This is a genomic window from Microbacterium sp. MMO-35 (assembly GCF_037147555.1).
Lineage (GTDB): Bacteria > Actinomycetota > Actinomycetes > Actinomycetales > Microbacteriaceae > Microbacterium.
Map to the genome: position 1 here is coordinate 616,247 of NZ_JBBCVH010000002.1, position 56,200 is coordinate 672,446.

The following is a 56,200-nucleotide window of genomic DNA, read 5'->3' on the forward strand; positions in this document are numbered from 1 at the left end:
GTCATGACGATGGATCAGGTGCGGAGCGTCGAGGAAGACCACACCTTTCGCCGTCAGGGCCTCGTGGGCGGCGTGGATGTCCTCGACGCGGAAGTACAGCACCGACTCGCCGCTCTCGCCCGCACCGTCGTCCGCCGCGCTCAGGAACAGCCGCGTGCCGTTCAGGTCGAAGAATGCGAGGTCGCCGTAGGTGTACAGGTGCGGCAGGCCGAGGACGTCGCGGTACCAGCTGACGGCGACATCGATGTCACGGACGCGGCGCGACACCTGTCCGAGCGACGCCAGATCGCCTCCGTCCATCGGTGGCCTCCCTCGATGCCTCACGGCGTCCGATCATGCCGTCCATCGGGATGATAGCCCTCTCCCACCGTGACCGTCACGCGATCCACAGGCACAAGACGACGAGGCCCCCGGAGCCAGGAGCTCCAGGGGCCTCGTGCGGAAGGACTCAGCGGGCGAAGTGGCCGCGGTAGTACTCGTAGACCCAGCCGACGATCGCGACGACGAAGATCGCCAGCGCCACCGGGAAGAGGAACACCCCGACGGCCAGGGCGATCATGCCCACCGCAGCTGCGCCGGCGAGCACGATCGGCCACCAGGACCACGGGCTGAACTCGCCGAGCTCCGGGTCGCCGTCATCGATGTCGCTGGTGAGGATGTCCTCGGGAAGCGTTCCGCCCTGCGCCTTGTGCGTGCGGTCCAGGTAGAAGGCGACCATCGCGCCCATGAAGGCCGCGAAGAACAGGGCGACGGTGCCGACCCACTCGATCGCCCGGACGGGCGGCTCGCCCGCGTGGGCGACGAGGTTCCAGACCGTGTAGGTCACGCCCATCAGGGCGAAGAACGCGGTGAGGATCCACCAGAGGACGATGTTGTCGCGCATGGGTCAGTGGCCCTTTCCGTCGGCGGCAGCAGCGACCGGGTGCTCGGCCGCCTCCGGGTGGTTCAGGTCGAACGCGGGACGCTCGCTGCGGATGCGCGGGATCGAGGTGAAGTTGTGCCGCGGCGGCGGGCACGACGTCGCCCACTCGAGCGAAGCGCCATAGCCCCAGGGGTCGTTGACCGTGACCTTCGGAGCCTTGCGCGACGTGAGCCAGACGTTCAGGAAGAACGGCAGCATCGAGGCGCCCAGGATGATGGCGCCGATCGTCGAGACCTGGTTCTCCCACGTCCAGTTGTCGTAGGCCGAGTAGTCGGCGTAACGACGCGGCATGCCGTCGACGCCCAGCCAGTGCTGGATGAGGAAGGTCATGTGGAAGCCGATGAAGAGCATCCAGAAGTGAACGTAGCCGAGGCGCTCGTTGAGCATGCGGCCCGTCCACTTCGGCCACCAGAAGTAGAACCCGGCGAACATCGCGAACACCACCGTGCCGAACACCACGTAGTGGAAGTGCGCCACCACGAAGTAGGAGTCCGAGAGGAAGAAGTCCAGCGGCGGGGAGGCCAGGATCACACCGGTCAGACCACCGAAGACGAACGAGACCAGGAAGCCGAGCGAGAACACCATCGGCGTCTCGAAGGTCACGGATCCTCGCCACAGCGTGCCGATCCAGTTGAAGATCTTGACGCCGGTCGGGACCGCGATGAGCATCGTCATGAGCGCGAAGAACGGCAGCAGCACACCGCCGGTGACGTACATGTGGTGCGCCCACACCGCCACGGAGAGGGCCGCGATCGCGATCGTCGCGTAGACGAGGGTCTTGTATCCGAAGATCGGCTTCCGGCTGAACACCGGGAAGATCTCCGAGACGATGCCGAAGAACGGCAGCGCGATGATGTACACCTCGGGGTGGCCGAAGAACCAGAACAGGTGCTGCCAGAGCAGGACGCCGCCGTTGGCCGGGTCGTAGATGTGGGCGCCGAGGACGCGGTCCGCCGCGGCGGCCAGCATCGCGGCGGCCAGCACCGGGAACGCCATCAGGATCAGCAGGCTGGTGATCAGCGTGTTCCACGAGAAGATCGGCATGCGCCACATCGTCATGCCGGGGGCACGCATCGTGATGATCGTGGTGATGAAGTTCACCGCACCCAGGATGGTACCGAAACCGGACATGCCGAGGCCGAGCATCCAGAGGTTGCCGCCCGCACCGGGCGTGAACGAGGCGCTCGCGAGGGGCTGGTAGGCGAACCAGCCGAACGAGGCCGCACCCTGCGGGGTGAGGAAGCCGGCGACCGCGATGGTCGAGCCGAAGAGGAACAGCCAGAAGGCGAAGGCGTTCAGACGCGGGAACGCGACATCCGGCGCACCGATCTGCAGCGGCAGGATCGCGTTCGCGAAACCGGCGAACAGCGGCGTCGCGAACATCAGCAGCATGATCGTGCCGTGCATCGTGAACAGCTGGTTGTACTGCTCCTTCGTCGGGATGATCTGCATGCCCGGCGAGAACAGCTCGGCGCGGATGATCAGGGCCATCACGCCGCCGAGGAGGAAGAACAGCACCGAGGCGATCAGATACATGTACCCGATCGTCTTGTGGTCCGTGGAGGTGATCCACTTGACGACGATGTTGCCCTTCTGCTCGACGCGGGTCGAGCTGAGCAGCGCCGCCTGGCGCGGCGGGATCGTCGTCGGACGCGCGCCGACCTCGGACGTGTCGGGAAGAGTGCTCGTCATTCTGCTTACTTCGCTTCCGAGTCGGTCGTGGGCTTCCCGGTGCCGGGGAAGTTGGTGAGGCGGTCGTAGGCGTCGGTGATGTCGCCCGTGTTGCCCTCGTTCTTCAGCTTGGTCAGGTAGGCCTGGTAATCGGCGTCGCTGACGACCTTCACGTTGAAGAGCATCATCGAGTGGTACTCGCCGCAGAGCTCCGCGCACTTGCCCTGATAGGTGCCCTCGCGCGTCGGCGTGAAGGACCAGGAGTTGTCCTTGCCGATGTACATGTCCTTCTTGTACAGGAAGTCGATGATCCAGAAGGAGTGGATCACGTCACGCGACTGCAGCGTGATGTGGACCTTCTTGTTCACCGGCAGGTACAGCGTCGGGAGGGCGGCCTGGTCGATGTTCCCGGCCTTGTCCGGCTGGGCCTGGACACCCATGGTCCAGACCGCGTCGGAGTTGTCCTTCTCCTTGCCGTCGTACTGGAAGTCCCAGGCCCACTGCTTGCCGATCGCGGTGATCGACACGTCGGGCGCGGGCTGGCCCGGTGCGCCGTACTGGGTCTCGATGATCGTCTGGTCGCGAGCCGTGAAGGCGAACATGCCGAAGATCAGGATCAGCGGGACGATCGTGTAGAAGATCTCGATCGGCATGTTGTAGCGCAGCTGCACCGGCAGGCCGGTCTGGCCCTTGCGCCGGCGGTACGCGATGGCCGCCCAGCCCATGAGGCCCCAGGTGATGAGACCCACGACGAGCAGGACGATCCACGAGTTGACCCAGAGCGCGGCGACGCGATCGGTCTGATTGGTGGCGGGTGTGCCGTCGGCGACGAAGCCCGGAAGGAATCCGTGGAGCTCTGTGGGAGAGCATCCCGCGAGGGCCACGGCTGCCGCTACTCCCAGGGGGAGTGCGGCCCAACGAAGGCGGCGTTTCGAGGGCACGATGCACCTTTCAGATCACGGACGTGGGCTACCTCAGTCTAGGGCAACCTCACACCCGATTCACGCCATCCACGCAGGTAGGGCGTGGATGGCGCAGGGTGGGGAGAGGGGATTCCGCGGGTCAGTGGAAGCTGTCGCCGCAGGCGCAGGAGCCCTGCGCGTTGGGGTTGTCGATCGTGAACCCCTGCTCCGAGATGGTGTCCTTGAAGTCGATCGACGCACCGTCCAGATACGGCACGCTCATGTTGTCGACGATGACCTCGACGCCGTCGAAGTCGACGGTCTCGTCGCCCTCGAGATAGCGCTCGTCGAAGTAGAGCTGGTAGATCAGGCCGGAGCAGCCGCCGGGCTGCACGGCGACGCGCAGGCGAAGGTCGTCGCGCCCCTCCTGCTCCAGCAGGCTCTTCACCTTCGCCGCGGCGGCGTCGGTGAGCTTCACGCCGTGCGCGGTGGTGGTCTCGGGGGTGAGGGTGATGTCGCTCATGTCGCTCCTTGGATCGGCCGTGCACCGGCACGGTTCCCGTCCTCCGAGTCTACCGCCGCAGGGACGGGCGGCATCGAGCCGGCCGTCACGACCGGGTCTCGATGCCGCCCTGGCGCGTCAGAGCGTGATCTCGTTCATCCGGGTGAGCAGCAGCGCCTCGGTCGCCACCGCGTGCCGGAACGTGTCCAGGTGCAGAGACTCGTTGGGGCTGTGCGCCCGCGCGTGCGGGTCCTCGACGCCGGTCACGAGGATCTCGGCGCCGGGGAAGCGCTCGACCAGATCGGCGATGAAGGGGATGGATCCCCCGATGCCGAGGTCGACCGGGTCCTTGCCGTATCCGTCGGCCATCGCCCCGCGCACCAGGCCGACCGCCCAGCCGCTCGTGTCGACGAGGAACGGGTTGCCCAGGTCGAGGTCCGAGAAGGCGAGCTCGGCGCCGAACGGCGCGTGCGCCCGCAGGTGCGCCTCGAGCGCGGCGTAGGCGTCGTCGGCGCTCTGCCCCGGTGCGATCCGGCAGCTCAGCACGACCGTCGCCTCAGGGGCGAGCGTGTTCGACGCCGCGGCCACCGAGGTCGCATCGACGCCGATGACCGTGACGGACGGCTTGTTCCAGATGCGGCTGAGGATCGTGCCGTCGCCGATCGGCGTGACGCCGGGGAGGAGCCCGGTCTCGTCGCGGAGCGTCGCCTCGCTGTACTCCGGCGTCTCCGCCTCGCGCACGGCGAGTCCCTCGACGGCCACGGATCCGTTCTCGTCCCAGAGCGTGTTCAGCAGTCGGATCGTCGCGAGTATCGCGTCGGGCACCGCTCCCCCGAACATGCCCGAGTGCGAGGCGTGGTCGAGCGTGCGCACCGTGAGGGTGAAGCGCACCGCGCCGCGCAGCGAGACGGTCAGACCCGGCGTGGACGAATCCCAGTTGCCGGAGTCGGCGACGACGATCGCGTCTGCGCGGAGGGCGTCCTCGTTGTCGGTGAGGAACTGGGCGAAGGAGCGGGAGCCGTACTCCTCCTCCCCCTCGATGAACATCGCGATGCCCAGATCGAGGTCGTCTCCGAGCGCCTCCGCCACGGCGCGGATCGACGCGATGTGCGCCATGATCCCGGCCTTGTCGTCGGCGGCGCCACGACCGTACAGGCGGCCGTCGCGGACGGTCGGCTCGAACGGCGGGGTCTCCCAGAGCTCGTCGGCCCCCGGCGGCTGCACGTCATGGTGGGCGTACAGCAGGATCGTCGGCTTGCCGTTGCGGGCGGCGCGGCGGGCGAGGATCGCGGGCTGGCCGACCTCGTCCGTCCCCGGGATCGCGGCCCGCAGCACCCGCACGCTGTCGAACACGCCGGTGCCCTCCGCCAGCTCGGCGACGGCGGCGGCGCTGCGGACGAGCTGGGTCTGATCGAACGCCGGCCACGCGATTCCCGGAATGCGCACCAGGGCGCCGAGATCGCTCAGCGCGGCCGGGATCCCGGTGGCGACGGCGGCGGCGACGGCGGCTTCGACGTCACCGGAAGCGGTGACCGAGGAGGAGGGAGAAGTCATGCAGGTAATCTTAGAGAACACCCGTTTCCTCCTCTCTCGACTTCCAGGAGCCTTCGTGCCCAGCACTCCCACCCCCGCACCCGACGACGCCTCCGACGAGGCGACGAGCGGCAAGGGACGCCGCACGCCGACCCGCGCGGAGCAGGAGGCCGCCCGGCGCCGCCCGCTGGTGCCCGACACCAAGGAGGCGAAGGCCCAGGCCCGCGCCGACCTGCGCCAGCGCCAGGAGCGTCAGCGCATCGGCATGGCGAACGGCGAGGAGAAGTACCTCCCGGTGCGCGACCGCGGCCCGCAGCGCCGCTGGGTGCGCGACTACGTCGACGCGGGATGGCACGTCAGCGAGTGGATCATGGCCCTCATGGTCGTGGTGATCGTCGTGTCGCTCATCCCGAACACCCTCGTGGCCTACTGGGCCTTCATCGGCCTCTGGGGCTTCATCGCGATCGCGATCATCGACATGGTCTTCCTCGGCATCCGCGTGAACCGCCGGATCGCCGAGAAGTTCGGCAAGGACAAGCGCGAGCGCGGTCTCGCGTGGTACGCGGCCATGCGGTCGCTGCAGATGCGCTTCATGCGGCTGCCGAAGCCCCAGGTGAAGCGCGGTCAGTACCCGGACTGACCCGGATCCCCCGACAGACGAGAAGGTCCCGGTGCGCTGCGAGCGCCCGGGACCTTCTGCGTCGTACGCGGATCAGCGCGCGTGCAGCCCCGCGCGGATCTGCCGCGCCCAGAACGGCCCGCGGTAGAGGAACGCCGTGTATCCCTGGACCAGGGTCGCACCGGCGTCGAGACGCTCGCGCACCTCCGCACCGGTCTCGACGCCTCCCACGGAGATGACGCAGAAATCGGCGGGGACGGCGGCCCGCACGATCCGGAGGACCGCGAGCGAGCGCTCCTTGAGCGGGGCGCCGGACAGGCCCCCCTCGCCTGCCGCGGCGACCTTGGCGGGATCCGTGATCAGCCCCTCGCGCGAGATCGTCGTGTTCGTCGCGATCAGGCCGTCCAGCCCCTCCGCGACGGCGAGCTCCGCGATCGCGGCGACCTCGTCGTCCGGAAGATCGGGCGCGATCTTCACCAGCAGCGGTGTGGCGCCAGCGGCCGCCTTCACGGCTCGCAGCAGCGGAGCGAGCGTCTCCACGGCCTGCAGGCCGCGCAGTCCCGGCGTGTTCGGGGACGAGACGTTGATCGCGAGATAGTCGGCGAGGGGCGCGAGACGCACCGCCGACGCGACGTAGTCGGCGGTCGCGTCCTCGACCGCGACGACACGGCTCTTGCCGATGTTGACGCCGATCACGGCCGCGGGACGGCGGCGGCGGAGCTTCCACAGCCGCTTCTCCGCGGCCTCCGCACCGGCGTTGTTGAAGCCCATGCGGTTCACCACGGCGCGATCCGGGATGAGCCGGAACAGCCGCGGCTTGGGGTTGCCCGGTTGCGGGATCGCGGTGATGGTGCCCACCTCGACGTGCCCGAATCCGAGCGCGGACAGGCCGCGCACCCCGACCGCGTTCTTGTCGAAGCCCGCGGCGATGCCGAACGGCGAGGGGAAGACGAGCCCGAGGGCGCGCACCTCGTCCCGCGGCTCGGGACGCGTCAGTGCACGGGCGATCCAGGAGAACGGGGGCGCGCCGAGCACCCGCACCACGGCCATGCCGGCGTGGTGGGCGAACTCGGGATCGAAACGCGCGAGGACGAGACGGAAGAGCAGCGCATACATCCCTGCCAGGCTACCGGTCGGCGGATGCGGATCCGACCGACGTCGAGGCCGGGCTCAGAGCGCGGTCTGCGCCGCCGCCGCATGATGGTCGGCGCGGAGCTCGGCGATCGAGGCCTCGAAGTCCTCGAGGGAGTCGAACGCCTGATAGACGCTCGCGAAGCGCAGGTAGGCGACCTCGTCCAGATCCCGCAGGGGCCCCAGGATCGCCAGCCCGATCTCGTTGGTGTCCAGCTGCGAGACGCCCGTCTGACGCACCGCCTCCTCGACGCGCTGCGCGAGGATCGCGAGATCCGCCTCGGTCACCGGGCGCCCCTGACAGGCCTTGCGGACACCGGAGATCACCTTCTCGCGGCTGAAGGGCTCCATCACGCCGCTTCTCTTGATCACGTTGAGGCTCGCGGTCTCGGTCGTCGAGAACCGCCCCCCGCACTCGGGGCACTGGCGGCGGCGCCGGATCGACAATCCGTCGTCGCTCGTGCGGGAGTCGATGACGCGGGAGTCCGGATGACGGCAGAACGGGCAGTGCATTTGTGAAAGCCTACGCCCCGGAGTCCTGCTCGGCGGCGAATCGGGCCTCGACCGCTTCGCCGTGCGCCGGCAGCAGCTCTGCCGCCGCAAGGGCGGCGACGCCCGCGCGCGCCTCGGTGAGCGCGGCGTGGTCGTAGGAGACGACCTGCTGGGGGCGCAGGAAGGTGTAGGCGCCGAGCCCCGACGCGTAGCGCGCCTGACCCCCGGTCGGGAGCACGTGGTTGCTGCCCGCCATGTAGTCCCCGAGGCTGACCGGCGTCTGGTCGCCGACGAAGACCGCCCCGGCGCTCGTGAACGACGGGGCCGCGGCCTCCGCATCCGCCAGGTGCAGTTCGAGGTGCTCCGGCGCATAGGCGTTGCTGAACGCGACCGCCGCGGCCCGGTCGTCGACGAGGACGATCGCCGACTGCGGTCCGTTCAGCGCCGCCTGCACGCGCTCGCTGTGCCGGGTGCGCGCCGCCTGGGTCGCGACCTCGGCGGCGACGCGCTCGGCGAGCTCTGCCGCATCGGTCACGAACACCGCCGAGGCCTGCTCGTCGTGCTCCGCCTGGCTGATGAGATCGGCCGCGATCAGGCGGGGGTCGGCGTCGCCGTCGGCGACGATGAGGATCTCGGTGGCACCGGCCTCGGAATCGGTGCCGACCACCCCGGCGACGGCGCGCTTGGCGGAGGCGACGAAGTTGTTGCCCGGCCCGGAGATCACGTCGACGGGGTCGAGTCCGACCTCCGGCACGCCGTAGGCGAAGGCGCCGACGGCACCGGCGCCGCCGATCGCGTAGACCTCCTCGACGCCCAGCAGCGCCGCCGCGGCGAGGATGGTCGGGTGGATGCGCCCGTCCTCGCCCTGCTGCGGCGGCGAGGCGAGCGCGATGCTGCGGACGCCCGCGACCTGCGCCGGGACGACGTTCATCACGACGCTCGAGGCGAGCGGCGCCTTGCCGCCCGGGATGTAGACGCCGACCCGGCCCACGGGCTGCCAGCGCTGCACGATGCGGGCGCCGGGACCGATCCGGGTCTCGCGGTCCTCCGGCACCTGGGCGGCGGAGCCGCGGCGCACCCGGTCGATCGCCGCCTCCAGCGCCGTGCGCACATCGGGGGCGACCGACGCGAGGGCCTCGTCGAGGTGCTCGCGGGGAACCCGGATCGCGTGCCCGCTGACCCGGTCGAAGCGATCGGCCTGCTCGCGCAGCGCCTCCTCGCCGCGCACGCGCACGTCCTCCACGATCGCGGTCGCGGTGGCCAGCGCCTCGGCGCGCGCGGCGGTGGCACGCGGTACGGCCGCGAGCATCTCGGCGGTGGAGAGGGTGCGTCCCCTCAGGTCGATCGTCTGCATGCGTCCTCAGCCTCGGGTCATGTTGTCGGTGTCGTGCAGGTAGCCCACGCGGCCGTCGTCGTGCCGCACGACGAAGGCGCCGCCGCGGTCCTCGAGAACAAGGATCCACGCATCGGGCCCGATCGTGAAAATCTCGTCACCCCGCGCGTCATGAACCGGCCGGGTCTCCGGCGCCAGCGCCCAGAAGGGCTGGGCCGGCTCGGATCCCCGCCGCTCCTCCGCCACCACGTCGACCGCGTGCGTGGCGACCTCGTCCTCGGGCGAAGGCACCAGCAGGTCGCCGAGCACTTCGGTCATGGTGTCGGAGAGGTCGTGCGAGACCGGCGACCGGTCACCGGCGTCCGCAGGGTCGTCCTCCGACGGCGCGGAAGGGCTCGGCTCCGCCTCGGACGACTCCGTCGGAGCGGACGCCTGCGTCGTCTCGGACGCCTCCGCATCGCGCCGGGAATCCGCCCCCGTGGTCCGGTCGTCCTCGCGGAGCTCCTGCCGCGTCGTCCCCGGGTCGGCGCCGACGGGTGCCGGCTCCTCCGCCTCGGGGATCGCCTCCGTCAGGGCCTCGGCCGCAGCCGCGCCCGCCGTGAGGGCGTCCCCCGCGTCCTCGCCTGCGGCTGATTCGGCAACGCCGCTCTCGGCGGTGCGCACGGTCGACTCGTCCGCGCGGACCTCCGCGTCTTCCGCCCCCGCCTCGGAGGCGACGAACGACTCGCGGTGATGGTCGGGCACGTAGCCGGCTCCGCCGAGGATCGCCGCGCCCGTGGCGCCGGCGGAGAGGTGCGCGCCCGCGTCGACCTCGTTCTCGTGCAGCAGCCCGGGATCGACGTCGTCCTCGTTCTGAGGATCGGACACGCTCCCCCGCGCACGCACCGGCCGCGGTCGGGTGAACACCGGGCGCACCGGGTTCGCATTGCGGTGCGCCAGGGTGTCGGTGCGCCCCTCGAAGTCCTCGCGCAGCCCCGGGATGAGGACCGCGAACACCGAGACCACCACGAGGCCCAGCAGGGAGGCGACCTCCAGCCAGAGCGGCCAGGTGGCGAGCGCGCTGCGGCGCATCGCGGCGACCAGGTCGAGCTGCTGCCACAGCAGCACGGCCCAGCTGACCAGGGCGACGCTGAACGCCACCGAGGCGAACTGATCGATGCCGAGAGAGCCGACGCGGCGGATCCCCTCCGGCGACAGGCGCCGCAGCACCACGAGGAAGACGGCCGCCGTGGGCACTCCGATCGTGAGCAGCCAGGCGCCGTTCATCGTCCACACGGTCGCCGAGCTGTCGAGCACGCTGCCCGCTGCGGGGACGAACGAGAGCACGAAGGCGATCAACCACAGACCTGCCATGATCAGCTCACGCAGGGTGAACCCCACATAGCCGTGCTGAGGCGCCGCCGCAGGGAAGGAGTCCTCCGGGACGGCCTCGTCGGGGCGGGCCTCCGGGGTCGATGTCGGGCTCTCTTCGCCCTGCGACATCGCAGCGAAAGGGACGTCGCCGGTCATCAGTGCTTCCTTTCGTCGTGCGGCCGTCTGGGGGGCGGCCGTCGGACGGGACCCGATACTACCGGGCAGGTTTGGAGACCTCCTGAGCGGGCTCCGGCGACGGATGCCCCCGTGGGACGACCCGGCGGGGAACGGTCAGCCCAGGCATTGCGGGCCGAGCAGCGACTTCAGATCGCCGAACAGATCCGCGGTGACGGTGACCGGCATGGGCACCTCGAAGACCTTCGCGCGTCCGCCGCGGTGCATCTTCAGCATCACCTCGGTCTCCCCCGCGTGGCGTCGCAGCACCTCGGCGAGATCCTCGATGACGCGCTCGGTGGCGCGCTGCTCCGGCACGATCAGCGACAGCGGCCCTGCCGCATCGAAGGCGCCGACGTCGGGCGTGAACGCCGACTGCGCATGCAGGTTCATGCCGTCGTCGCGACGCGAGATCCGTCCGCGCACGGCGAGGATCGCATCCTGCTGCAGCGTGCTCTGGAACTCGAGGTAGGTCTTGCCCATGAACATGATCGTGATCTCGCCGTGGAAGTCCTCGATCGTGATCATGCCGTAGGGGTTCCCGCTCGCCTTCGCGACGCGATGCTGCACGCTCGTCACGAGTCCCGCCACCGTCACCTGATCGCCGTCCTGCAGGTCCTCCGACTCGAGCAGCGCGTTGATCGCGATCGACGCGTGCTTGGCGAGCGGCACCTCGAGCCCTGCCAGCGGATGGTCGGACACGTACAGGCCCAGCATGTCGCGCTCGAACGCGAGCTTGTCCTTCTTGGTCCACTCGGGCCGGTTCGGCACCTTGGGCGGGGCGACCTCCTCGACCTCGTCGTAGAGGCTGTCGAAGTCGAAGCCGATGGCGCCCTGGGCCTCGTTGCGCTTCTGGTCGACCGAGGCCTCGACGGCGTCCTCGTGGATCTCGACGAGCGCACGGCGGGTGTCGCCCATGGAGTCGAAGGCGCCGGCCTTGATCAGCGACTCGACCGTGCGCTTGTTGGCGACGTGCAGCGGGACCTTCTTGAGGAAGTCGTGGAACGAGGTGAAGTTCTCCTCTTGGCGCGACTTCACGATGCCGTCGACGACATTGGATCCGACGTTGCGGACGGCTCCGAGCCCGAAGCGGATGTCCTCGCCGACGGCCGCGAAGAAGTTGATCGACTCGCGCACATCCGGCGGAAGCACCTTGATGCCCATGCGGCGGCACTCGTTGAGGTACAGTGCCATCTTGTCCTTGGAGTCGCCGACGCTGGTCAGCAGCGCCGCCATGTACTCGGCGGGGTAATGCGCCTTCAGGTACGCGGTCCAGTAGGAGATCACGCCGTAGGCCGCCGAGTGGGCTTTGTTGAACGCGTAGTCGGAGAACGGCAGCAGGATCTCCCAGAGCGCGTTCACCGCACCGTCGGAGTAGCCGTTGGCGTGCATGCCCGCCTGGAAGCCCTCGAACTGCTTGTCCAGCTCGGACTTCTTCTTCTTGCCCATCGCACGGCGGAGGATGTCGGCCTGACCGAGCGAGAACCCGGCCACGCGCTGGGCGATCGCCATCACCTGCTCCTGGTAGATGATGAGGCCGTAGCTCTCCTCCAGGATGTCCTTGAGCGATTCCGCGAACTCCGGGTGGATCGGCGTGATCTCCTGGAGCCCGTTCTTGCGGAGCGCGTAGTTCGTGTGCGAGTTCGCGCCCATCGGGCCCGGCCGGTACAGCGCGATGAGCGCCGAGATGTCGCCGAAGTTGTCCGGCTTCATGAGCCGCATGAGCGCACGCATCGGCCCGCCGTCGAGCTGGAACACGCCGAGCGAGTCGCCGCGGGTGAGCAGGTCGTACGACGGACGGTCGTCGAGCGCCAGATCCTCCAGGACGAGCTCCTCGCCCCGGTTCATCCGGATGTTGGCGAGGGCGTCCGAGATGATCGTGAGGTTGCGCAGCCCCAGGAAGTCCATCTTGATGAGACCGAGCGACTCGCAGGACGGATAGTCGAACTGCGTGACGATCTGGCCGTCCTGCTCGCGCTTCATGATCGGGATGATGTCGATCAGCGGATGCGAGGACATGATGACGCCGGCCGCGTGCACGCCCCACTGGCGCTTCAGGTTCTCCAGACCCAGCGCCGTGTCGAACACGGTCTTCGCCTCGGGATCCGACTCGATCACGACGCGGAACTCGCTGGCCTCCTTGTACCGCGGGTGCTCTGGATCGAACATGCCGTCCAGCGGCATGTCCTTGCCCATCACCGCGGGCGGCATCGCCTTGGTGAGCTTCTCTCCCATGCTGAAGGGGAAGCCGAGCACGCGTCCGGCGTCCTTCAGCGCCTGCTTGGCCTTGATCGTGCCGTATGTGACGATCTGCGCGACACGCTCGTCGCCGTACTTCTCCGTGACGTACTGGATCACCTCGCCACGACGGCGGTCGTCGAAGTCGACGTCGAAGTCGGGCATCGAGACGCGGTCGGGGTTGAGGAAGCGCTCGAAGATGAGGCCGTGCTCGAGCGGATCCAGATCCGTGATCTTCATGGCGTAGGCCGCCATGGATCCGGCGCCGGAACCGCGGCCGGGGCCGACCCGCACGCCGTTGTCCTTGGCCCAGTTGATGAAGTCGGCGACGACGAGGAAGTAGCCGGGGAACCCCATGGACGAGATGACCTCGACCTCGTAGTTCGCCTGCTTGCGCACCGCATCGGAGATCCCGCCCGGGTAGCGGAGCTGCAGGCCCTTCTCGACCTCCTTGATGAACCAGCTCTCCTCCGTCTCGCCCGGCGGGACGGGGAAGCGCGGCATGAAGTTGGCACTCGTGTTGAAGGAGACGTCACAGCGCTCGGCGATGAGCAGCGTGTTGTCGCACGCTTCGGGGTGCTCTCGGAACACCTGGCGCATCTCCGCAGCCGATTTCACGTAGTAGCCGTCGCCGTCGAACTTGAACCGGTTCGGGTCGTCGAGGGTCGAGCCGGACTGCACGCAGAGCAGCGCCGCGTGGCTGGTCGCGTCGTGCTGGTGCGTGTAGTGCAAATCGTTCGTGCCGACGAGCGGGATCCCGAGGTCCTTCGCGATCTTCAGCAGGTCGCCGGTGACGCGCCGCTCGATCTCCAGACCGTGATCCATGATCTCGGCGAAGTAGTTCTCCTTGCCGAAGATGTCCTGGAACTCCGCCGCCGCCGCGCGGGCGGCGTCGTACTGCCCCAGGCGCAGCCGGGTCTGGATCTCTCCGGAGGGGCATCCGGTGGTGGCGATCAGGCCCTTGGAGTACTTCTGCAGGATCTCGCGGTCCATGCGGGGCTTGAAGTAGTAGCCCTCCAGGCTCGAGGTCGAGGAGAGCCGGAACAGGTTGTGCATGCCCTCGGTCGTCTCGGACAGCAGCGTCATGTGCGTGTAGGCGCCGGATCCGGACACGTCGTCGCGGCGCTGCTCGGGGGATCCCCACTGCACGCGCGACTTGTCGCTGCGGTGCGTTCCGGGTGTGACGTAGGCCTCGATGCCGATGATCGGCTTGACGCCCGCGGCGGTCGCCGCCTTGTAGAACTCGAAGGCCGCGAACGTGTTGCCGTGGTCGGTCACAGCCACCGCCGGCATGCCCTGTGCGACCGCCTCCTGCACCAGCGGCTGGATGCGCGCGGCCCCGTCCAGCATCGAGTACTCGCTGTGCACGTGCAGGTGGACGAAGGAGTCTGAGGCCATGCATCGAGTCTACGTTTCAGGGTGGGACACGGAGGCCTCGCGATCCGCCGCCGATACCCTGGGACCATGACCACCCCCGACTTCGTCGTCGCCCTCCGCGAGCACATCGGCCACGCTCCGCTGAACCTGGTGGGCGTGACGGCGATCGTGTTCCGCGAGGAGAAGGTGCTGCTCGGCAGACGCGCCGACAACGGCGTGTGGCAGGCGATCTCCGGCATCGTCGAGCCCCGCGAGGAACCCGCCGACACCGCGGTGCGCGAGTGCCTCGAGGAGGCCGGCGTGACCGTCAAGGTCGAGCGGCTCGCGCTCGTGCAGCAGCTCCCCCGCGTGACATACGCCAACGGGGACGAGGTGGACTACCTCGACCTCGTGTTCCGCTGCTCGTGGGTCTCCGGCGAGCCTCACCCCGCGGACGGAGAGCTCACCGAGGTCGGCTTCTACGACCTGGCCGCCATGGGCGACGTCGACGACGCCCATGTGCGCAAGATCGCCCTCGCCGTAGCCGAGGACGATCCCGCGCACTTCCGGGGCGGACGCCCGCCGCGGGCGCCTCAGCCCGGGAGCCCGTCCACGAGATCGACGACGTAGCTCCGCTGCTCATCGGCGACGCCTGCGGGGACGACACTGGTTCCCGGATCGGTGCTGTCCGAGATCCCCGTCACCCGACCGGTCGAGACGTCGACCGTGATCGTCTGATGGCGTTGGACATCTCCGGACTCGTCCGGCGCCTCCCCGTACGTCGAGTCGAACGCGATCGTGCGCACCGCGCCGTGGCTGTCGATGATCGACGATCCGGGGAGCTGCGCCAGCGCCTGCAGCATGGCCGCGCGCACGTCGCCGCCTCCTGCGTTGGAGGCGAGCAGGGTCATCAGCTTCCAGCCGGCCATCGCTCGGAGGTGGTAGTCGGAGCTGCCGTTCTGCGTGGCGAGGAGCTGTCCGAGGATCCCGTCAGCGTCACCGGGCAGGGATGTCAGGTAGTCGCCGTAGCGGGTTCCGTCCCCCTCGGGCAGGGAGCCCCCGCCCTCGCGGAAACCACCGGCTTCCCCCGCGGATGCCCAACGGTCGAGGAACGCCCGCATGAGCGCGTCGGCAGCCTCATCCGGACCATAGGCGGCCGCCACCGTCGGGGCGGCGGCAGGGGCGAAGTACCAGTCAGCGGTCGGATCCGCGGGGACGTAGAAGACCCCGCTGCTCCGGACCACCCAGGCGCGTGTCGCCATCGACGCGGACAGCCCCTGATTCGGCGACGCGATGGTGGTGCCGTCGCTGAGGAACACGACGTCCGCGGTCCACGCGATGCGCAGATACTGATCGGACCGAGGGGCGAGCCCTCCGTGGATCGCCGACGCTGCGGCTGCCCGGAGCACCGACGAGGCCGTCTCCGGCACCGCCGGGGCCGTCGGATCCGGCGCCGGCACCGGGCGCGCGGTCTGAGTCGGGAGTGAGGTCGGATGCGCCACCGCCGTCGGCTCCGGCCCGGGCGCCGTCAGGTTCCCGATGAGGATCGCCGTGGCGGCGGCCGCCGCCACGGCGCCGACGCCTCCCGCGACGAAGTACCACGGCGACCTCGTCGACGGGACGCGCTTCGGCGCCTGCGCGCCGCTGATCTCCGCCATCAGGCGAAGCCGGGCGGTCGCGAGATTCGCCTCTGCGCCCTCGATCTCGGGTCTGATCTCTGCGACCTTCTCACACACGTCCAACGCTCTCTCCCTTCTGCTGCTTCTTCTCGAAAGCCTCGATGCGGCGGTCCGGATCCAGACGTCGGCGCACGCGATGGAGCCGCGATCTCACCGTTCCCACCGGCACGCCGAGAGCTTCTGCCACCTCGTCATAACTGAGTCCGTGCCAGGCGTAGAGCAGGAGCGTCTCCCTGTCCTTCGGCCCGAGCGCCGCGATCCGCATCCTCAGCGCGGCCACCTCGCGTTCCGCATCGACGCGCGCAAGCGCCTCGTCCACGCCCCCGGCCGACGAGATCTCCTCACTGCCCATCGACGCGACGAAGGATCGCCAATGCCTCGCCTCCACCGCCCGATGCCTGCGGATGAGCCTCGCCGCGATGCCGAGCAGCCAGGGCGCGCTCGACTCCGCGGCGAGGTCGAAGTCGGCGCGACGACGGAACGCCGTGAGGAACGTCTCGCTCAGGATGTCCTCGGCTGCGGCGCGACCGACCCGGTAGGTGGCGAAGGCGTTCACGCTCCGGGCGTGCCGATCGAAGAGCTCGGCGAACGCGGCCGGCTGGTCGAGAGACCTCTGGATGATCTCGCTGTCTGTGCTCACGCTGTGTATTGTCCAAGCGCGTCCGCCCGGTTCACGGTATTTTCGGCAGCGCTCAGCGCAGGTCCAATCGCATCAGCACCCGGGGGAAACCGTTGATCACGGATCCGGTGTCCGAGGCCTTCGTGAAGCCGGCGGACTCGAACAGTCCGCGCGTGCCGACGTAGGCCATCGTCAGGTCCACCTTCGCGCCGCGGTTGTCCACGGGGTACGCCTCGATCGCCGGAGCCCCGCGCTCACGTGCGAAGGCGACGGCGCCGTCGACGAGCGTGTGCGTGATGCCCTGCTTGCGGAATCCCGGGCGCACGCGGAGACACCACAGCGACCAGACGTCGAGGTCGTCGACATGCGGGATCAGCCGATTGCGGGCGAAGGACGTGTCGCCGCGAGGATGGACCGCCGCCCAGCCGACGGGCTCGCCGTCGAGATACGCGATCACGCCGGGAGGCGGATCCTCCGCGCAGAGCCCGCGCACGCGCTCCGCCCTGGCCTCGCCGCGCAGCGCCTGACTCTCCTTGCTCGGGATCCGGTAACTCAGGCAGTAGCAGGACTGCGCCGTGGGGTTCTTGGGCCCCACGAGCGTCGCGACGTCGTCGAAGACGCTCGCCGGCCGCACCTCGATGCTCATGCGTCCAGTCTGCCCCCGGGCGCCGACATCACGGCTCGACGATGCGCTGATCCGTGTTCGTGTAGCTGATCGAGTCGGCGATCGTGCCGACGAGCCCCATCGTGACGCGCAGCAGGCCCGGCTTGACGTCGTCCAGGGGCGGGGGCGTGTCCGTCCCCAGCGTCAATGCACGACCGTCCTGCGTGGTGGCGGTGACCGAGCCGAGGTACACGCTCACATGCCCGGTGAGCGTCATGGTGTCGGCGTTGGTCACGAGACCCGCCTTGTCCGGCGGGCGGACGGTGAGCGAGAACCCCGAGATCGTGATCGAGTCGGCCGAGATCTTCAGGGCGCGGATGGTGCCGCCGTCGACGGTCGGCACGTCGACGATCGAGATCCCGCTCAATCCGGTGAAGGACAGCCCCTGCGACCCCATCGAGGCGGGGGTCTTCGTGAAGACGGGCGCGCTCTCGTCCCTCGTCGCGGCGACCGGGGCCGGCGCGGGCGTCGGCGCGGGATCTCCTGGAGCGGGCGGCGCCGTGGTGGCCGGCGTCGACGGCGTGCCGGGCAGCGCGGGCAGTCCCGGCGTCGAGGGTCCGGGCGTGCCCGACGTCGGCGGGGGCGTCGTCGGGGTCGGAGTCGGTGCGGGGCACCAGATCAACGGGATGCACAGCCCGGTCGGCTGCGACGCCGGGGCGAAGGCCGCTCCGAGGGTCAGCGGCGCCACGAGCGCGAGCGCGGCCAGAAGGCCGGCGCCGGGCCGCCGCTGCGACTTCACGCTGCCGCCTCCTCGACTCCGCCGACAGGCGATGCGGGGCGCGGTCCCATCCAGGCCACGACGAGCACGGCTCCGGTGCCGGCGAGCAGCATCCCCACGATGAATCCGCCGAGGTTCACCCCGATCAGCGAATAGATCGCCACGACCAGGGCGATGATCCCGTAGAACACATGGTGCGCGGGCATGGCGACGGCGAGGATTCCGAGCAGCAGCAGCGCGATCGGGATGACCGTCGCCTGCAGCCCCTCGATCCCGAGCTGCACATGCAGATGCCCGATGTCGAGCTGTCCCGAGAAGAACATCTCCACGCCGCCGAGGGCGACCAGCAGGCCGCCGACGAACGGACGCTGACGGCGCCAGTGCCGGAATCCGCGGGCGGACCCCGGGACGGAGGCGCTCTCTGCGCCGGTCTCCGGGACCGACATGGCGGAGGGATCGGACTCGTCACGCACGGGCGACAGCGGATCCGTCCCGCCGGGCCGATGCTGGCGTCGCGCGGTTCCCCGCTCCCCCGTCTCCTCGGTCATCGCGGTGTCGTCCCTCAGAAGCATCCCTGCGAACCGTCCGTCAGCTCCAGCGTCATGCCCGTCAGGGTGAACACGGAGGCCTGGGTGCTCCAGGCCGTCTGCTGCAGGTTCTTGATCGACACCGTGTCGGCGTCCTGGGCGAAGTCGCCCGCGCTGCCCTTCGCATCGGTGTTGACCGTCGAGGCGTCCACACCGATGCGGATCGCGCCGAACGAAGCATCGCCCTTGAGGCCCGTCATGCCGATCTGCAGGTCGCTCGCGGACGCGGGGTTGCCGTTGCCGCCCGCTTTGATGAGCACGCCCACCTTGCCGAGCGGCGTGTCGGTGATGACGGACTGGCAGAGATCTGCGAGGGTCGCGCTCTTGATGTTCGCGATCGCGACGGTGTGCTCCTTGCCCTCGGTGTCCTTGGCGACCCCGGCGTACTGCGAGAACCCGGTCCCTTCGAGCTGGGACGCGCTGATCTGGAACTGGCTCCCCGACACCGCGAACGACACCGGGACGGCTCCCTGGGCGACACCGCCCATGAGGGCCGCGGCCACCACTCCGGCGGGAATCGCGACCAGGGCGATGCGGCCTGCGTGGGACGAGCCGAGCTTGCGGACACGGTCGGACTTCGGGAACTTCATCGATCCTCCTCCAGGGCGCCGGCTGCGATGGCGGCGCTCCCTGGTCGAGTATATTGCCCGTTGACTCAGAGTCAATACCATGCGGGATCCTGGACCCCCGCCCCGCTAGGCTCGGGGCATGCCCGACGTGCGACGCGCCAGACTGACCCCCGAGGAGCGACGGGCGCAGCTCGTGGCCACCGGGGTCAACTTCCTTGCGGAGCATTCCCTCGACGAGCTCACCATGGACGTCCTGGCCCAGCGCGCCGGGGTGTCGCGCCCCCTGCTGTTCCATTACTTCGACACCCGGCAGGGCATGCACCTCGCCGTGGTGACCATGGCGAGGGACAGCCTCCTGCTCGCCTCCGAGCCGCGCGACGATCTGGAGCCGCGGGCCCGCATCCGCGACACGCTGCTGCGCATCACGGAGTTCGTGCGCCAGCATCAGAGCACTTTCCACTCGCTCGTGCGCGGCATCGCGAGCGGCGACCCCGCGGTGCGCCGGGTCGTGGACGAGTCCCGCGATCTCAACGCTCAGCGGCTCATCGACGCCTTCGGCGAGCTCGGCGTCGCCGACACGCCCGCCCTGCGCGTCGCGCTGCGCTCCTGGGTCTCCTTCACCGAGGAGAGCCTGATCAGTCTGGTCATCGAACGCGACGAGGATCCGGAGCGCGTCGTGCGCTTCCTCGAGACGACTCTGGACGGCGTCATCGCCGCGACCGGCGAGCTGCGCCTCTGAGCGCCGCCCTCCCGCGGGGGGCTGCCGCTCAGGCTTCGCCGCGGAGCACGTCCAGCGCATGCTGGAAGTCGGCGGGGTAGGGCGACTCCGTCTGCACCCATTCCCCGGTCACCGGATGCGCGAACCCCAGCTTGTGGGCGTGCAGCCACTGCCGGGTGAGCCCGAGCCGCGCGGACAGCGTGGGGTCGGCGCCGTACAGCGGGTCTCCGACGCACGGGTGCCGATGCGCGGCCATGTGCACGCGGATCTGGTGGGTACGGCCCGTCTCCAGGTGGATCTCCAGCAGGGAGGCTCCGCGGAAGGCTTCGAGCGTCTCGTAGTGGGTGACGGACGGCTTTCCGTCCGGCGTCACCGCGAACTTCCACGAGTGGTTCGGATGGCGCCCGATGGGCGCGTCGATCGTGCCGGCGAGCGGATCCGGATGCCCCTGGACGACGGCGTGGTAGATCTTCTCCACTGTGCGCTCCTTGAAGGCGCGCTTGAGGGCGGAGTACGCGGCCTCCGTCTTCGCGACCACCATGAGGCCGCTGGTTCCCACGTCGAGCCGGTGCACCACGCCCTGCCGTTCCGGGGCCCCGCTCGTCGCGATGCGGAATCCCGCCGCCGCGAGGGCGCCGACGACGGTGGGCCCCTCCCATCCGAGCGAGGGGTGGGCCGCGACGCCGGTGGGCTTGTCGACCACGACGATGTCGTCGTCGTCGTACACGATGCCGAGCTCCGGCACGGCGATCGGTTCGATGCGGGGCTCCTGCTTGGGCGCCCACTCGACGTCGAGCCATCCGCCGGCACGCAGCTTGTCGGACTTGCCGAGCGTGACGCCGTCGAGCGACACTCCCCCGGCCTCGGCGATCTCTGCGGCGAACGTGCGCGAGAAGCCGAGCATCTTGGCCAGCGCCGCGTCGACGCGCACGCCGTCCAGGCCGTCCGGCACGGGCAGCGCACGGGACTGCACCGTCAGCTCCCTGTCCCGGTCGGATGCCGGTGGTCCGCGTCGGCGTCGGCCGGATCCGACCCCTCTGCGGATCCGGAGTCGTCGCCCGCGGGCGCGGCCTCCTTGTGGTCGCGCTCGCGCGAACCGTCCAGTCGCAGACCGGCGATGATCAGCAGGGCGATCGAGATCATCCCGGTGACGATGAAGATGTCCGCGACGTTGAAGATCGCCGGAAGCATCCACGGCATCGAGATCATGTCGACGACGTGGCCGACGCCGAACCCCGGCGCGCGGAACAGGCGGTCCGACAGGTTGCCGAGGACTCCCCCGAGCAGCGCGCCGAGCACGACCGCCCACAGGCGCGAGCGCACGGAGACGGACTTCCAGACGATCACGCACGCGACGACGGCGAGGGCGATCGTGAAGATCCAGGTGTATCCCGCACCGATCGAGAACGCCGCTCCGGAGTTGCGGATGGAGAACAGCTGCAGGAACTCCCCGATGACCGGGACGACCTTCTGCTCGGGGAGGTACGTGATGGTGAGGTACTTCACAAACTGGTCGGCGGCCAGCACGAGCACTGCGAGGATCGCAATGATCGTGCCGGCCGCCGAACCAGGAAGCGGTTGACGCCGGGTCAACGGGGCTCCTTACTGCTTACTGCGCGGAGGCGTCCCCCGTGGGGCCGCCCTTCTCGTCGAGGTCGCGGAGCTGACCCTCGATGTAGCTGCGCAGCTGCGTGCGGTACGAGCGCTCGAAGTCGTGCAGCTCGGTGATCTTGCCCTCGAGCACCGTGCGCTCGCGCTCGAGACGGGCGGTCTCCTCGCGCTGCTTCTGCTCGGCGTCGGCGAGGATCTTCGAGGCCTGGGCCTTGGCGTCGGCGATGAGCTGGTCGCGCTGCGACTTGCCCTCCGCGACGTGCTCGTCGTGCAGACGCTGTGCGAGCTCGATGATGCCTGCGGTCGCGGCGGCCGGAGCCCCGCCCTCGGCTGCCGGTGCGGGGGCGGCGACGGGCGCCGGCGCGGCCGGGGCCTCGGCGACCGGAGCGGCGGCCTTCTCCCCCGACTCGTAGGCGGCCAGCTTGGCCTTCAGCTCGGCGTTCTCTTCGAGCGCCTTGCGCCACTCGAGCACGACCTCGTCGAGGAAGTCGTCGACCTCGTCCGGGTCGAAGCCGTCCTTGAAACGGACGTGCTGGAACTGCTTGGTGACGACGTCATCCGGGGTCAGTGCCATTGGTGGCTCCTCTTTCGATGAGTTCTCGGTGGCCGGTGGACACACGGTGCCGACCTCGCGGTCAGCACCTTCAGAAAAGCATAGCCGTCCGATCCCGGCGCCGCGAAGACGGCGCGGAACGGACGGTGACACGCGGGGACGATCAGATAAAGGATCGGGCGATCGACATCAGGATCAGCACGACGATCATCGTCAGTGTGAGGCCCATGTCCAATGCGACGGGTCCGATCCTCAACGGAGGAATGAGACGTCGGAACATCCTGATCGGCGGATCCGTGATCGTGTAGACGATCTCGGCGGCGATCAGCCCCGCGCCGCGCGGGCGCCACGATCGGTTGAAGATCGGGATCCATTCCAGGATCACGCGGGCGAACAGCGTCAGCAGATAGAGCAGAAGCAGGATGTTGAGGATCGCTGCGATCATCGAGACCGCGGACGCGACCGTCACGTGTCAGGAGTGCGCGAGCGCGGGTTCGTCGCCCCCGGCGATCCCGCCCTGCCCCGACACCGCGATGCTCTCCGGCGACAGCAGGAAGACCTTGCTGGTCACGCGCTCGATGCGGCCGTAGAGGCCGAGGGAGAGGCCGCTCGCGAAGTCGATCAGCCGACGCGCGTCGGCGTCGCTCATCTGAGACAGGTTGATGATCACGGGGATGCCGTCCCGGAAGCTCTCGGCGATGACCTGCGCGTCGCGGTACTGCTTGGGGTGCACCGTGAGGATCTCGTTCACCGCTCCCGCCGAAGGCTGACGGACCGCGGTGGGACGCCGCAGCGGCGTCACCGGAGCGGCCTTGACCTCTTCGCGCTCGCGACGGATCTCCTCGCGCCGGGTCGGCTCGTGCTCCTGACGCGTGGCGTGCGCGGCGGGGACCTCGTCGTAGGTCTCCTCCTCATCGGCGAGGCCGAGGTACACCATGGTCTTCTTCAGCGGGTTCCCCATCGTGTCCTCCGAACGTGTAGGGGTGGTTCTGCTTCGAGGCTAACCCTGGGCGGGTCGCGGTCCCGTGATTGCGGAGCCGATGCGAAGGTGTGTCGCGCCTGCGGCGATCGCCTCGGCGAAGTCGCCGGTCATCCCGGCCGAGATCCAGTCCGCCTCCGGCGCGATCGCGCGCAGACGGGCGGCGTACTCGTGCACGCGCGCGAAGGCGGCGGCCGGCTCCTCATCGAGAGGGGCGACCGCCATGACTCCGCGCAGTCTCAGCGTGGGCAGGGCGAGCACGTGCTCGGCGAGCCCCTCGAGGTCCGCGGGAGCGACGCCCCCGCGACCCGGATCGTCGGTGAGGTTGATCTGCAGCAGCACGTCCAGCGGCGGCGCGTCCGCCCCGGCACGGTCGAGGGCGTCGGCGATGCGCGGCCGGTCGACCGAGTGCACGGCCTGAGCCGCACGCCGGATCAGGCCCGCCTTGTTCGTCTGCGCCTGACCGATGAAGTGCCAGCGCAGCTCCCCCAGATCGGCGAGCTCCTGGGACTTCGAGGAGAGCTCCTGCTGACGGTTCTCGCCGACCTCGCGGACTCCGAGGCTGTGGAGTTCCCGCACGAGGGAGGCGGGATGGAACTTCGTGACCACGATGCGGGTGATCCCCGCGGGGTCGCGTCCCGCGCGCCGCGCGGCGTCCGCGATCGCTGCATCGATCGCGGACAGCCGCTCGGCGACCGAGGTCACTTGAGGAACTCGGGGATGTCGAGGTCGCTCTCGTCGAAGCCCGGCTCGATGCTGGTGTGCACCGGCGGGATCGACGGCACCGTGACGGGGGCGGTCTCCCGCGGCGCCGCCTCGTCGGAGGAGGCCTCGGCGTCCTCTTCGGCGGCGGGCTTCTCGGCGACGGCCGGAGCCGACGTGCGCGAGAAGATCTGCGGGTCCAGGCGCAGCGTGGGCTCCCCGCTGTCGAAGCCCGCAGCGATCACCGTGACGCGCACCTCGTCGCCGAGCGTGTCGTCGATCACCGTTCCGAAGATGATGTTCGCCTCGGGGTGCGCGGCCTCCTTGACGAGGTCGGCCGCGTCGTGGATCTCGAAGATGCCGAGGTTCGATCCACCCTGGATCGAGAGGAGCACGCCGTGCGCACCCTCGATCGAGGCCTCGAGCAGCGGCGACTCGACGGCAAGCTCGGCCGCCTTGATCGCGCGATCCGCGCCACGCGCGGATCCGATGCCCATGAGCGCGGATCCTGCGCCCTGCATGACGGACTTGACGTCGTTGAAGTCGAGGTTGATCAGACCGGGCGTGGTGATCAGGTCGGTGATGCCCTGCACACCGGCGAGGAGCACCTGGTCCGCCGTGGCGAACGCCTCGATCATGGAGATGCCGCGGTCGCTGATCTCGAGCAGACGGTCGTTGGGCACCACGATGAGGGTGTCGACCTCTTCCTTCAGCTTCGCCACGCCGGCGTCGGCCTGGCTCTGCCTGCGACGGCCCTCGAACGAGAACGGCCGGGTGACGACGCCGATGGTCAGGGCGCCGATCGACTTGGCGATCCGCGCCACGATCGGCGCTCCGCCGGTGCCGGTCCCACCGCCCTCGCCCGCGGTCACGAAGACCATGTCTGCGCCCGTCAGCGCCTGCTCGATCTCCTCCGCGTGATCCTCGGCGGCACGCCGGCCGACCTCGGGGTCCGCACCCGCGCCGAGACCGCGGGTGAGGTCGCGACCGACGTCGAGCTTAACGTCGGCGTCGCTCATGAGCAGCGCCTGCGCATCGGTGTTGATGGCGATGAACTCGACGCCGCGCAGGCCGAGCTCGATCATGCGGTTGACAGCATTGACGCCACCACCGCCGACACCGACGACCTTGATCACGGCGAGGTAGTTCTGGTTCTGGCTCATCCCGTCCTCCGATGTATTTCGAGCCTCGAGCCGAGGGCAACCTTAAACCTCAAGCAGAAGGTTAAAGTATTTCCCGGTATTGCTTTCTCTGGATCGAAGGTAAGCGGCGCATGCCGCGCAGAAGCCAAGCGACACGCGCCTGAGCGCGATCGCCTCGGATATTCGTGCTCAGCCGGCGATGCCGACGCCCGGCGAGGAGACGTCGAAGCTCGTCGCGCCCGGATTGGCGCCCATCAGCCTTTGCAGCACGAGTGCCTTCTGCGCCGACTGGTCCGCACTCCCCCAGGTCACCGTGGTGCCGCTCGTCAGCGTGAGCACGATGTCATCCGGCGTGGACGCCGTCACGCTGCCGACCTGCGCGCGCAGCTCGGCGGGGAGGGTGCGCAGAGCCGTGCCCGCCGCGGCGAAGGCCGCGGTGCCGGTCCCTCCGGCGACCTCGATCAGGGCGTACCCGGGAGGCTGGGCCTCGGCGGTGGAGAGGACGACACCGGCGGCATCGACGACCGTGAAGCGCCCGTCGCTCTGCTGGATGACCCCGACAGGCGTGCGCTCGACGAGACGCACCACGAGGTCGTGCGGCGGATGGGCCTCGAGCCGGTAGGTCTCGATCAAGGGGAAGCGCACGAGCGCGGCCTTGACGGCGCTGGCATCCACGAGCGCGAGCGGGCGCCCGAGCTGATCGGCGAGCGCCTTCTGCACCTCGGCGGGCTTGATCGCGCTCGCCCCCTCGACCGTGATGGTCTGCACCGCGAACAGCGGACTGTACGCGGCGCCGACGCTGCCGCCGACGACGAGGACGGTGAGGGCGGCGCCGACGATCCAGGCGATCCTGCGGCGACGGGACCGCTGCGTGAAGCGGCGGATCTCGCTGCGCAGGGCCCGGCGGCGCGCCCTCGTCGCCTGCCACAGGTCGCGCGCCGTGAGGGCGGAGCCGGCCGGTGCCCTGTCGTCGTCCTCGACGATCGCGGAGGAGTCCAGGGGCCGTCGGCTCTCGAACGCGATCGGCGCTCCGCTCCCCTCCGGGCCGGAAACCGCGGGATCCGTCCCGGCAGGGCCGGAGCCCGCAGCGTCCGCCTCGGAAGCGGGGTTCCGCCGGCGTCCGAGGCGCCCCGTCTCCCCCTCGCCAGCGGTCGAGCCATCGTGCTCGACCGCTGGCGCGGAGACGGGGATCGCGGACGGCCGACGCACGATCAGCCCTCGGCGGTGGTGCGCAGCGCGTCCAGCACCTGCGGGATGATCTGGTAGACGTTGCCGCAGCCGAGGGTGATCACGTAGTCGCCGTCGCGTGCCACCGTCGCCGTGTAGTCCGCGGCCTGCTGCCAGTCCGCGACGTAATGCACGTGGCTCGGATCCGCGAATGCGCCGCTGACCAGCTCGCCCGTCACACCGGGCACCGGGTCTTCGCGGGCGCCGTAGACGTCGAGCATCACGGTGTGGTCGGCGTAGGTCTCCAGCACCTCGGCGAACTCGCGGTACATGTGCTGGGTCCGCGAGTAGGTGTGCGGCTGCTGGATCGCGATGATGCGTCCGCCGCCGACGATCGTGCGCATCGCCTCGAGCGCCGCGCGCACCTCGGTCGGGTGGTGCGAGTAGTCGTCGTAGACGCTCACGCCCCGCTCGACGCCGTGCAGCTCGAGACGCCGCACGGTACCGGCGAAGCCCTGCACCGCGCGGGTCGCGTCCGCCAGGGGATGACCGAGCGCGGTCAGGACGGCCACCGCGCCCGCGGCGTTGATCGCATTGTGCACGCCGGGCACCGACAGCTGCATGCGCGCGGACTCGCCGTGCATCGTCAGCGTCGCGCCGACCGCGCCGTCGGTGACGACGTCGGTGATCCGCAGGTCCGCGTCGTCCGCGAAGCCGAAGGAGATCACGTTCGGATGGGTGATGCCGGCGCGTACGCGCAGCGCGCCCGGGTCATCGCTGGAGATCACGACGGCTTCGCTCGCCCCGTTCGCGAACGTGACGAACGCGTCGTGGAAGGCCTCGTCGGATCCGTAGTGATCCAGATGATCGGGGTCCACGTTCGTGATCAGCGCGACGGAGGTGTCGTAGAGCAGGAACGTGCCGTCCGATTCGTCGGCCTCGATCACGAAGAGGTCATCGGCCCCGGAGGAGCTCGACGTGCCGAGCTGCTCGATCACGCCTCCGTTGACGAAGTTGGGGTCGGCGCCGAGCTCGCGCAGGGCGGTGACGATCATGCCCGTCGAGCTCGTCTTGCCGTGGGCTCCCGCCACCGACACGAGGCGACGACCGCCGATCAGCCAGTGCAGGGCCTGGGACCGGTGGATCACGTGCAGTCCGCGCTCCTTGGCGAGCACGAACTCGGGGTTCTCCGGCCAGATCGCGCCGGTGTGCACGACGGTGTCGGCGTCGCCCAGGTGCGCGGCGTCGTGTCCGATGTGCACCTCGGCGCCGAGCGCGGCGAGCGCCCGCAGGTTGTCGCTGTCGGCGCGATCGCTTCCGGAGACGCGGATGCCCGCGTCGAGGAACATGCGCGCGAGCCCCGACATGCCGGAGCCGCCGATGCCGATGAAGTGCGCGGCGGAGATGTCGTCGGGGATCGGCAGGGAGAGGTCGGGTCTGATCATTGCTCTTTCGTCCTTAAGGGCTGAATCATCCTAAGTCGGGGCGCACCCGCCGAGGGCCTGGCTCGCCGGTCGGGCGTTCCGCCCCGGCGCGCGTGCCGGCGCTCAGCGCGCGAGCGCGCGGTCGGCGAGGGCGATGAGGTCCTCGGTCCCGGTGCGGGATCCGACCTGCTCCGCCGCGCGCTGCATCGCGGCCCGCCGGGATGCGTCGCGGAGCAGGGGCACCACCTCGTCGCGCACCTGTTCGGGGGTGAGTCGCGCATCGTCGATGAGGAGCGCGGCCCCGGCATCGATGGCGGCAGCGGCGTTGAGGCGCTGCTCGCCGTTGCCCACCGCATAGGGCACGTAGATCGCGGGGATGCCGAGCGCGCTGATCTCGCTGACGGTGGCCGAGCCCGAGCGCGAGAGCACCAGATCCGCCAGCGCGAAGGCGAGGTCCATCCGGTCCAGGTAGCGGCGCACCGCATACCCGGCGGCCCCGGGGTCGGGCATCTCGGAGCGGTCGCCCGTCGCATGCAGGATCTGCCATCCTGCGTCGAGGATGCTCCGCCAGGATCCGGCGATCGCCTCGTTCAAGCGCTGCGCGCCGAGAGAGCCCCCGAACACGAGCAGCACGGGGCGGTCCGGATCCAGGCCGAACTCGGCCGCCGCGTCCGCACGCAGAGCCGCGCGGTCGAGATCGACGATCTCGCGGCGCAGCGGCATGCCGACGACCTCGCCGCCGCGCAACGGGGTGCCGGGGAACGCGACGCCCACGGCCGCCGCCGATCGGGCTCCCAGCACGTTCGCCATTCCGGGGCGCGCGTTGGCCTCGTGGACGACGAAGGGAACGCCCTCGCGGCGGGCGGCGACGTACGCCGGCGCTGCCGCGTAGCCCCCGAAGCCGATGACCTCGTCCACGCCGTGCTCGCGGATGTAGGCGCGCACCTGCTTCACGGCACGGGAGAACCGTGCGGGGAAGGCGAGGGCGGCCCCGTTCGGGCGCCGGGGGAACGGCACCTTGTCGACAGTGAGGAGCTCGTAGCCGCGCTGCGGGACGAGCCTCGACTCGAGCCCCTCCCGGGTGCCGAGGACGAGCACGCCCGTCTCGGGATCGCGGGCGCGCAGGCCGTCGGCGACGGCGAGCAGGGGGTTGACGTGGCCTGCGGTTCCCCCGCCGGCCAGAAGGTACGTGGTCACTTCAGGAGCGTACCGGAACCGCCGGGGAGGGGGCCGGGAGCGTGCGCGCGAACGACAGCAGCACCCCGCAGGCGAGCAGCACCGACAGCAGCGAGGTGCCGCCCTGCGACATGAACGGCAACGGTACGCCGAGCACGGGGACGACCCGGAGGACCACGCCGATGTTGATGAGCGCCTGGGCGAGGATCCATACGACGATGCCGCCGGAGGTGACGCGCACGAACAGATCGTCCGTGCGGCGGATCATCCGGAACACGGCGACCGCGAACAGTGCGAAGAGCGCGAGCACCAGGGCGCAGCCGATCAGGCCGAGCTCCTCTCCCACGATCGCGAAGATGTAGTCGTTGGACGCCGCGGGCAGCCACCCGTACTTCTGCCGCGAGTTGCCCAGGCCGAGCCCGAAGATGCCGCCGTTGGCCATTCCCCAGATCGCGTGCACCTGCTGATAGCAGCTGTCGAGGTAGCAGCTCGTGTCGTTCGAGTGGTCGAGCGCCCCGAGGATCAGGGCGCGCCGGCGCTCGTCGGCGAACGCGAAGCCGAGCACGGCGACGAGCGAGATGAGCAGCGGCAGGACGAAGATCCGAAGCCGCACGCCGGAGAAGAACAGCGCCCCCAGGATGATGAGGAAGAGGATCATCGAGGTCCCGAGGTCCTTGCCCCCGAGCACCGCGGCGATCGCCAGGAAGCCGACCGGGATCAAGGGGATGAAGACATGCTTCCAGCGCCCGAGCAGGTCCTGCTTCCGCCACAGGATGAACCCCGCCCACACTGCCAGGGCGAGCTTGATGAACTCGGAGGGCTGCACCACCTGACCCGCGATCCGCAGCCAGTTCGTGTTCCCGTCGTTCTCGTATCCGAGGGGCGTGTAGACGAGCATCTGCAGGCCGACCGCGCCGATGAGGACGAACCAGGCCGTGCGCTTCCAGAACTTGACGGGGAACCGGCTCATCAGGAACATGGCCGGGATGCCGATGGCGGCGACGAGCGCCTGGGTCATGACGATCGCGAACGGATCCTGTCCGTTCTCGACCGCGTTCGCGCTGGATGCGGAGAGGATCATCACGAGGCCGAACACCGTCAGCAGGAGCGACGTCGAGGCGATCAGCGTGAACTCGGTCGACACCGGGCGGAACACGCGGCCCAGTCTGACCCGGGCGGCGAGTCCGTCGACGCGGGGCTCAGGCGTCGGCGTCGGGCGTGCTCCCACCTGCGTCACCGGCGCTCCCCTGGTCGATCCACTGCCGCACCGCCTCGGCGAAGCGATGGCCCCGATCCGCGTAGCTGGCGAACTGGTCGAAGGACGCCGCCGCCGGAGCGAGGAGCACGGTGTCTCCGTCCTGGGCGATGCCCGCCGCCAGTTCGACGACGCGGGTCATGACCTCTTCAGTGTCACCGGGGACGACCTCCACCACCTGCACCTCGGGCGCGTGTCGTGCGAACGCCTCGAGAAGGTGCCCGCGATCGACGCCGATCACGACGGCCGCACGGGCGGTCGCGCCCGCCCCGGCGACGAGCTCGGACAGATCCACGCCCTTCAGGTCTCCGCCGACGATCCAGATCGCGCCGGGATACGCCTGCAGCGACGACTGCGCGGCGTGCGGGTTGGTCGCCTTGGAGTCGTCCACCCAGGTGATGCCGCCGGCGCGGGCGACGACCTCGATGCGGTGCGCGTCCAGGCGGAAGCCGTCGAGCGCGGCCGCGATGGCGGCGGGCTCCACACCGAGCGAGCGGGACAGGGCCGACGCCGCGAGGATGTTCTGCACGATGTGGGGCGCGTCGAGGCCGCGGGCGGCGAGATCCGCCACCGTCGTGATCTCGAGGGCCGTGTTGCGACGATCGTCGAGGAACGCCCGGTCGGCGAGGATGCCCTCGACGATGCCGACATCGCTCGGACCGGGGATCCCGAGCCCGAATCCGATCGCCCTCGCGCCCTCGATCACGTCCGCGTCCTCGACCATGCGCTGCGTCGCCTCGTCGGCCTTGTTGTACACGCACGCCACGCGCGTGTTGCGATAGACGAGGGCCTTGGCGTCGCGGTAGGCCTGCGCACTGCCGTGCCAGATCAGGTGGTCGTCGGCGAGATTGAGGCACGTGGTCGCCCACGGCACGGGCTGCCCCGCAGCCGTGGAGAGGCCGAGGTACCAGAGCTGATGGCTGGACAGCTCCACCACGAGGACGTCGAAGCCGCCGGGATCGCGCACCGCGTCGAGCACCGGGACGCCGATGTTGCCGCACGGCGCCGCGCGCAGCCCGCCGGCGACCAGCATGGTCGCGGTGAGCTGCGTCGTGGTCGTCTTGCCGTTCGTGCCGGTGATCAGCACCCACTCCGCGGGGCTGCCGTCCTCACGGACGACCTTGTCCCGTACCCGCCACGCCAGCTCGATGTCACCCCAGAGAGCGATCCGCTGCGCGCGGATCCACGCGATCACCGGGTGGGCCGGGGCGAACCCGGGCGACGCGATGACCACCTCCGGGGCGAACTCCACGAGCCGATCCGGCACGGATCCGAGATCGCCGATCCACAGCTGCGCGCCGATCAGCGGCACCAGCCGCTCGTACTCCTCGGTGGCGCTCTCGGACAGCACCAGCACCTCGGCGCCGAGCTCGGCGAGGGTGTCGGCGACCGAGAACCCGGTGACGGACAGGCCGAGCACGGCGACCCGCAGCCCCCGCCAGTCCGCGTGCCAGCTGGTCAGGGCATCCAGATCGCGGCTCATGAGCTGGTCTGCCGCAGCCACTCGACGTAGAACAGCCCGAACGCCGAGACCGAGAGCAGCCCCGCGATGATCCACATCCGCACCACGATCGTCGCCTCGGGCCAGCCGCGCATCTCGAGATGATGGTGGAACGGGCTCTGCAGGAACAGGCGCTTGCCGCGGGTGAGCTTGAAGTACGCGAGCTGCACGATCACCGAGCCGGAGGCGATGATGAACACGCCCGCGAGAAGGACCAGCAGCAGCTCGGTGCGGGTGAGGATCGCGAGGGCGGTGATCACGCCGCCGATCGACATGGATCCCACATCCCCCATGAAGACCTTCGCCTTGGGGGCGTTCCACCAGAGGAAGCCGATCAGCGCGCCGACGAACGACGCCGAGATCACCGCGAGGTCGAAGGGGTGCGCCACGTCGTAGCAGCCCTTGAGCGACGACGGGGAGAGCGACTCCACCGCGCAGGACTGCTTGAACTGCCAGAACGAGATGAGGCTGTAGGCGCCGATCACGAAGACGGCGCAGCCCGCGGCGAGGCCGTCGAGCCCGTCCGTGAGGTTGACGCTGTTGGAGGTCGCGATGCCGATCACCGAGATCCACAGCAGGTACAGCAGCCAGCCGACGATGGGCCCGAGGGCGAACAGCCACAGCACCGGGATGTCGCGGAAGAGGGAGATGAAGCCGCTCGCCGGCGTCGTGCCGGCGGGGCTGCGCACCAGGAGCGCCACCACGCCGAAGGGGACCATGACCAGCACCTGGCCGATGATCTTGCGCCAGCCCGACAGGCCCGCGCTCTGCTGCTGGCGCAGTTTCATATGGTCGTCGATGAAGCCGACCGCTCCGAAGCCGACCATCAGCCAGATCACCAGCAGGCCGGAAGCCGTCGGGTAGCTGCCGCCGGTGAAGGTGCCGATGCCGTATCCGACGATGGTGCCCAGGATGAAGATGACACCGCCCATCGTGGGGGTGCCGCGCTTGGCCTGGTGGCTAGGGTTCGCGATCGACTCGGGCGTGCGGATGACCTGTCCCCAGCCCCATTTCCGGAACAGCCGGAGGAAGACCGGCGTGAGCAGGAGGGTGAACGCGAGGGAGATCGCGGCGGCGGTCAGCAGAGATCTCACGAGAACGATTCTCCCAGACGATCGCCGAGGAATCGGAGCCCGGCGGAGTTGGACGACTTCACGAGCACCCGGTCGCCGGGACGCAGTTCGCCCTGGAGGTATTCGAAGGCGGCGTCGGCGTCGGACAGGTGCACGGCCTCGCCGTCCCACGACCCTTCGCCCACGGCGGCGAGGAAGAGGCGACGGGCATCGGCGCCCACGACGACGATCCTCTGGATGTTGAGGCGCACGGCGAGCAGGCCGATGCGGTCGTGCTCATCCCCCGCCGTCTCGCCGAGCTCGCTCATGGCGCCCAGCACGGCCACGGTCCGCTCGCCGGGGCCGGTGATCTGAGCCAGCGTGCGCAGCGCCGCGGCCATCGAGTCGGGACTGGCGTTATAGGCGTCGTTGATGATGCGCACCTCGTCGCCGCCCATCGGCTGCATCCGCCACCGCTCGGCGATCCGGACCGTCTCCAGGCGCGCGATCGCGTCGGCCGGGTCCACGCCGAGGGCGCGCGTCGCGGCGACCGCGGCGAGGGCGTTGTTCACGTGGTGCGCGCCGAGCACCTGCAGGCGCAGCGGCAGCGCGCGCTCCTCCGCGGGCGCTTCCCCGGCGATCACGATCGTGCACGACGTGCCAGAGGCCGTCACGTCGATGTCGCGGGCACGGACCTCGGCCGCGGGCGTCTGCCCGAATCCGACGATCCGCAGGTCTCGCGCCTCGGCTCGCGGGGTCATGCCGACGACGCGCGCATCGTCCAGGTTCAGCACTGCCGTGCCCCCGATCCGCGCGGCGTCGAGCAGCTCGGCCTTGGCGTGGGCGGTCTCCTCGATGCCGCCGAAGCCGCCGGCGTGCGCGAGACCGACCATGAGCTCGATGACCACATCGGGGTTCACCAGACCCGCCAGGCGCGCGATCTCCCCCGGCGCGCTCGCGCCGAACTCGCACACCAGGAAGCGGGTCGTGTCGGAGATCCGCAGCATGGTGAGCGGGGCGCCCACCTCGTTGTTGTAGGAGGCGATCGGCGCGATCGTCTCCCCCTCGTCCTGCAGGATCCGCGCGAGGAAGTTCTTGGTGGTCGTCTTGCCGTTGGATCCGGTGACCCCGACGATGCGCAGATCGCCGGCCGCGCGGACGCGTGCCACCACGGCGCGGGCGAGCTCGGCGATCGCATCGATGACGTCGGCCACCACGATCTGCGAGATCACGTCGTCGACGGGATGCTCGACGAGCGCCAGGACCGCGCCGTTCTCGAGCGCCGCGCCGACGAACCGGTGCCCGTCGGTGTGTTCTCCGGGCTTGGCGACGAAGATTCCGCCGGCCGACATCTGCCGCGAGTCGGTGTCGACGACACCGGAGACGATCGATGCGGGATCGTGACCCGCAGCAGGACGAAGTTCTCCGCCGACGATCTCGGCGATCTCCGCGAGGGACAGAGCGATCATGGGAAAAGGATCCTCCGGGCGGTACCGCCGGGTCGGATGACGGCGGTCATCACTGGTACTTGGGCAGCAGCGGTTCCATAGGGGTGGTGGACGGCTGCACGCGATAGGTCTTCAGCACCTGCGTCATTGCCTTCTGGAAGGCGGGCGCGGTGGCCGCAGACGACGTTACCCTAGTGGGCTCGTCCAGGGTGACCACGACGACGTACTCGGGATGGTCGGCCGGGGCGTACCCGACCATGCTCGTGAAGTAGATCCCCTCCTTGTACGCACCCGTGGTGGGATCCGGCTTCTGCGCCGTTCCGGTCTTCGCCGCGATGCGGTAGCCGGGCACCTTGATCTGGTCGGACACGCTGCCCTGCACGGCCACGTTCTCGATCATCCGGCTGAGCTCGGCGTCCTTGGTCGCGTCGAACACGCGCTGCGGCTTCGCCGCAGGCGCATCGGTGACCTTGCCGTCGGCGCTCGTGCACGACTCCACCAGGGACAGCGGGATCTTCACGCCGCCGTTCGCGATGGCCTGATAGGCGCTGGCCACCTGCGGCGCGGTCACGGTGTAGTACTGGCCGAACGTGGTCGTGTAGTGCGACTGGTAGTCCCAGTCCTTCACCGGGTGGATGATTCCGGACGCCTCGCCGGGGAAGTCGATCGCGGTCTTGCTCCCGACGCCGAACTTGACCAGCTCGTCGTAGCGCTGCTGGTCGCTCACCATGTCGCCGAACTTGGAGAGCGCGACGTTCGAGGAGTCGATGAGGGCACCCGCGAGCGTGTAGTCGTAGGCGGGGTGGTCGAACGCGTCGTTGATGACGGCTCCGTTCGGGAACTCCTCGTGGCTGGACGCACCGGTCACCACCGTCGACGCGTTCGCGTTCGCGTACTCCATCACCGACGCCGCCGTGATGGCCTTGAACGTGGAGCCCGGCTCGAAGCTCGTGCTGAAGATGCGCGATCCGCGGTCCTGCGGATCGGCGGCTCCCGGGTCGTTGGGGTCGACGGTGGGGTACTCGGCCGCGGCCCGGATCTTGCCGGTGCCGACCTCGACGACGGTGACCGTGCCCGCCTTCGCGCCCTGCGCCTTGACCTCCTCGGAGATCATCTGCTGCAGGTACCACTGCAGCTCCGTGTTGATGGTCAGCGTCACGGTGCCGCCGTCGACGGCGGGCTGCTCGCTCTGGCTCCCCGGGATCACGACGCCGTCCTTGCCGACGAGGTAGCTCTCCTTGCCCTTGGTCGCGCTCAGGCAGGAGTTCTGCATCTCCTCGAGCCCTTCCTTGTCGCCGTTGCCGGCGATGAAGCCGATGAGGTTGCCGGCGACGGCGCCGTTCGGGTAGACCCGGACCGACCGCGGCAGCGGCCACAGATAGGCGAGGCCGAGCGCACGGATCTTCAGGAACTGATCGGTGCTCAGACCCGTCTTGATCATCGCGTAGTGCGAGCCGGGATCCTCCGCCAGCGCGTCCGAGGCGATCTTGCGCACCTCGTCACCGGTCAGCCCCGTGATCGCGGCGATCTCGTTCGAGGCCTTCGCCCACGGGAGCTTCGGCTTGTTGTTCTTGTCGTCCTCGAGGCCCTTCATCACCGCGGGATCCATCTGCAGGTCGTAGACCAGCTGGCTCTCGGCGAGCACGGTTCCGCTGGAGTCCACGATCTTGCCCCGCGCGCCGTCGATGTCCTTCGCGTACCCGAGGCTCAGCTTCTCGGACTGCTTGACGTTGGCCGAGGCGCTGACGACCTGCACGTCGACGAGGCGCACCACGAAGCCGCCCATGACGACGAGGATCGCCGCGGTCGCCAGGACGGTCCGCCGGCGCGAGGTCCGGCTGGCTCGGGGTGTCATCGGATCTCCATCCGGGGCTCGCGGTCGGTCATCTTCTCGGCTGTCGTGTCGGAGGCCCGCGTCAGCGGATGGTCGGCGTCGGCAATCCCTCGGCCGTCGGCGGGACGACCGTCTCCGGCGCCTGCTCCTGTGTCTTCGGTTCTACGCCCGCGGCACCGGTGTGGGCCGCGGCCGGCGGCGGCGTGTCGCGGACCAGCGCGTTCGGCACGCCGTCGGCGCCGGTCGGGTTGACCGTCGACGTCGTCGGCGCGGCGCCCTGCGCTCCGATCACGCTGCCGTCGCTGAGGCGCAGGTAGCTCGCGCTGCCGCCGACGACCAGGCCCAGCTTCGAGGCGGCGGTCGCGAGCGCCTGCGGGGAGCTGATGCCGTCCAGATCCTGGGCCGCCGCCTGCGCCTGCCAGGTCAGCTGCCTGTTCTGCTGGCTGAGCTTCGCGACGACGAAGGAGTCCTGCGTGGTCGCGATCGTCAGGGCGATCTGGGCTCCGCCGATGAGGGCGGCGCCCGCCAGCGCGACGACGGCGTAGGCCATCCGCGGACGGCGACGCCGCGCGGACCGCTCGACGGCGTGCAGGTGGCGCTCGGGCGCGGCCTCGACCGTGCGGGGCCGCTGCAGGGCGTTCTGTGCCAGGCTCATCGCGCGGCGCTCCTCTGATCTTCTCTCACGCGTTCGGCGGCACGCAGGCGCACCGGGATGGCCCGCGGGTTGGCGGCGCGCTCCGCCTCGTCCGCGAGCTCCGCCCCCTTGGTCAGCGTCCGGAATCGCGGCGCGTGCTCCGGCAGCTCGACGGGCAGTCCCGCCGGTGCGGTGGATGCGGATGCCGCCGCGAAGGCCTGCTTGACGAGCCGATCCTCCAGCGACTGGTACGACATCACGACGATGCGTCCGCCGACCGTGAGCGCCCCCATCGCGGCGGGGATCGCGTCCGCGAGCACGTTGAGCTCGCGGTTGACCTCGATCCGCAGCGCCTGGAACACCCGCTTGGCGGGATGCCCGGCACGGGCCACGGCGGCGGGAGTCGCCTCCTGCAGCACCTCCACGAGACGGCCGGAGCGCTCCAGCGGCTCCTCCGCCCTGGCCTGCACGATCGCGCGGGCGTAGCGCCCGGCGAGCTTCTCCTCGCCGTAGCGCTCGAAGATGCGGCGCAGCTGGCCCTCGCTGTAGGTGGCGAGCACCTCCGCGGCGGTGACGCCGCTGGACTGGTCCATGCGCATGTCGAGCGGCGCGTCCTTGGCGTACGCGAAGCCGCGCTCGGCCTCATCCAGCTGCAGCGAGGAGACGCCCAGGTCGAACAGGATCCCGGACGCTCCCCTGGCGTGCTCGCCGATCGCGTCGTAGACGGTGTGCACGAGCGTCACGCGGTCGCCGAAGCGGGCGAGCCGCTCCCCCGCGATCCGCAGCGCATCGGTGTCGCGGTCGAGGCCGACCAGGCGGATGTTCGGGAGTCGCTCGAGGAACGCCTCGGAGTGCCCGCCCATGCCGAGCGTGGCGTCGACGAGGATCGCGCCGTCGTGCTGCAGCGCAGGGGCCAGCAGCTCGACGCAGCGCTCGAGCATCACGGGGGTGTGTATGCGACGGATGTCCATGATTTCCTTCGGCCTTACGGTCCCTGACCCTGATCCCCATCCGCTCGACCCGGCACCGGGGAAGGTGCGCCGGGGTGGGAGCGGCTGGGAGTCACAGTCAGGGGCCGTCTCAGAACAGGCCGGGGATCACCTCCTCCTCGAGCTCGGCGAAGGCGTCTTCGTGTCCTTCGGCGTACGCGTTCCACGCCGCCGCGTCCCAGATCTCGGCGTGAGCGCCGACGCCGGTGACGATGAGTTCCTTGCCCAGTCCCGCGTAGGCGCGGAGGTGGGCGGGAATCGTGATCCGGTTCTGGCTGTCGGGCATCTCGGCGCTCGCTCCGGAGAGGAACATGCGCAGGAACGCCCGCGCCTCCTTGTTCGCCAGCGGGGCCTGGCGGATGCGCTCGTGCACGCTCTCGAACTCGGCGGTGCTGAACACGTACAGGCAGCGGTCCTGTCCGCGGGTGACGACGATGCCGCCGGCGAGATCCTCGCGGAACTTGGCGGGGAGGATGACGCGGCCCTTGTCGTCGAGCTTGGGGGAATGCGTGCCGAGCAACATGCGCCTCTCCCCCTTTCGCCGCCGTTTCCTCCACTTTACTCCACTTCCCTCCAAATCGATACCTTCTCGTGTCCCCAGGGCGACCCGAGCGGGCATGACGAAGGCCCCCGTTCCGCGGAATCACGCGGAACGGGGGCCGGTGGAGGAAGGTGGAGGGGCTGAGGGAGGAAAAGGGAGGATCCCGGCGGCGCGGGCCCGCGGAACAGACCGAGGGCCCGGTCGCCGAAGCGTCCCGGGCCCTCAGAAGGTCGGAGTGCGGAGGTCAGTGCTCCTCGTGGCGCCGATCCCAGCGATCGTTCATCCGGTCCATGAAGGACGGGGATGACTCCTTCGAGGTCGAGCCGGCAGCGGCATCGCGGTCGCCCGAGCGTCGGACGGGAGTGAGGGCGAGCATCAGTCCGCCGAGCATCGCCGCGAACGCGACGACCCCGATGATGATCCCGCCGATGTTGCCCACCACGACGCCCACGATCAGGCCGCCGACGCCGGCCAGCAGCAACAGGGCTCCGTAGATCAGATTGCGATAGCTGAGCGCGCGGTCTCCGGCGTGCGCGGAAACGACGTCGGCGTCGTTCTGCATGAGATGGCGTTCCATCTCATCGAGCAGGCGCTGCTCCTGTTCGGAGAGTGGCATTTCGTCCCCCTCGGGTGGTCTTCCGCTCAGTCTACGCGTGTGTGGATGCACCAGGGTAGGGATTCCGCTGGGAGTTGGTCATCACCTCGCCGCACGGGCGGCCCACCCGGCGCGCACGCCGCTCGGTAGGCTGATTCCGTGGCTTCCTCCTCCGTGATCGACCAGGTCTCCACCCGTCTCGACGCCTGGCTCGTCCGGATGCGCGAGGAGACCGCATCCTACGGGCCGGACGCCTCGGCGTTCGTCTCCGCGGCGGAGGCCACGCTGCGCGGCGGCAAGCGCCTGCGCGCCCGGTTCTGTCACGCCGGATGGGCCTCGGTCGCCGGCCTCCAGGGGATCGACCAGGAGCCGGCCGCGCTCTGGGACGCCTGCGCCGCGCTCGAGGTCTTCCAGTCCGCGGCGCTCGTGCACGACGACCTGATCGACAACTCCGACACCCGCCGGGGCCGCCCCTCGGCCCACCGCGCCTTCGAGGCCTCGCACGGCGGGCAGGGCTGGAGCGGCAGTGCCGGCGAATTCGGCCGTGCGGCCGCCGTCCTCCTCGGCGACCTGCTCGTGGCCTGGAGCGATGATCTGCTCGAAGCCGGCATCGCGGCCAGCGCGCACGCCGCGGCCGTCCGCGCCGAGTACGCCCGGATGCGACGGGACGTGACCATCGGGCAGTTCCTCGACATCGCCGAGGAGTCCGCCTGGAGCGTCAACGACGACGACGACCATGCCGAACGCGCGCTGCGAGTCGTCTCGCTCAAGGCCGCCCGGTACAGCGTCGAGCAGCCCCTCCTCATCGGTGCGGCGATCGCGGGCGCCGACGAGGCTCAGCAGGAGGCGCTGCGCGCCTTCGGGCACCCGCTCGGCATGGCGTTCCAGCTCAGGGACGATGTGCTCGGCGTCTTCGGCGACGAGCGGCTCACGGGCAAGCCCGCCGGCGACGACCTGCGCGAGGGCAAGCGCACCCTGCTCATCGCCTGGACGCGCCAGGCGCTGGCGCCGCAGGGACGCCGCGTCGTCGACGAGCTTCTGGGCGACCCGCAACTGACCGCCGACCAGATCGCGAGCCTGCAGGCGATCATCTCGGAATCCGGGGCGCTGCACCGGATGGAGCAGCTCATCTCCGAGTACGCGTCCGCCGGCGAGGAAGCGCTCCGGGGCGCCCCCCTCGACGCCGGCGCGCTCGAGCTGCTGAGGGGACTCGCCCGCGACGCGACCCAGCGCACGGCCTGACCGGCCGCGGAGCCCGCCCCGGGACCGTCGAGGACGGCTCAGGCGAGGGTCCGGGCGACCCGGCGCACCTCGCTCTTGTGCCCATCCCGCAGTGCGGCGATCGGCGACCGGCCGATGGATTCCTCGTCGGCGAGGAGCCAGTCGATGACCTCGTCATCGCTGAAACCGGCGTCCTTCAGGGCGATGATCGTGCCGCGCAGGGAACCGAGCGGCTGACCGTCCTTGAGGAAGAGCGCGGGGACGGCCAGCGCCCCGTTGCGCCGCGACCCGACGAGGTGCTGCTCGTCGAAGAGGCGATGCACGCGACCGAGCGACTCGCCCAGGAGCTCGACGAGGTCGGGAAGGGTCAGCCATTCGACCTCGGAGGTCGGGATCTCTGATTCAGACACCCTGCAATGTTCTCATCCCGACGGCCCGGCACGGTCGTCGGCGGGCTCCTCGCCGGACGATCACTCCTTTCACATCTGTCACTTGTGTTGACTTGCGATGACTTCCGTGCCAGCGTCGAGGGGCCGATGCGCACCGCTGCGCCTCTGCGGGAACGTCAGAATCGGGGGATCCATGACGACCACAACGACCCAGCGACGCGCTCTCGGCGTCGCCGCTCCGACGGTGCTGCTGACGGCCGTGGCGAGTGCGCTCGTGTCCGCACCCGCACAGGCGCAGACGTTCTCCGCACTGCCGCCGCTGACCGCTCTGCCGACCGGAGCGGCGCTGGCCGCGCTCGCGTCGCGCAGCGTGCCCGCCGAGGTCGTCCCGGCCACCGAGTACACGGTGCAGGACGGCGACACCCTCTGGGACATCGCCCGGGCGCACGGCACCACGGTCGCCGCCCTCTACCAGGCCAACGGCCTGGGGGCCGACTCGATCATCCATCCGGGGCAGACCCTCTCCCTCGTCGAGACCGCGCCCGCTCCGGCCCCGGCTCCGGCAGCTCCCGTCGCCGATGCGCCGGCCTCGGAGTGCACGGTCGCCGCCGGCGACACTCTGTGGTCGATCGCGGAACGGCACGGGATCGCCCTGGCCGACCTCTTCGCGGCGAACGGCCTGTCCCCCGACTCGATCATTTATCCCGGGCAGACGCTGCGGCTGTCCGCACCGGCTCCCGCGTCCGCCCCGACTCCCGCCTCCGCGCCCGCCGCGCCCGATGCCCCGACGCCCGCCGCGCTCGACACCTACTCCGCTCCCCCGGTCGTGCTCGACGACGAGCAGACGGCGAACGCGCTGCTCATCATCCGGACCGGACGCGAGCTCGGCGTGCCCGCACGCGGCATCGCGATCGCCCTCGCGACGGCCATGGTCGAGTCCGGCCTCACGAACGCCCCCGGTGGCGACCGCGACTCGATCGGGCTGTTCCAGCAGCGTCCGAGCACGGGGTGGGGCACGCCGGAGCAGATCGCCGACCCGTCGTACGCCGCCCGCACCTTCTTCACCGGCGCCGCGCACACGAACGGCCTCCTCGACATCCCGGGGTGGGAGGATCTGGGCTTCGGCGCCGCCGCGCAGGAGGTGCAGGTCTCGGCGTTCCCCGGACGCTACGACCTGTGGCAGCCGCAGGCCGAGGCCTGGCTCGCGGCTCTCGGCTGATCCTCAGGACCGCACGTCCAGGGCCTGCGCACCCCGTGATCGGTCGTCGACCGCCCCGGGAATCCGGGGTCCGCGCCTGCTCGGGGCACCACCGGCGACCGGACGGATTCCGGATCCGCATGATGGAAACGAGCCCGCACGCGAGCCGCTCCCGGGGCTCTCAGCGAGTTCTCCCTAGAATCTTGTCGTGACGACCAGCCAACAAGCCGACCCCCTCATCGGGCGGCTCGTCGACGGTCGCTACCGCGTCCGCGCGCGGATCGCGCGCGGCGGCATGGCCACCGTCTACGTCGCGACCGACCTGCGCCTGGAGCGCCGGATCGCGCTCAAGGTCATGCACGGCCACCTCAGCGACGACTCGGTGTTCCAGAGCCGGTTCATCCAGGAGGCCAGGGCGGCCGCACGACTGGCCGATCCGCACGTCGTCAACGTGTTCGACCAGGGCCAGGACGGCGAGCTCGCCTACCTCGTCATGGAGTACCTGCCCGGGATCACCCTGCGCGAGCTGATGCGGGAGCAGCGCCGCCTCACCGTCGCGCAGACGGTCACGATCATGGACGCCGTACTGTCGGGTCTCGCCGCCGCGCATCGCGCCGGCATCGTGCACCGCGACGTCAAGCCGGAGAACGTGCTCCTCGCCGAGGACGGGCGGATCAAGATCGGCGACTTCGGCCTCGCCCGCGCGACCACGGCGAACACCGCCTCGGGCGCGCAGCTCATGGGGACGATCGCCTACCTCGCGCCCGAGCTCGTCACCCGCGGCACGGCGGACGCCCGCAGCGACATCTACGCCCTCGGCATCATGCTGTACGAGATGCTCACCGGAGAGCAGCCCTACAAGGGCGAGCAGCCGATGCAGATCGCCTTCCAGCACGCGACCGACTCCGTGCCGCGCCCGAGCGTCCGCAATCCCGGCGTCCCCGAGCAGCTCGACGAGCTCGTGCTCTGGGCCACCGAGAAGACCCCCGACGAGCGTCCCGCCGACGCGCAGGAGATGCTCGACCGGCTGCGCGTCATCGAACGCGAGCTCGGCGTCACCCCCACGCCGACCGCGACGACGGCGAAGACCACGGCCCTGCCGCTGCGCGACACCGCGGATCAGACCCTCGTACTGCCCGGGCCCGCGTCCGCGACGGCGGCCGCGCCCGTCGCGGAGACCCCGCTGGACAATGCGACGCTGCTGCGCCGTCGCACCGCGCATCGACGATCGCGCGGGGCACTGCTGCTCGTGCTCGTGCTGCTGCTCGCCGTGGCGGCAGGCGGCACCGGCTGGTGGTTCGGATCCGGTCCCGGGTCCAAGCTGTCCGTCCCCGACGTCGCGGGCAAGACCTGGGAGGTCGCGGCCGCCGCGATCACGAAGGACGGGATGACGCCCGTCCAGGGCAACGAGAACTCGATCACGGTCCCCGCGGGTCAGGCGATCCGGACCGATCCCGGCGCGGGCGCCCGCGTCGACCGGAAGGCCAGGATCACCGTGATGATCTCGGCCGGCCCCGCGAAGCACGACCTCCCCCGGCTCGACGCGATGACCGAGGACCAGGCGAAGAAGGCGCTGGCGCCCTTCCACCTGGAGATGCAGGACTCCGTGGCCCTGTTCTCGGGCGCCGACAGCGGGATCGTGATCAACGCCGAGGTCACCCCGCGCTCCGGGGCCGCCGGATACGAGTGCGGCGAGGGGTGCAGCGTCTTCGAGGGAGACCAGATCCGTCTCCTGGTGTCGCTGGGTGCGGTGCCGGACGTCTCGGGCATGACGGTCGGCGACGCGACGAGCAAGCTCACCGCCGTGCGCCTCAAGGTGAACCCCGACTCCAATTACTCGTACAGCGACTCCGTGCCCAAGGATCGCGTGATCGGCTACGGCGACCGCGAGGGCGGCGGGAACTGGCGTCCCGACGACACCATCACGCTGAACGTCTCCAAGGGACCGGAGCCGATCACGGTGCCGAACGTGGTCGGCGCGAACCTCGCGGATGCGATGAAGACGCTGAGCGACGCCGGGCTCAACCCGCAGACGAGCGTTCCCGAGATCGCGTGGAGCCTGTTCCAGGTCACGTCCACGGATCCGAAGGCCGGCGACAGCGTGGACAAGAACTCCACGATCCGCGTCAAGGTCAGCGGCTGACCCGGAGCGCTCCCGCCCCGTTCCCGGGGCGTCGAGCGCGCGCTGCCGAAGGCAGAGCGACGCGAAACGCGGCACTCTCGCAAGAGCACCGCGTTTCGTCTCGGTCGCGCTCCCCGCGTCCTCGCTCGACGACCCGGGGGGATCCGCGCGTCAGCGCTTCTCGAGCTCCTCGGCGACGAGGAAGGCGAGTTCGAGCGACTGCATGTGGTTCAGTCGCGGGTCGCACAGCGACTCGTACCGGGTCGCGAGCGCCGCCTCGTCGATCTGCTCGGATCCGCCCAGGCACTCGGTGACGTCGTCGCCGGTGAGCTCCACGTGGATGCCGCCCGGGAAGGTGCCGACGGCGCGGTGCGCCTCGAAGAAGCCGCGCACCTCCTCGACGACGTCGTCGAACCGGCGGGTCTTGTACCCGGTGGGCGTCGTGATGCCGTTGCCGTGCATGGGGTCGGTGACCCACAGCGGCTGCGCCCCGGAGTCCTTCACGGCCTGCAGCAGCGGCGGCAGCGCGTCGCGGATCTTCCCGGCGCCCATGCGGGTGATGAAGGTGAGGCGCCCCGGCTCGCGGTTCGGGTCGAGCTTGTCGATGAGCGCGAGCGCCGTCTCGGGGCTCGTGGTCGGACCGAGCTTCACACCGATCGGGTTGCGGATCTTCGCGAAGTAGTCGACGTGCGCGCCGTCGAGCTCGCGGGTGCGCTCGCCGATCCAGAGGAAGTGCGCGGACGTGTTGTACGGCGTGAGCGTCCGCGAGTCGATGCGGGTCATCGGACGCTCGTAGTCCATCAGCAGGCCCTCGTGCCCGGTGAAGAACTCCACGCGCTTGAGCTCGTCGAAGTCCGCACCGGCGGCCTCCATGAACTTGATGGCGCGGTCGATCTCGGCGGCCATGCGCTCGTAGCGCTGGTTGGCCGGGTTCTGCGCGAAGCCCTTGTTCCAGGAGTGCACCTCGCGGAGATCCGCGAATCCGCCCTGGGTGAAGGCGCGGATGAGGTTCAGCGTCGACGCGGCGGTGTGGTACCCCTGCAGCAGACGACCGGGGTTCGCCTCGCGGGATCCCTCGGTGAAGTCGTAGCCGTTGACGATGTCGCCGCGGTAGGCCGGCAGCGTCACGTCGCCGCGGGTCTCCGTGTCGCTCGAGCGCGGCTTGGCGAACTGCCCGGCCATGCGCCCCATCTTCACCACGGGCATGGACGCGCCGTACGTGAGCACGACCGCCATCTGCAGCACCGTCTTGATCCGGTTGCGGATCTGGTCGGCCGTGGCTCCGGCGAAGGTCTCGGCGCAGTCGCCTCCCTGGAGCAGGAAGGCGTTCCCGCTCGCAGCGCGCGCGAGGCGCTCGCGGAGGTTGTCCACCTCACCGGCGAAGACGAGGGGAGGCAGCGCGGCGATCTGCGAGGAGACCTCGGCGACGCGCTCGGCGTCGGGCCACTGCGGCTGCTGCTTGATCGGGAGGGCGCGCCACGAGTCGAGATCGAGAGGCTGAGGCATCCCCCCATCCTAGGGTGCCGGAAAGGGTGCGGATCGCTCTATGAAGCCTGCGCGGCCAGGCGCTCCTTGACCGTGGAGGCGTAGACGTCCTCGTAGTGCTGCTCCCCCAGACGCTGCAGCGCGACCATGATCTCGTCGGTCACGGAGCGCAGGATGTAGCGGTCGTTCTCCATGCCCGCATAACGGGAGAAGTCGAGCGGCTCGCCGATCACCATCCCGACCCGCATGATGCGCGGGATGCGCTGCCCGGTGGGCATCGCGATGTCGGTGTCGACCATCACGACGGGGATGACGGGGACCTTCGCCTCCAGGGCCATCCGCGCGATGCCGGTGCGGCCCCGGTACAGCTTGCCGTCGGGGCTGCGCGTGCCCTCGGGGTAGATGCCGAGCAGGTCGCCCCGCCCGAGCACGCCGAGACCGGTGTTCAGGGAGGCCTCGGAGGCCTTGCCGCCCGAGCGGTCGATGGGCAGCTGCCCGGTGCCCTTCATGAACATCCGCGTGGCCCAGCCCTTGATGCCCCGGCCGGTGAAGTAGTCGCTCTTGGCGAGAAAGGACATCTTCCGGTCCAGCATGAGCGGCAGGAAGATCGAGTCCGAGAAGGACAGATGGTTGCTCGCCATGATCGCGGCGCCCGTGACGGGCACGTGCTGACGGCCCACGATCCACGGGCGGAAGATCGCCTTCACCAGCGGGCCGATGGCGATGTACTTCATGAACCAGTAGATCATCGCCCGCAGTCTATCCCGCCGCCGCGACGAGGACGAGAGGCGGTTCGGATCCTGCGACGCAGTTTCACCGATCATGCGACTCAATCTCATCCTGGTCGCCCTCTCCCCAGGCGTCCCATGGCATAGACTCCTGGGAAGCATGTACCCGTCCGGCCCCGAAGGAGTTGCCGTGGTCCAGTTCGAAGTCCCCGCGATCGTCAAAGCCGCCCCCGAGGACAACATCACCGACCTCCTCGAGCAGCGGGTGCAGAAGACCCCCCATCTCGCGCTGTTCTCGGTGCCAGACGGCGCCGGGTGGCGCGACATCAGCGCCGCGGACTTCCGTGCCGCGGTGATCGCGCTCGCGAAGGGCTTCGCCGCCGCGGGCATCCAGCCCGGCGAGAAGGTCGGCTTCCTGGCCCGCACGACCTACGAGTGGACCCTGGTCGACTTCGCGCTGTTCTATGCGGGCGCGGTCATGGTTCCGATCTACGAGACCAGCTCCCCCGCGCAGATCCAGTGGATCCTGGAGGACTCGGGAGCGATCGCGCTCATGGTCGAGTCCCCGGAGCACTTCACGCGCTTCGACGAGGTGCGCGGCGACCTCCCGCTCGTCCGCGACGTCTGGCAGATGCACCTCGGCGCGATCGCCCAGCTCACCGCCCAGGGGGCGGAGGTGGCCGACGAGGAGATCGAGCGCCGGCGCACGATCGCGAACGCGGCGGACATCGCCACCCTCATCTACACCTCCGGGTCCACGGGCCGCCCCAAGGGCTGCGTGCTCACGCACAGCAACTTCGTGGAGCTCTCCCGCAACGCCGCGAAGTCGCTCGACGACGTCGTCTCCATCCAGGGCGCGTCCACCGTGCTGTTCATCACCACGGCGCACGTCTTCGCGCGGTTCATCTCGATCCTCGACATCCACGCGGGCGTGCGCACCGGCCACCAGCCCGACACGAAGCAGCTGCTCCCCGCGCTCGGATCCTTCAAGCCGACCTTCCTCCTCGCCGTGCCCCGCGTGTTCGAGAAGGTCTACAACTCCGCCGAGCAGAAGGCCGAGGCCGGCGGCAAGGGCAAGATCTTCCGCGCCGCCGCCGCGACCGCGATCGAGCACTCGCGCCTGGTCGAGGAAGGGGCGAGGATCCCGCTCGGCATGAGGATCAAGTTCGCCCTGTTCGACCGGCTCGTCTACGCGAAGCTGCGCGAGGCGATGGGCGGGAACGTGCAGTACGCGATCTCCGGATCCGCGCCGCTGGGCGCCCGGCTCGGCCACTTCTTCCACAGCCTCGGGATCACGATCCTGGAGGGCTACGGCCTCACCGAGACCACCGCTCCGGCCACCGTGAACACGGCGCACAAGTCGAAGATCGGCACCGTCGGCCCTGCCCTCCCCGGAGTGGGCATCCGCCTGGCCGAGGACGGCGAGATCGAGGTGCGCGGCATCAACGTGTTCAAGGAGTACTGGAACAACCCGGAGGCGACCGAGGCCGCGTTCGACGAGGGCTGGTTCCGCACCGGCGACCTCGGCTCCTTCGACGACGAGGGGTTCCTCACGATCACCGGCCGCAAGAAGGAGATCATCGTCACCGCCGGCGGCAAGAACGTCTCCCCCGCGGCGCTCGAGGACCCGATCCGGGCGAACCCGATCGTCGGCCAGGTGGTCGTCGTCGGCGACCAGAAGCCCTTCATCGCGGCGCTCGTGACGCTCGACCCGGAGATGCTGCCAACCTGGCTGGCGAACAACGGCCTTCCCGCCGACATGTCCCTCGCCGACGCGGCGAAGAACGACGCCGTGCGCGGCGAGGTGCAGCGGGCGATCGACGTCGCCAACACCCGGGTCTCGCGCGCCGAATCGATCCGCAAGTTCACCATCCTGCCGTCGGAGTGGACCGAGGCGAGCGGGCACCTCACGCCCAAGCTCTCGATCAAGCGCAACGTGATCATGAAGGACTTCGCGCCGCAGGTCGCCGAGATCTACAACGAGACCACCGCCACCACCACGGTGCCGCTCGGCTGATCGCGCGAGCAGGAGGAAGGGCCCCGGGGATTCCCCCGGGGCCCTTCCTCCTGCCCGAATCCGCGGCTGCGTCAGAACAGGTCGTTGAGCCTGCTCCACGACAGCCGCTGCGCCGTCTCGGTCGCGACGCCCGCGTTCACGACCTCCTGCGCCATGCGGAGAGTCGCCGCATGAACGGCCTCCGCGACCGCGGATCCCACGCTGATCCGCGCGGCGCCCGCCTCGGCGAGCTCTGCGACCGGGAGCGTGGTCGCGTCGAGAGCCACGTTCACGGGTACCTCCACCGCACCGACCAGCGCTCGCAGCGCCGTCGTGGACACCGCGCCGAGCACGAGGATCCCGTCGGCGCCCGCCTCGGCGTACGCGCGAGCGCGAAGCACGGTCTCGCTCATCCACCGCTCGGCGTCGCCGAGCAGGGAATGCGTGTCGATCCGCGCGTTGATGAAGGGGTTGCACCCCGACGCGTCCGCTGCGGCGCGTGCCGCGGCGAGTCGCTCCGCCTGCTCGCCCGGCGCACGGAGGGAGTCCTCGAGGTTGACGCCCACGACGCCCAGGGCGACGGCCTCCGCGACGGTCTCGGCGACGGCCGCCGGCCCGGCTCCGAAGCCGTCCTCCAGATCCGCCGTCACCGGAAGCCTGCCGTCCACCGCGACGACGATCCGCTGCAGGGCACGCAGCGCGGCGTCACGGTCGAGGCGGTGCCCGTCGGCGCCGCCGTTCGCCCAGGCGATCCCGGCGCTCGTCGTCGCGATCGCACGCACGCCGGCCTGCTCGGTGATCCTGGCCGACACGGGATCCCAGGCGTTGACGAGGACGAGCGGATCCCCCGGGACGTGGAGCGAGCGGAACCCGTCCGCCCGGGCGCGCTGCGCCGCCGGAACCGTCATGCCGATCCCTCCCGCATCAGAACCAGGAGCTCTCGCGCACCTCGCGCATCGCGACCTTCCGGGTCTCGGGATCCAGCCGGGAGAGATAGACCTTGCCGTCCAGGTGGTCGGTCTCGTGCTGGAGCGCCTGAGCGAGCAGGCCCTCCCCCTCCAGCACCACGGGCTCGCCGTCGAGGTCGATCCCCTCGACCCGCGCCCAGGGGTGGCGCAGCGCGTCGTGCCACAGGCCGGGCACCGACAGGCAGCCCTCGCCGGTGGGCACGGGCTCCCCGCGCACCTCGACCAGCACCGGGTTCAGCACATAGCCGATGTCTCCGTCGATGTTGTAGCTGAAGGCGCGCAGCGCCACGCCGATCTGCGGCGCCGCGACGCCGGCTCGGCCGGGCAGCTCGACGCTGTCGACGAGGTCGGCGACGAGGGCGCGCACGCCGTCGTCGATGGTCTCGATCTCCGCGCACACCGTGCGCAGCACCGGGTCTCCGAAGAGGCGGATCTCGCGGACCGTCATCAGGCGGCCTGCGCTCTCAGGCCCTCGACCACGACGGCGGCCAGCTCGCGCGCCGCCTGCCGGGTCTCGGGCTGGAGTGCGGCGAAGGAGATGGCGCTGCCCGCGGCGATCCGCGCGTCGTACGGCACGCGCAGCACGTGCGCCACGCGCGTGCGGAAATGCGCCTCGAGCTCGCTCAGCCGGACCATCGGGGACCCCGGGCTGGACTGGTTGAGGACGACGACCGCCTCCCGCACCTTGTCCGCGTACCCGTTCGTCTCGAGCCAGGTGAGCGTCTCGGAGGCGAGGCGCGCCTCGTCGACGCTGAGACCGGTGACGATCACGATCGTGTCGGCGCGGTCCAGCGTGGCGGCCATGACGGAGTGCACGATGCCGGTGCCGGTGTCGGTCAGCACGAGCGAGTAGTAGTGCGCGGCCACGGACGCGACCTGGTCGTAGTCCTCGTCGTTGAACGCCTCCGAGACGCGCGGGTCCGTGTCCGATGCCAGCACGTCCAGGCGGGTCGCGTCACGGGACACCACCGCCGAGATGTCGTGGTAGCCGGTGACCTGATCGTGGATGCGCACCAGGTCCCGCACGGTCTTGCTGTTCGTGCGCGCGATGCGGTCGGCGAGCGTCCCGCGGTCGGGGTTCGCGTCGACGGCGATGACACGGTCCTCGCGCGCGTCGGCGAGGGCCATGCCGAGCAGCGCGGTCACCGTGGTCTTGCCGACCCCGCCCTTGCGGCTCAGCACCGGCACGAAGCGCGCCGTGCCGGGAAGGGGCGCGGCGATGCGCGCGCTCAGCGCCTTCCGCTGCTGGGCGCGCTTGCCGTCGCCGAGGTTGATGCGACGACCGGAGATCGTGTACAGCAGATGGCTCCACAGGCCCTCGGGCTCGGGCCCCGCGAGCCGCGAGGTGTCGAGCAGCCGGTCCGCCGTCAGCAGATCGGCGCTCTCGCGCTCGCGGTCGCCCAGCTGGTCGAGACGGCGCGAGGCGAGCTCCGTCTCCGGCGCGGGGACGGCGTCTCCGTTCACGGTCTGCTCCTCCGCTCGGGGGACGGATGCGGGAGGTGCCGCCGGCGTCGGACGCGGCTCGACCGGGCGGAGCGTCATCGGCGACGGCGCGGGCCAGGGGGCGCGGACCGGGGCCGGCGCAGGTTCCCTCACGGGGCTCTCGGCTGCCGCGGCCTCGGGCTCCACGCGCGCGGGCTCCTCGCGCGCGGGCTCCTCGGTAGCGTCCGTCTCCGACTCGTCCTGCGGCTCGACGGCTGCCGTGCCGGCCTCGTCCTGGGACGGGGCCTGCGCGCCGTACCCCGGGCGCTCCGGCTGTTCGCCGTCGGGCGAGCGCGGCGCGCTCGGGTGCGACTCCTGCGCCGTGCTCGAGTCCTCCGGCACGGGCGCATCGGTCGCGACGGCGTCGTACGGCGCCTCCGCGGCGTCCGGGTCCACATGACCCTCGGCTTCGGCTTCGGCTTCGGCTTCGGCCGCGGCGGGCTCGTCAGCGGCTTCGGCAGGCTCGGCTTCGGCTTCGGCGAGCTCGTCGTCGACCTCGGAGTCCGTCATCTGCTCGGCGGCGTCGGCCTGCTCGTCGGCGTCGGCCTGCTCGGCGGCGTCCGTCGGCTCGTCGTCGACCTCATCCGTCTCGTCCCCCTCGACGAGCTCGGCGACGACCACGGTCTCCTCGGCGACGGGCGCCGGGATCTCGATCACGATGTCCGGGACGCCGGTGCCCTGATGGATCCGCCCGATGCCGTCGTCCTCGCGGACGAAGGCTGCGGGATCGGCCTCGAGGACGAGATCGGTGAAGGCTTCGCCCTCGGTGACGTCGTCATCGACGAGGTCCTCGTCGTCGGCCGAGGGCAGCGTCACCGGGACCTGCGCCGTCGCCCCGCCGAGCAATCCGATGCCGGCGGTGCTGATGGCGCCCGTGCTGTCGAGCACGCCGAGCGTCTCCTCGGCGTCTTCGCCCTGCGTGTTCCTGCGTTCTGTGCTCATGCTGGTCTGTCTCTCCCCCGCGGCGCGCCCCGGTGGGGAGCGCATCGCCCGCACAAGATTAGTGCACGGCGACGGGGGCGCACACGACGGCGGGTTCCGGAGGGCGGCATCGCGCTGCCGCCCTCCGGACTCCTCACGCCGGCTGCGACGGCCGGATGACGACGATCAGGTCCCCTGCCTCGACCTGCTGCGTGGCGCCGATCGCGAGCCTCTCGATGACGCCGTCGACGGGTGCGGTGATCGCCGCCTCCATCTTCATCGCCTCGATCGAGGCCACCGGCTCCCCGGCGCGAACGGCGTCGCCGACCTCGGCCTTGACCGTGACGACGCCCGAGAACGGTGCGGCAACCTGGCCCGGCTTCGAGGTGTCGGCCTTCTCGACCTCGCGCGCGTCGACCGCGACGGAGCGGTCCCGAACGAACACGGGCCGCAGCTGTCCGTTCAGCGTCGTCATGACGGTGCGGATGCCCTTCTCGTCCGCCTCGCCGATCGCCTCGAGGCCGACGTAGAGCTGCACACCCGGGTCGATCTCCGCCACGTGCTCCTCGCCCGGCACCAGTCCGTAGAGGTAGTCCGGGGTCCCGAGGGCGGACAGATCCCCGAACGCCGCGCGGGTGCGCTCGAACTCCGCCGCCGGTCCCGGGAACAGCACGCGGTTGAGGGTCTGCCGACGCTCGCGGCTCTCGCCGTCGAGGGCCTGCTGCTCCTCCGCGGTGATCGGGACGACATCGATCGACACCGTCCGGCCGGCGAGCGCCTTGGTGCGGAACGGCTCCGGCCATCCGCCGGGGAGATCGCCCAGCTCACCGGCCATGAAGCCGATCACGGAATCGGGGATGTCGTAGTTCTGCGGGTTCTCCTCGAAGTCCGCGGGGTCCGCCCCCGCCGCGACGAGCGCCAGGGCCAGGTCGCCGACGACCTTCGACGACGGGGTGACCTTGGGGATCCGGCCCAGGATCCGGTCTGCGGCGGCGTACATGTCCTCGATCCGCTCGAAGTCGTCGGCCATGCCGAGCGCGATCGCCTGCTGGCGCAGGTTGGACAGCTGCCCGCCCGGGATCTCGTGGTGGTAGACCCGTCCGGTCGGGGCTGTCAGCCCGGACTCGAAGGGACGGTAGAGCTGGCGCACGCCCTCCCAGTAGGGCTCGAGGTCGCCGACGGCCTGCAGGTCCAGCCCGGTGTCCCGCTCGGTGTGGGCGAGGGCCGCCACGAGCGCGGACAGCGACGGCTGGCTCGTGGTGCCCGACATCGGCGCCGCGGCCGCGTCGACCGCGTCGGCGCCGGCCGCGCTGGCGGCCAGCAGCGTCGCGAGCTGACCGCCCGCGGTGTCGTGCGTGTGCACCTGGACCGGAAGGTCGAAGCGCTCCCGCAGGGCGGCGACGAGCCGTGCTGCCGCGGCGGGCCGCAGCAGCCCCGCCATGTCCTTGATCGCGAGGATGTGCGCACCCGATTCGACGATCTGCTCCGCGAGGCGCAGGTAGTAGTCCAGGGTGTACAGGTCCTCCGCCGGATCCAGCAGGTCGCCCGTGTAGCAGAGCGCGACCTCGGCGACGGCGGTGCCGGTCTCCAGCACCGCGTCGATCGCCGGGCGCATCTGCGACACGTCGTTGAGGGCGTCGAAGATGCGGAAGATGTCCACGCCGGTCGCCGCGGCCTCGCGCACGAACGCGTTCGTCACCCCGACGGGACGCGGCGTGTACCCGACGGTGTTGCGTCCGCGCAGCAGCATCTGCAGCGGGATGTTGGGCATCGCGGCCCGCAGCGCCTCCAGGCGCTCCCACGGATCCTCGGCGAGGAAGCGCAGGGCGACGTCGTAGGTCGCACCGCCCCAGGCCTCCATCGAGAGGAGCTGCGGGGTCATGCGCGCCACATGCGGCGCGACGCGCACCAGGTCGCGGGTGCGCACCCGCGTGGCGAGCAGGGACTGGTGCGCATCGCGGAAGGTCGTCTCGGTCACGGCGAGGGCGGTCTGCTCGCGCAGCGCACGGGCGAAGCCCGCCGGGCCGAGCTGGAGCAGCCGATCCCGGGCGCCCGCCGGCGGCGCCGCGCTCAGGTCGATCGCGGGGAGCTTGCTGCCCGGCGACGGCGACAGCGGCTTGTCCCCGTAGGGCCGGTTCACCGTGACATCGGCGAGCCAGTTCAGCAGGCGGGTTGCGCGGTCCCTCGAGGGGTTGCTGGTGACCAGCCCCGGCCGCTCCTCGATGAACAGCGTGGACAGGTCGCCGACGACGAACGCCGGCTCGTCGAGCACCGCACGAAGGAAGGGGATGTTGGTGGAGACCCCGCGGATCCGGAACTCCGCGAGCGCGCGCTTGGCCCGCGCCACCGCGGCGGGGAAGTCGCGGCCTCGGCAGGTGAGCTTGGCGAGCATCGAGTCGAAGTGCGGGCTGATCTGGGATCCTGCGGCCGTGGTGCCGCCGTCGAGACGGATGCCGGCCCCGCCCGGCGAGCGGTACGTCGTGATGCGACCGGTGTCGGGACGGAAGCCCTGGGCCGGGTCCTCGGTCGTGATGCGGCACTGCAGCGCCGCACCCCGCAGCTGGATGTCGTCCTGCTCCAGCCCGAGGTCCGCGAGCGTCTCGCCCGCGGCGATCCTGATCTGCGACTGCACGAGGTCGACGTCGGTGACCTCCTCGGTGACCGTGTGCTCGACCTGGATGCGCGGGTTCATCTCGATGAACACGACCTCGCCCGCGCGCTCCCCCGCGGTCTCCAGCAGGAACTCGACCGTGCCGGCGTTCTCGTAGCCGATCGACCGGGCGAAGGCGACCGCGTATCCGTGCAGGGCGTTGCGGGTCTCGTCGTCGAGGTTCGGCGCCGGCGCGATCTCGACCACCTTCTGATGCCGCCGCTGCACGGAGCAGTCCCGCTCGAACAGATGCACCGTGTTCCCGGCGCCGTCGGCGAGGATCTGCACCTCGATGTGGCGGGGTCGCTGCACCGCCTGCTCGAGGAAGACCCGGGGGTCGCCGAACGCGCTCCCCGCCTCGCGCATGGCCTCGGCCAGCGCCGGGGCCAGATCGCCGAGCGACTCGACCCGGCGCATGCCGCGTCCGCCGCCGCCCGCGACCGCCTTGACGAAGATCGGGAAGCCGATGGCCTCGGCCTGCGCGACGAGTGCGTCGACGTCGTCGGAGGCATCGGTCGACCGCAGCACCGGCACGCCCGCCGCGACCGCATGCTGCTTCGCGGTCACCTTGTTGCCGGCCATCTCCAGCACGTGCGCCGGAGGCCCGATGAAGGCGATGCCGTTCTCCGCCGCGCGGGCGGCCAGCTGCGGGTTCTCCGAGAGGAAGCCGTACCCCGGGTAGATCGCGTCCGCACCGCTGGACAGGGCCACCCGGATGATCTCGTCCACATCGAGATAGGCGCGCACCGGGTGCCCGACCTCGCCGATCTGGTAGGACTCGTCCGCCTTCTGACGGTGGAGGGATCCACGGTCCTCCCAGGGGAAGACGGCGACCGTCTTCGCTCCCACCTCGAATGCGGCTCGGAACGCGCGGATGGCGATCTCACCACGATTGGCCACAAGGATCTTCTGGAACATGGCACCTCGAACACTGTTCTGCGCGACGACGCGCATCGGGGGGCTGAGTGTGTCCTCAGCCTAGAGGAAGGTAACGTGGTCTCCGTGCACGTACTCAGCGTCAGTTCCCTCAAGGGCGGTGTCGGAAAGACGACCGTGACCCTCGGCCTCGCTTCGGCGGCGTTCGCCCGCGGCGTCCGGACCCTCGTGGTCGACCTCGACCCGCAGTCCGACGTCTCGACGGGCATGGACATCCAGGTCGCCGGGCGGCTCAACATCGCCGACGTCCTCGCCAACCCCAAGGAGAAGGTGGTCCGTCAGGCCATCACGTCCTCCGGCTGGGCGAAGGTGCATCCGGGGACCATCGACGTGCTCATCGGCAGCCCGTCCGCGATCAACTTCGACGGGCCGCACCCGAGCGTGCGCGACGTCTGGAAGCTCGAGGAGGCGCTCGCCGCCGTCGAGGCCGACTACGACCTCGTCCTCATCGACTGCGCGCCGTCGCTGAATGCGCTCACCCGCACCGCGTGGGCCGCGAGCGACCGCGTCATGGTCGTCACCGAGCCGGGGCTGTTCTCCGTCGCCGCCGCCGACCGCGCCCTGCGCGCGATCGAGGAGATCCGCCGCGGCCTCTCCCCCCGGCTGCAGCCGCTCGGCATCGTGGTCAACCGCGTGCGCCCCCAGTCGATCGAGCACCAGTTCCGCATCAAGGAGCTGCGCGACATGTTCGGCCCGCTGGTGCTGAGCCCCCAGCTCCCCGAGCGCACCTCCCTGCAGCAGGCGCAGGGCGCCGCGAAGCCGCTGCACATCTGGCCCGGCGACTCCGCGCAGGAGCTCGCGGCCGACTTCGACACCCTGCTGGACCGGGTCATCCGCACCGGACGCATCGCACTGCCGGAGGACACCCGCGCCTGAGCGCCGGGCGCCCCTGAGACGACGAGAGCCGGTTCCCCCTCGGGGACCGGCTCTTCTCGTCGCGGGAGCGGCTCAGGCGGAGCGGCGGGCGCGGCGTGCGGCGAGATCGTCCATCGGGTCGGGCACCAGCGCGTCGAACTCGACGAGCGTCGCCTCGACCTCATGGAACACCTTGCCCACGGCGATGCCGAAGACGCCCTGACCGCGGCTGAGGAGGTCGATCACCTCGTCGTTCGAGGTGCAGAGGTACACCGAGGCGCCGTCGCTCATGAGCGTCGTCCCAGCCAGGTCCCGGATGCCCGCGGCGCGGAGCTGGTCCACCGCGGTGCGGATCTGCTGCAGTGAGATCCCGGTGTTCAGCAGCTCCTTGACGAGCTTGAGGACGAGGATGTCCCGGAAGCCGTACAGGCGCTGGGATCCGGAACCGCTCGCCCCGCGGACGGTGGGGACGACGAGCTCGGTGCGCGCCCAGTAATCCAGCTGACGATAGGTGATGCCGGCCGCGCGGGCGGCGACCGCTCCGCGGTACCCCACCTCGTCGTCCATCGCCGGGAGGCCGTCGGTGAAGAGGAGGTCGTCCCCGAACGACGGTGCGTCGCCCCGTTCGTCGGCGCTCATGGCTTCCTCCTCATCCTGAAGGCACACAATCCTTCAACCACAACCTGAAAGTCGATGACTCCACGCTAGAACAGCAGGTCTCCGGCGACAACGACATCCGGGCGGAGCGAGGGGTGTGTCGCAACCAGTTCGTTACGACAGCAGCCGGCCGATGCCGTCCTTGACGAGGAGTGCGCGCACCTCGTCCAGCCGGGATGCCAGCTCGGGAGCCATCTCGCTGGCCCTGG

Annotated in this window: 53 protein-coding genes (2 of these 53 cut by a window edge); 8 read left to right on the forward strand and 45 right to left on the reverse strand. The window is 70.3% G+C overall.

Annotated features, from left to right (window positions below; genetic code table 11):
* From WFJ01_RS06385 to WFJ01_RS06410, 6 genes are all read right to left on the reverse strand, one after another.
* On the reverse strand, positions 1 to 300 hold the 5' portion of the coding sequence (locus WFJ01_RS06385; protein ID WP_336628562.1) for a VOC family protein. 105 nt of this gene lie to the left of the window's left edge; the window shows 300 of its 405 coding nt (coding positions 1–300); the start codon lies at positions 298 to 300; its stop codon lies beyond the left edge, outside the window.
* Between the two features lie 148 nt (positions 301 to 448).
* Positions 449 to 883, reverse strand: coding sequence for a cytochrome c oxidase subunit 4 (locus WFJ01_RS06390; protein WP_251441911.1), 435 nt, complete (start codon positions 881 to 883; stop codon positions 449 to 451).
* A gap of 3 nt (positions 884 to 886) precedes the next feature.
* Entirely contained in the window at positions 887 to 2,614 is a 1,728-nt protein-coding gene (gene ctaD, locus WFJ01_RS06395) for an aa3-type cytochrome oxidase subunit I (RefSeq protein ID WP_251441914.1), read from the reverse strand.
* A gap of 5 nt (positions 2,615 to 2,619) precedes the next feature.
* Positions 2,620 to 3,534 (reverse strand): aa3-type cytochrome oxidase subunit II, encoded by a 915-nt coding sequence (ctaC, locus tag WFJ01_RS06400; protein ID WP_251441917.1) that lies wholly within the window; start codon positions 3,532 to 3,534, stop codon positions 2,620 to 2,622.
* Between the two features lie 121 nt (positions 3,535 to 3,655).
* On the reverse strand, positions 3,656 to 4,018 hold the full coding sequence (gene erpA, locus WFJ01_RS06405; RefSeq protein ID WP_045252341.1) for an iron-sulfur cluster insertion protein ErpA: 363 nt from the start codon (positions 4,016 to 4,018) through the stop codon (positions 3,656 to 3,658).
* A 117-nt stretch (positions 4,019 to 4,135) separates the two neighbouring features.
* Positions 4,136 to 5,551 carry a dipeptidase gene (locus WFJ01_RS06410; RefSeq protein ID WP_336628563.1) on the reverse strand — a complete coding sequence of 472 codons (1,416 nt, stop codon included), beginning with the start codon at positions 5,549 to 5,551 and terminating at the stop codon, positions 4,136 to 4,138.
* Positions 5,552 to 5,606: 55 nt separating this feature from the next.
* Here WFJ01_RS06410 and WFJ01_RS06415 point away from each other — a divergent pair, with 55 nt between their 5' ends.
* Positions 5,607 to 6,170: a DUF3043 domain-containing protein gene (locus WFJ01_RS06415; protein WP_251441922.1), complete on the forward strand. Its 564-nt coding sequence runs from the start codon at positions 5,607 to 5,609 to the stop codon at positions 6,168 to 6,170.
* 72 nt (positions 6,171 to 6,242) lie between these two features.
* Here WFJ01_RS06415 and WFJ01_RS06420 read toward each other — a convergent pair whose 3' ends face one another.
* The 5 genes from WFJ01_RS06420 to dnaE all read right to left on the reverse strand — a co-directional run bounded on the left by WFJ01_RS06420 (position 6,243) and on the right by dnaE (position 14,268).
* Entirely contained in the window at positions 6,243 to 7,265 is a 1,023-nt protein-coding gene (locus tag WFJ01_RS06420) for a quinone-dependent dihydroorotate dehydrogenase (protein WP_336628564.1), read from the reverse strand.
* Between the two features lie 54 nt (positions 7,266 to 7,319).
* Positions 7,320 to 7,793: a transcriptional regulator NrdR gene (gene nrdR / locus WFJ01_RS06425; RefSeq protein ID WP_295032600.1), complete on the reverse strand. Its 474-nt coding sequence runs from the start codon at positions 7,791 to 7,793 to the stop codon at positions 7,320 to 7,322.
* A 10-nt stretch (positions 7,794 to 7,803) separates the two neighbouring features.
* On the reverse strand, positions 7,804 to 9,126 hold the full coding sequence (gene hisD, locus WFJ01_RS06430; protein ID WP_336628565.1) for a histidinol dehydrogenase: 1,323 nt from the start codon (positions 9,124 to 9,126) through the stop codon (positions 7,804 to 7,806).
* A 6-nt stretch (positions 9,127 to 9,132) separates the two neighbouring features.
* On the reverse strand, positions 9,133 to 10,614 hold the full coding sequence (locus tag WFJ01_RS06435; protein WP_295032596.1) for a hypothetical protein: 1,482 nt from the start codon (positions 10,612 to 10,614) through the stop codon (positions 9,133 to 9,135).
* Positions 10,615 to 10,749: 135 nt separating this feature from the next.
* Positions 10,750 to 14,268, reverse strand: a complete 3,519-nt coding sequence (gene dnaE / locus WFJ01_RS06440; protein ID WP_251441939.1) for a DNA polymerase III subunit alpha — start codon at positions 14,266 to 14,268, stop codon at positions 10,750 to 10,752.
* A gap of 66 nt (positions 14,269 to 14,334) precedes the next feature.
* Between dnaE and WFJ01_RS06445 the strand changes: the two genes are divergently transcribed.
* On the forward strand, positions 14,335 to 14,856 hold the full coding sequence (locus WFJ01_RS06445) for an NUDIX hydrolase (protein WP_292886107.1): 522 nt from the start codon (positions 14,335 to 14,337) through the stop codon (positions 14,854 to 14,856).
* Here WFJ01_RS06445 and WFJ01_RS06450 read toward each other — a convergent pair.
* The 6 genes from WFJ01_RS06450 to WFJ01_RS06475 form a co-directional block, all read right to left on the reverse strand.
* A complete protein-coding gene (locus WFJ01_RS06450) occupies positions 14,820 to 15,884 on the reverse strand; it encodes a hypothetical protein (RefSeq protein ID WP_336628566.1) in 1,065 nt (354 codons plus the stop codon). The genes WFJ01_RS06445 and WFJ01_RS06450 overlap by 37 nt on opposite strands.
* A gap of 70 nt (positions 15,885 to 15,954) precedes the next feature.
* A complete protein-coding gene (locus WFJ01_RS06455; RefSeq protein WP_251441952.1) occupies positions 15,955 to 16,545 on the reverse strand; it encodes an RNA polymerase sigma factor in 591 nt (196 codons plus the stop codon).
* Positions 16,546 to 16,597: 52 nt separating this feature from the next.
* Complete coding sequence (locus WFJ01_RS06460; protein WP_292886113.1) at positions 16,598 to 17,170, reverse strand: GNAT family N-acetyltransferase; 573 nt, start codon at positions 17,168 to 17,170, stop codon at positions 16,598 to 16,600.
* A 28-nt stretch (positions 17,171 to 17,198) separates the two neighbouring features.
* Complete coding sequence (locus WFJ01_RS06465) at positions 17,199 to 17,927, reverse strand: hypothetical protein (RefSeq protein WP_292886116.1); 729 nt, start codon at positions 17,925 to 17,927, stop codon at positions 17,199 to 17,201.
* Complete coding sequence (locus WFJ01_RS06470; protein WP_336628567.1) at positions 17,924 to 18,478, reverse strand: DUF6114 domain-containing protein; 555 nt, start codon at positions 18,476 to 18,478, stop codon at positions 17,924 to 17,926. Before WFJ01_RS06470 ends, WFJ01_RS06465 begins: the two co-directional genes overlap by 4 nt.
* Positions 18,469 to 19,083: a DUF6230 family protein gene (locus WFJ01_RS06475; protein ID WP_251441978.1), complete on the reverse strand. Its 615-nt coding sequence runs from the start codon at positions 19,081 to 19,083 to the stop codon at positions 18,469 to 18,471. The genes WFJ01_RS06470 and WFJ01_RS06475 overlap by 10 nt, the downstream gene beginning before the upstream one ends.
* A gap of 118 nt (positions 19,084 to 19,201) precedes the next feature.
* On the opposite strand from WFJ01_RS06475, the gene WFJ01_RS06480 reads away from it, so the two are divergent.
* Positions 19,202 to 19,801: a TetR/AcrR family transcriptional regulator gene (locus tag WFJ01_RS06480; protein ID WP_251441980.1), complete on the forward strand. Its 600-nt coding sequence runs from the start codon at positions 19,202 to 19,204 to the stop codon at positions 19,799 to 19,801.
* A 28-nt stretch (positions 19,802 to 19,829) separates the two neighbouring features.
* Here WFJ01_RS06480 and WFJ01_RS06485 read toward each other — a convergent pair whose 3' ends face one another.
* The 19 genes from WFJ01_RS06485 to WFJ01_RS06575 form a co-directional block, all read right to left on the reverse strand.
* Positions 19,830 to 20,753, reverse strand: coding sequence for an RluA family pseudouridine synthase (locus WFJ01_RS06485; protein ID WP_295032582.1), 924 nt, complete (start codon positions 20,751 to 20,753; stop codon positions 19,830 to 19,832).
* 2 nt (positions 20,754 to 20,755) lie between these two features.
* Complete coding sequence (gene lspA / locus WFJ01_RS06490) at positions 20,756 to 21,373, reverse strand: signal peptidase II (RefSeq protein ID WP_336628568.1); 618 nt, start codon at positions 21,371 to 21,373, stop codon at positions 20,756 to 20,758.
* 16 nt (positions 21,374 to 21,389) lie between these two features.
* Positions 21,390 to 21,965 (reverse strand): DivIVA domain-containing protein, encoded by a 576-nt coding sequence (locus tag WFJ01_RS06495; protein WP_251441986.1) that lies wholly within the window; start codon positions 21,963 to 21,965, stop codon positions 21,390 to 21,392.
* 142 nt (positions 21,966 to 22,107) lie between these two features.
* Positions 22,108 to 22,389 (reverse strand): YggT family protein, encoded by a 282-nt coding sequence (locus tag WFJ01_RS06500; protein WP_251442400.1) that lies wholly within the window; start codon positions 22,387 to 22,389, stop codon positions 22,108 to 22,110.
* A 27-nt stretch (positions 22,390 to 22,416) separates the two neighbouring features.
* Positions 22,417 to 22,905: a cell division protein SepF gene (locus WFJ01_RS06505; RefSeq protein ID WP_292886129.1), complete on the reverse strand. Its 489-nt coding sequence runs from the start codon at positions 22,903 to 22,905 to the stop codon at positions 22,417 to 22,419.
* A gap of 39 nt (positions 22,906 to 22,944) precedes the next feature.
* Positions 22,945 to 23,628, reverse strand: a complete 684-nt coding sequence (locus WFJ01_RS06510; RefSeq protein ID WP_292886132.1) for a YggS family pyridoxal phosphate-dependent enzyme — start codon at positions 23,626 to 23,628, stop codon at positions 22,945 to 22,947.
* Positions 23,625 to 24,788, reverse strand: coding sequence for a cell division protein FtsZ (ftsZ, locus tag WFJ01_RS06515; RefSeq protein WP_292886135.1), 1,164 nt, complete (start codon positions 24,786 to 24,788; stop codon positions 23,625 to 23,627). Before ftsZ ends, WFJ01_RS06510 begins: the two co-directional genes overlap by 4 nt.
* A 168-nt stretch (positions 24,789 to 24,956) precedes the next feature.
* Positions 24,957 to 25,976, reverse strand: a complete 1,020-nt coding sequence (locus WFJ01_RS06520; RefSeq protein WP_336628569.1) for an FtsQ-type POTRA domain-containing protein — start codon at positions 25,974 to 25,976, stop codon at positions 24,957 to 24,959.
* 2 nt (positions 25,977 to 25,978) lie between these two features.
* The gene (gene murC, locus WFJ01_RS06525) at positions 25,979 to 27,379 is read right to left on the reverse strand and encodes a UDP-N-acetylmuramate--L-alanine ligase (RefSeq protein WP_336628570.1); all 1,401 of its coding nucleotides are present in this window, start codon (positions 27,377 to 27,379) and stop codon (positions 25,979 to 25,981) included.
* A gap of 102 nt (positions 27,380 to 27,481) precedes the next feature.
* Positions 27,482 to 28,555: a UDP-N-acetylglucosamine--N-acetylmuramyl-(pentapeptide) pyrophosphoryl-undecaprenol N-acetylglucosamine transferase gene (locus WFJ01_RS06530; protein ID WP_336628571.1), complete on the reverse strand. Its 1,074-nt coding sequence runs from the start codon at positions 28,553 to 28,555 to the stop codon at positions 27,482 to 27,484.
* Between the two features lies 1 nt (position 28,556).
* The gene (locus WFJ01_RS06535) at positions 28,557 to 29,771 is read right to left on the reverse strand and encodes a peptidoglycan glycosyltransferase FtsW (protein ID WP_251442005.1); all 1,215 of its coding nucleotides are present in this window, start codon (positions 29,769 to 29,771) and stop codon (positions 28,557 to 28,559) included.
* Positions 29,734 to 31,272 (reverse strand): UDP-N-acetylmuramoyl-L-alanine--D-glutamate ligase, encoded by a 1,539-nt coding sequence (gene murD / locus WFJ01_RS06540; RefSeq protein WP_295032610.1) that lies wholly within the window; start codon positions 31,270 to 31,272, stop codon positions 29,734 to 29,736. Before murD ends, WFJ01_RS06535 begins: the two co-directional genes overlap by 38 nt.
* A complete protein-coding gene (gene mraY, locus WFJ01_RS06545) occupies positions 31,269 to 32,384 on the reverse strand; it encodes a phospho-N-acetylmuramoyl-pentapeptide-transferase (protein ID WP_251442007.1) in 1,116 nt (371 codons plus the stop codon). The genes murD and mraY overlap by 4 nt, the downstream gene beginning before the upstream one ends.
* Positions 32,381 to 33,811 carry a UDP-N-acetylmuramoyl-tripeptide--D-alanyl-D-alanine ligase gene (locus WFJ01_RS06550; protein WP_336628573.1) on the reverse strand — a complete coding sequence of 477 codons (1,431 nt, stop codon included), beginning with the start codon at positions 33,809 to 33,811 and terminating at the stop codon, positions 32,381 to 32,383. The genes mraY and WFJ01_RS06550 overlap by 4 nt, the downstream gene beginning before the upstream one ends.
* Before the next feature lie 49 nt (positions 33,812 to 33,860).
* Entirely contained in the window at positions 33,861 to 35,645 is a 1,785-nt protein-coding gene (locus WFJ01_RS06555; protein WP_251442011.1) for a peptidoglycan D,D-transpeptidase FtsI family protein, read from the reverse strand.
* Between the two features lie 61 nt (positions 35,646 to 35,706).
* On the reverse strand, positions 35,707 to 36,279 hold the full coding sequence (locus tag WFJ01_RS06560; protein ID WP_251442013.1) for a hypothetical protein: 573 nt from the start codon (positions 36,277 to 36,279) through the stop codon (positions 35,707 to 35,709).
* Positions 36,276 to 37,229 carry a 16S rRNA (cytosine(1402)-N(4))-methyltransferase RsmH gene (gene rsmH, locus WFJ01_RS06565; protein ID WP_251442015.1) on the reverse strand — a complete coding sequence of 318 codons (954 nt, stop codon included), beginning with the start codon at positions 37,227 to 37,229 and terminating at the stop codon, positions 36,276 to 36,278. Before rsmH ends, WFJ01_RS06560 begins: the two co-directional genes overlap by 4 nt.
* 109 nt (positions 37,230 to 37,338) lie before the next feature.
* A complete protein-coding gene (gene mraZ, locus WFJ01_RS06570; RefSeq protein WP_251442017.1) occupies positions 37,339 to 37,770 on the reverse strand; it encodes a division/cell wall cluster transcriptional repressor MraZ in 432 nt (143 codons plus the stop codon).
* 262 nt (positions 37,771 to 38,032) lie between these two features.
* Positions 38,033 to 38,404: a DUF3040 domain-containing protein gene (locus WFJ01_RS06575; RefSeq protein ID WP_251442020.1), complete on the reverse strand. Its 372-nt coding sequence runs from the start codon at positions 38,402 to 38,404 to the stop codon at positions 38,033 to 38,035.
* 198 nt (positions 38,405 to 38,602) lie between these two features.
* On the opposite strand from WFJ01_RS06575, the gene WFJ01_RS06580 reads away from it, so the two are divergent.
* Positions 38,603 to 39,625, forward strand: a complete 1,023-nt coding sequence (locus WFJ01_RS06580) for a polyprenyl synthetase family protein (RefSeq protein ID WP_292886344.1) — start codon at positions 38,603 to 38,605, stop codon at positions 39,623 to 39,625.
* A gap of 38 nt (positions 39,626 to 39,663) precedes the next feature.
* Here the strand turns inward: WFJ01_RS06580 and WFJ01_RS06585 are convergent, their stop codons facing one another.
* Positions 39,664 to 40,014 carry an Rv2175c family DNA-binding protein gene (locus tag WFJ01_RS06585; RefSeq protein ID WP_251442022.1) on the reverse strand — a complete coding sequence of 117 codons (351 nt, stop codon included), beginning with the start codon at positions 40,012 to 40,014 and terminating at the stop codon, positions 39,664 to 39,666.
* Positions 40,015 to 40,186: 172 nt separating this feature from the next.
* Between WFJ01_RS06585 and WFJ01_RS06590 the strand changes: the two genes are divergently transcribed.
* Together WFJ01_RS06590 and pknB are read left to right on the forward strand one after the other, a co-directional pair.
* On the forward strand, positions 40,187 to 41,212 hold the full coding sequence (locus tag WFJ01_RS06590) for a LysM peptidoglycan-binding domain-containing protein (RefSeq protein ID WP_336628575.1): 1,026 nt from the start codon (positions 40,187 to 40,189) through the stop codon (positions 41,210 to 41,212).
* 187 nt (positions 41,213 to 41,399) lie between these two features.
* Positions 41,400 to 43,334 carry a Stk1 family PASTA domain-containing Ser/Thr kinase gene (pknB, locus tag WFJ01_RS06595; protein WP_251442027.1) on the forward strand — a complete coding sequence of 645 codons (1,935 nt, stop codon included), beginning with the start codon at positions 41,400 to 41,402 and terminating at the stop codon, positions 43,332 to 43,334.
* A gap of 150 nt (positions 43,335 to 43,484) precedes the next feature.
* Here pknB and WFJ01_RS06600 read toward each other — a convergent pair whose 3' ends face one another.
* Together WFJ01_RS06600 and WFJ01_RS06605 are read right to left on the reverse strand one after the other, a co-directional pair.
* Positions 43,485 to 44,819, reverse strand: a complete 1,335-nt coding sequence (locus WFJ01_RS06600) for a class II 3-deoxy-7-phosphoheptulonate synthase (protein WP_251442030.1) — start codon at positions 44,817 to 44,819, stop codon at positions 43,485 to 43,487.
* Between the two features lie 38 nt (positions 44,820 to 44,857).
* Positions 44,858 to 45,547 carry a lysophospholipid acyltransferase family protein gene (locus WFJ01_RS06605; RefSeq protein WP_251442033.1) on the reverse strand — a complete coding sequence of 230 codons (690 nt, stop codon included), beginning with the start codon at positions 45,545 to 45,547 and terminating at the stop codon, positions 44,858 to 44,860.
* Between the two features lie 169 nt (positions 45,548 to 45,716).
* On the opposite strand from WFJ01_RS06605, the gene WFJ01_RS06610 reads away from it, so the two are divergent.
* Entirely contained in the window at positions 45,717 to 47,543 is a 1,827-nt protein-coding gene (locus tag WFJ01_RS06610; RefSeq protein WP_336628576.1) for an AMP-dependent synthetase/ligase, read from the forward strand.
* A gap of 71 nt (positions 47,544 to 47,614) precedes the next feature.
* On the opposite strand, the gene WFJ01_RS06615 is transcribed toward WFJ01_RS06610, so the two are convergent.
* From WFJ01_RS06615 to WFJ01_RS06630, 4 genes are all read right to left on the reverse strand, one after another.
* Entirely contained in the window at positions 47,615 to 48,430 is an 816-nt protein-coding gene (locus WFJ01_RS06615) for an isocitrate lyase/PEP mutase family protein (protein WP_336628577.1), read from the reverse strand.
* 16 nt (positions 48,431 to 48,446) lie between these two features.
* Complete coding sequence (locus WFJ01_RS06620) at positions 48,447 to 48,938, reverse strand: peptide deformylase (protein WP_251442043.1); 492 nt, start codon at positions 48,936 to 48,938, stop codon at positions 48,447 to 48,449.
* Positions 48,938 to 50,914 (reverse strand): MinD/ParA family ATP-binding protein, encoded by a 1,977-nt coding sequence (locus tag WFJ01_RS06625; protein WP_336628578.1) that lies wholly within the window; start codon positions 50,912 to 50,914, stop codon positions 48,938 to 48,940. Before WFJ01_RS06625 ends, WFJ01_RS06620 begins: the two co-directional genes overlap by 1 nt.
* A 133-nt stretch (positions 50,915 to 51,047) precedes the next feature.
* On the reverse strand, positions 51,048 to 54,461 hold the full coding sequence (locus WFJ01_RS06630; protein WP_336628579.1) for a pyruvate carboxylase: 3,414 nt from the start codon (positions 54,459 to 54,461) through the stop codon (positions 51,048 to 51,050).
* 84 nt (positions 54,462 to 54,545) lie between these two features.
* Here WFJ01_RS06630 and WFJ01_RS06635 point away from each other — a divergent pair, with 84 nt between their 5' ends.
* Positions 54,546 to 55,355 carry a ParA family protein gene (locus tag WFJ01_RS06635; protein ID WP_251442406.1) on the forward strand — a complete coding sequence of 270 codons (810 nt, stop codon included), beginning with the start codon at positions 54,546 to 54,548 and terminating at the stop codon, positions 55,353 to 55,355.
* Positions 55,356 to 55,427: 72 nt separating this feature from the next.
* Here the strand turns inward: WFJ01_RS06635 and WFJ01_RS06640 are convergent, their stop codons facing one another.
* On the reverse strand, positions 55,428 to 55,973 hold the full coding sequence (locus WFJ01_RS06640; RefSeq protein WP_251442052.1) for a MerR family transcriptional regulator: 546 nt from the start codon (positions 55,971 to 55,973) through the stop codon (positions 55,428 to 55,430).
* A gap of 132 nt (positions 55,974 to 56,105) precedes the next feature.
* Positions 56,106 to 56,200, reverse strand: the final stretch of a protein-coding gene (gene ftsR, locus WFJ01_RS06645; protein WP_251442055.1) for a transcriptional regulator FtsR. It continues 583 nt past the right edge of the window; 95 of the gene's 678 nt are visible here — the last part of the coding sequence; its start codon lies beyond the right edge, outside the window; the stop codon is at positions 56,106 to 56,108.

What these genes read in the sequence shown, in the direction of transcription:
- WFJ01_RS06390 (WP_251441911.1), bottom strand. Translation starts at nt 883, where the DNA reads ATGCGCGACAACATCGTCCTCTGGTGGATCCTCACCGCGTTCTTCGCC.
- ctaD (WP_251441914.1), bottom strand. Translation starts at nt 2,614, where the DNA reads ATGACGAGCACTCTTCCCGACACGTCCGAGGTCGGCGCGCGTCCGACG.
- erpA (WP_045252341.1), bottom strand. Translation starts at nt 4,018, where the DNA reads ATGAGCGACATCACCCTCACCCCCGAGACCACCACCGCGCACGGCGTG.
- WFJ01_RS06410 (WP_336628563.1), bottom strand. Translation starts at nt 5,551, where the DNA reads ATGACTTCTCCCTCCTCCTCGGTCACCGCTTCCGGTGACGTCGAAGCC.
- WFJ01_RS06420 (WP_336628564.1), bottom strand. Translation starts at nt 7,265, where the DNA reads ATGTATGCGCTGCTCTTCCGTCTCGTCCTCGCGCGTTTCGATCCCGAG.
- nrdR (WP_295032600.1), bottom strand. Translation starts at nt 7,793, where the DNA reads ATGCACTGCCCGTTCTGCCGTCATCCGGACTCCCGCGTCATCGACTCC.
- hisD (WP_336628565.1), bottom strand. Translation starts at nt 9,126, where the DNA reads ATGCAGACGATCGACCTGAGGGGACGCACCCTCTCCACCGCCGAGATG.
- WFJ01_RS06435 (WP_295032596.1), bottom strand. Translation starts at nt 10,614, where the DNA reads ATGACCGGCGACGTCCCTTTCGCTGCGATGTCGCAGGGCGAAGAGAGC.
- dnaE (WP_251441939.1), bottom strand. Translation starts at nt 14,268, where the DNA reads ATGGCCTCAGACTCCTTCGTCCACCTGCACGTGCACAGCGAGTACTCG.
- WFJ01_RS06445 (WP_292886107.1), top strand. Translation starts at nt 14,335, where the DNA reads ATGACCACCCCCGACTTCGTCGTCGCCCTCCGCGAGCACATCGGCCAC.
- WFJ01_RS06450 (WP_336628566.1), bottom strand. Translation starts at nt 15,884, where the DNA reads ATGGCGGAGATCAGCGGCGCGCAGGCGCCGAAGCGCGTCCCGTCGACG.
- WFJ01_RS06460 (WP_292886113.1), bottom strand. Translation starts at nt 17,170, where the DNA reads ATGAGCATCGAGGTGCGGCCGGCGAGCGTCTTCGACGACGTCGCGACG.
- WFJ01_RS06470 (WP_336628567.1), bottom strand. Translation starts at nt 18,478, where the DNA reads ATGCTTCTGAGGGACGACACCGCGATGACCGAGGAGACGGGGGAGCGG.
- WFJ01_RS06475 (WP_251441978.1), bottom strand. Translation starts at nt 19,083, where the DNA reads ATGAAGTTCCCGAAGTCCGACCGTGTCCGCAAGCTCGGCTCGTCCCAC.
- WFJ01_RS06480 (WP_251441980.1), top strand. Translation starts at nt 19,202, where the DNA reads ATGCCCGACGTGCGACGCGCCAGACTGACCCCCGAGGAGCGACGGGCG.
- WFJ01_RS06495 (WP_251441986.1), bottom strand. Translation starts at nt 21,965, where the DNA reads ATGGCACTGACCCCGGATGACGTCGTCACCAAGCAGTTCCAGCACGTC.
- WFJ01_RS06500 (WP_251442400.1), bottom strand. Translation starts at nt 22,389, where the DNA reads ATGATCGCAGCGATCCTCAACATCCTGCTTCTGCTCTATCTGCTGACG.
- WFJ01_RS06505 (WP_292886129.1), bottom strand. Translation starts at nt 22,905, where the DNA reads ATGGGGAACCCGCTGAAGAAGACCATGGTGTACCTCGGCCTCGCCGAT.
- ftsZ (WP_292886135.1), bottom strand. Translation starts at nt 24,788, where the DNA reads ATGAGCCAGAACCAGAACTACCTCGCCGTGATCAAGGTCGTCGGTGTC.
- murC (WP_336628570.1), bottom strand. Translation starts at nt 27,379, where the DNA reads ATGATCAGACCCGACCTCTCCCTGCCGATCCCCGACGACATCTCCGCC.
- murD (WP_295032610.1), bottom strand. Translation starts at nt 31,272, where the DNA reads ATGAGCCGCGATCTGGATGCCCTGACCAGCTGGCACGCGGACTGGCGG.
- WFJ01_RS06550 (WP_336628573.1), bottom strand. Translation starts at nt 33,811, where the DNA reads ATGATCGCTCTGTCCCTCGCGGAGATCGCCGAGATCGTCGGCGGAGAA.
- WFJ01_RS06555 (WP_251442011.1), bottom strand. Translation starts at nt 35,645, where the DNA reads ATGACACCCCGAGCCAGCCGGACCTCGCGCCGGCGGACCGTCCTGGCG.
- WFJ01_RS06560 (WP_251442013.1), bottom strand. Translation starts at nt 36,279, where the DNA reads ATGAGCCTGGCACAGAACGCCCTGCAGCGGCCCCGCACGGTCGAGGCC.
- rsmH (WP_251442015.1), bottom strand. Translation starts at nt 37,229, where the DNA reads ATGGACATCCGTCGCATACACACCCCCGTGATGCTCGAGCGCTGCGTC.
- mraZ (WP_251442017.1), bottom strand. Translation starts at nt 37,770, where the DNA reads ATGTTGCTCGGCACGCATTCCCCCAAGCTCGACGACAAGGGCCGCGTC.
- WFJ01_RS06575 (WP_251442020.1), bottom strand. Translation starts at nt 38,404, where the DNA reads ATGCCACTCTCCGAACAGGAGCAGCGCCTGCTCGATGAGATGGAACGC.
- WFJ01_RS06580 (WP_292886344.1), top strand. Translation starts at nt 38,603, where the DNA reads ATGCGCGAGGAGACCGCATCCTACGGGCCGGACGCCTCGGCGTTCGTC.
- WFJ01_RS06590 (WP_336628575.1), top strand. Translation starts at nt 40,187, where the DNA reads ATGACGACCACAACGACCCAGCGACGCGCTCTCGGCGTCGCCGCTCCG.
- WFJ01_RS06600 (WP_251442030.1), bottom strand. Translation starts at nt 44,819, where the DNA reads ATGCCTCAGCCTCTCGATCTCGACTCGTGGCGCGCCCTCCCGATCAAG.
- WFJ01_RS06605 (WP_251442033.1), bottom strand. Translation starts at nt 45,547, where the DNA reads ATGATCTACTGGTTCATGAAGTACATCGCCATCGGCCCGCTGGTGAAG.
- WFJ01_RS06615 (WP_336628577.1), bottom strand. Translation starts at nt 48,430, where the DNA reads ATGACGGTTCCGGCGGCGCAGCGCGCCCGGGCGGACGGGTTCCGCTCG.
- WFJ01_RS06620 (WP_251442043.1), bottom strand. Translation starts at nt 48,938, where the DNA reads ATGACGGTCCGCGAGATCCGCCTCTTCGGAGACCCGGTGCTGCGCACG.
- WFJ01_RS06625 (WP_336628578.1), bottom strand. Translation starts at nt 50,914, where the DNA reads ATGAGCACAGAACGCAGGAACACGCAGGGCGAAGACGCCGAGGAGACG.
- WFJ01_RS06630 (WP_336628579.1), bottom strand. Translation starts at nt 54,461, where the DNA reads ATGTTCCAGAAGATCCTTGTGGCCAATCGTGGTGAGATCGCCATCCGC.
- WFJ01_RS06640 (WP_251442052.1), bottom strand. Translation starts at nt 55,973, where the DNA reads ATGAGCGCCGACGAACGGGGCGACGCACCGTCGTTCGGGGACGACCTC.